Source organism: Allomesorhizobium camelthorni (genome assembly GCF_011045125.1).
Classification (GTDB): Bacteria; Pseudomonadota; Alphaproteobacteria; order Rhizobiales; family Rhizobiaceae; genus Allomesorhizobium; species Allomesorhizobium camelthorni.
On the sequence record NZ_JAAKZF010000016.1, the window covers coordinates 1 to 56,953 of the forward strand.

At 62.9% G+C, this 56,953-nt stretch carries 54 protein-coding genes and 1 tRNA gene (1 of these 55 cut by a window edge); 32 read left to right on the forward strand and 23 right to left on the reverse strand.

All coding sequences use genetic code 11. The features are described from left to right. Positions 1-952 (forward strand): DUF4268 domain-containing protein (locus tag G6N73_RS13835; protein WP_206078845.1); only part of this gene is annotated, 952 nt, incomplete at its 5' end. A gap of 456 nt (positions 953-1,408) precedes the next feature. After that, entirely contained in the window at positions 1,409-1,828 is a 420-nt protein-coding gene (locus G6N73_RS13840) for a DUF3291 domain-containing protein (protein ID WP_343044624.1), read from the forward strand. Between the two features lie 23 nt (positions 1,829-1,851). Here G6N73_RS13840 and tldD read toward each other — a convergent pair whose 3' ends face one another. Together tldD and G6N73_RS13850 are read right to left on the reverse strand one after the other, a co-directional pair. Next, positions 1,852-3,264, reverse strand: coding sequence for a metalloprotease TldD (gene tldD / locus G6N73_RS13845; RefSeq protein ID WP_165028468.1), 1,413 nt, complete (start codon positions 3,262-3,264; stop codon positions 1,852-1,854). 79 nt (positions 3,265-3,343) lie between these two features. After that, a complete protein-coding gene (locus G6N73_RS13850; RefSeq protein WP_165028470.1) occupies positions 3,344-3,862 on the reverse strand; it encodes an invasion associated locus B family protein in 519 nt (172 codons plus the stop codon). 360 nt (positions 3,863-4,222) lie between these two features. Between G6N73_RS13850 and coxB the strand changes: the two genes are divergently transcribed. The 13 genes from coxB (at position 4,223) to rnhA (ending at position 14,546) form a co-directional block, all read left to right on the forward strand. After that, entirely contained in the window at positions 4,223-5,095 is an 873-nt protein-coding gene (coxB, locus tag G6N73_RS13855; RefSeq protein WP_425484083.1) for a cytochrome c oxidase subunit II, read from the forward strand. A 37-nt stretch (positions 5,096-5,132) separates the two neighbouring features. Then, positions 5,133-6,782: a cytochrome c oxidase subunit I gene (ctaD, locus tag G6N73_RS13860; protein ID WP_165028472.1), complete on the forward strand. Its 1,650-nt coding sequence runs from the start codon at positions 5,133-5,135 to the stop codon at positions 6,780-6,782. Between the two features lie 72 nt (positions 6,783-6,854). Beyond that, positions 6,855-7,799 (forward strand): heme o synthase, encoded by a 945-nt coding sequence (locus tag G6N73_RS13865; RefSeq protein WP_165028475.1) that lies wholly within the window; start codon positions 6,855-6,857, stop codon positions 7,797-7,799. A 3-nt stretch (positions 7,800-7,802) separates the two neighbouring features. Continuing rightward, entirely contained in the window at positions 7,803-7,961 is a 159-nt protein-coding gene (locus G6N73_RS13870) for a hypothetical protein (protein ID WP_165028477.1), read from the forward strand. A gap of 8 nt (positions 7,962-7,969) precedes the next feature. Continuing rightward, positions 7,970-8,602 (forward strand): cytochrome c oxidase assembly protein, encoded by a 633-nt coding sequence (locus G6N73_RS13875; protein WP_165028479.1) that lies wholly within the window; start codon positions 7,970-7,972, stop codon positions 8,600-8,602. 1 nt (position 8,603) lies between these two features. Further along, entirely contained in the window at positions 8,604-9,488 is an 885-nt protein-coding gene (locus tag G6N73_RS13880; RefSeq protein WP_165028481.1) for a cytochrome c oxidase subunit 3, read from the forward strand. Positions 9,489-9,607: 119 nt separating this feature from the next. Next, complete coding sequence (locus G6N73_RS13885) at positions 9,608-9,994, forward strand: DUF983 domain-containing protein (RefSeq protein WP_165028483.1); 387 nt, start codon at positions 9,608-9,610, stop codon at positions 9,992-9,994. Next, positions 9,991-10,731 carry an SURF1 family protein gene (locus tag G6N73_RS13890; protein WP_165028485.1) on the forward strand — a complete coding sequence of 247 codons (741 nt, stop codon included), beginning with the start codon at positions 9,991-9,993 and terminating at the stop codon, positions 10,729-10,731. The genes G6N73_RS13885 and G6N73_RS13890 overlap by 4 nt, the downstream gene beginning before the upstream one ends. A gap of 115 nt (positions 10,732-10,846) precedes the next feature. Next, the gene (locus G6N73_RS13895) at positions 10,847-11,560 is read left to right on the forward strand and encodes a DUF433 domain-containing protein (RefSeq protein WP_165028487.1); all 714 of its coding nucleotides are present in this window, start codon (positions 10,847-10,849) and stop codon (positions 11,558-11,560) included. Then, on the forward strand, positions 11,557-11,952 hold the full coding sequence (locus tag G6N73_RS13900) for a DUF5615 family PIN-like protein (RefSeq protein WP_165028488.1): 396 nt from the start codon (positions 11,557-11,559) through the stop codon (positions 11,950-11,952). Before G6N73_RS13895 ends, G6N73_RS13900 begins: the two co-directional genes overlap by 4 nt. Positions 11,953-12,055: 103 nt before the next feature. Further along, on the forward strand, positions 12,056-13,066 hold the full coding sequence (gene ispH, locus G6N73_RS13905) for a 4-hydroxy-3-methylbut-2-enyl diphosphate reductase (protein WP_165028490.1): 1,011 nt from the start codon (positions 12,056-12,058) through the stop codon (positions 13,064-13,066). Next, entirely contained in the window at positions 13,066-14,028 is a 963-nt protein-coding gene (locus G6N73_RS13910; protein WP_165028492.1) for a homoserine kinase, read from the forward strand. Before ispH ends, G6N73_RS13910 begins: the two co-directional genes overlap by 1 nt. Beyond that, complete coding sequence (gene rnhA / locus G6N73_RS13915) at positions 14,025-14,546, forward strand: ribonuclease HI (protein ID WP_165028494.1); 522 nt, start codon at positions 14,025-14,027, stop codon at positions 14,544-14,546. Before G6N73_RS13910 ends, rnhA begins: the two co-directional genes overlap by 4 nt. 185 nt (positions 14,547-14,731) lie before the next feature. On the opposite strand, the gene G6N73_RS13920 is transcribed toward rnhA, so the two are convergent. Beyond that, positions 14,732-15,217, reverse strand: coding sequence for a peroxiredoxin (locus G6N73_RS13920; RefSeq protein ID WP_165028496.1), 486 nt, complete (start codon positions 15,215-15,217; stop codon positions 14,732-14,734). Positions 15,218-15,290: 73 nt separating this feature from the next. Then, on the reverse strand, positions 15,291-16,094 hold the full coding sequence (locus tag G6N73_RS13925; RefSeq protein ID WP_165028498.1) for a protein-disulfide reductase DsbD domain-containing protein: 804 nt from the start codon (positions 16,092-16,094) through the stop codon (positions 15,291-15,293). A gap of 147 nt (positions 16,095-16,241) precedes the next feature. On the opposite strand from G6N73_RS13925, the gene G6N73_RS13930 reads away from it, so the two are divergent. Further along, positions 16,242-16,850: a YqgE/AlgH family protein gene (locus G6N73_RS13930; RefSeq protein WP_008839361.1), complete on the forward strand. Its 609-nt coding sequence runs from the start codon at positions 16,242-16,244 to the stop codon at positions 16,848-16,850. On the opposite strand, the gene G6N73_RS13935 is transcribed toward G6N73_RS13930, so the two are convergent. From G6N73_RS13935 to thrC, 4 genes are read right to left on the reverse strand one after another with little or no spacing between them, the layout of a single operon-like run. Further along, the gene (locus tag G6N73_RS13935) at positions 16,841-19,729 is read right to left on the reverse strand and encodes an EAL domain-containing protein (RefSeq protein WP_165028500.1); all 2,889 of its coding nucleotides are present in this window, start codon (positions 19,727-19,729) and stop codon (positions 16,841-16,843) included. The genes G6N73_RS13930 and G6N73_RS13935 overlap by 10 nt on opposite strands. Positions 19,730-19,732: 3 nt before the next feature. After that, positions 19,733-20,329 (reverse strand): GNAT family N-acetyltransferase, encoded by a 597-nt coding sequence (locus tag G6N73_RS13940; RefSeq protein WP_165028502.1) that lies wholly within the window; start codon positions 20,327-20,329, stop codon positions 19,733-19,735. Between the two features lie 15 nt (positions 20,330-20,344). Then, a complete protein-coding gene (locus G6N73_RS13945) occupies positions 20,345-21,637 on the reverse strand; it encodes a M16 family metallopeptidase (protein ID WP_165028504.1) in 1,293 nt (430 codons plus the stop codon). 11 nt (positions 21,638-21,648) lie between these two features. Then, the gene (thrC, locus tag G6N73_RS13950; RefSeq protein WP_165028506.1) at positions 21,649-23,046 is read right to left on the reverse strand and encodes a threonine synthase; all 1,398 of its coding nucleotides are present in this window, start codon (positions 23,044-23,046) and stop codon (positions 21,649-21,651) included. 128 nt (positions 23,047-23,174) lie between these two features. On the opposite strand from thrC, the gene G6N73_RS13955 reads away from it, so the two are divergent. Then, the gene (locus G6N73_RS13955) at positions 23,175-23,753 is read left to right on the forward strand and encodes a hypothetical protein (RefSeq protein WP_165028507.1); all 579 of its coding nucleotides are present in this window, start codon (positions 23,175-23,177) and stop codon (positions 23,751-23,753) included. A gap of 43 nt (positions 23,754-23,796) precedes the next feature. Here G6N73_RS13955 and G6N73_RS13960 read toward each other — a convergent pair whose 3' ends face one another. After that, the gene (locus tag G6N73_RS13960) at positions 23,797-24,483 is read right to left on the reverse strand and encodes an HAD family hydrolase (RefSeq protein WP_165028509.1); all 687 of its coding nucleotides are present in this window, start codon (positions 24,481-24,483) and stop codon (positions 23,797-23,799) included. Positions 24,484-24,644: 161 nt separating this feature from the next. Between G6N73_RS13960 and G6N73_RS13965 the strand changes: the two genes are divergently transcribed. Continuing rightward, positions 24,645-25,775 carry a site-specific DNA-methyltransferase gene (locus G6N73_RS13965; protein WP_165028511.1) on the forward strand — a complete coding sequence of 377 codons (1,131 nt, stop codon included), beginning with the start codon at positions 24,645-24,647 and terminating at the stop codon, positions 25,773-25,775. 43 nt (positions 25,776-25,818) lie between these two features. On the opposite strand, the gene G6N73_RS13970 is transcribed toward G6N73_RS13965, so the two are convergent. From G6N73_RS13970 to G6N73_RS13985, 4 genes are read right to left on the reverse strand one after another with little or no spacing between them, the layout of a single operon-like run. Next, positions 25,819-26,430: an HAD family hydrolase gene (locus G6N73_RS13970; protein ID WP_165028512.1), complete on the reverse strand. Its 612-nt coding sequence runs from the start codon at positions 26,428-26,430 to the stop codon at positions 25,819-25,821. Then, positions 26,427-27,530, reverse strand: coding sequence for an A/G-specific adenine glycosylase (gene mutY, locus G6N73_RS13975; protein WP_165028514.1), 1,104 nt, complete (start codon positions 27,528-27,530; stop codon positions 26,427-26,429). Before mutY ends, G6N73_RS13970 begins: the two co-directional genes overlap by 4 nt. A gap of 7 nt (positions 27,531-27,537) precedes the next feature. After that, complete coding sequence (locus G6N73_RS13980) at positions 27,538-27,897, reverse strand: HVO_A0114 family putative DNA-binding protein (RefSeq protein WP_165028516.1); 360 nt, start codon at positions 27,895-27,897, stop codon at positions 27,538-27,540. After that, a complete protein-coding gene (locus G6N73_RS13985) occupies positions 27,884-28,129 on the reverse strand; it encodes a toxin-antitoxin system TumE family protein (RefSeq protein ID WP_246252041.1) in 246 nt (81 codons plus the stop codon). The genes G6N73_RS13980 and G6N73_RS13985 overlap by 14 nt, the downstream gene beginning before the upstream one ends. 180 nt (positions 28,130-28,309) lie before the next feature. Between G6N73_RS13985 and G6N73_RS13990 the strand changes: the two genes are divergently transcribed. The 3 genes from G6N73_RS13990 to smc all read left to right on the forward strand — a co-directional run bounded on the left by G6N73_RS13990 (position 28,310) and on the right by smc (position 33,200). Further along, positions 28,310-28,807 (forward strand): DUF721 domain-containing protein, encoded by a 498-nt coding sequence (locus tag G6N73_RS13990; RefSeq protein ID WP_165028520.1) that lies wholly within the window; start codon positions 28,310-28,312, stop codon positions 28,805-28,807. Positions 28,808-28,946: 139 nt separating this feature from the next. After that, positions 28,947-29,681: a DsbA family protein gene (locus G6N73_RS13995; protein WP_165028522.1), complete on the forward strand. Its 735-nt coding sequence runs from the start codon at positions 28,947-28,949 to the stop codon at positions 29,679-29,681. Positions 29,682-29,741: 60 nt separating this feature from the next. Next, a complete protein-coding gene (gene smc / locus G6N73_RS14000) occupies positions 29,742-33,200 on the forward strand; it encodes a chromosome segregation protein SMC (protein ID WP_165028523.1) in 3,459 nt (1,152 codons plus the stop codon). A 45-nt stretch (positions 33,201-33,245) separates the two neighbouring features. Here smc and G6N73_RS14005 read toward each other — a convergent pair. Both G6N73_RS14005 and G6N73_RS14010 read right to left on the reverse strand, forming a co-directional pair. Continuing rightward, positions 33,246-33,320: transfer RNA gene (locus G6N73_RS14005), tRNA-Gln, on the reverse strand. A 161-nt stretch (positions 33,321-33,481) separates the two neighbouring features. Further along, entirely contained in the window at positions 33,482-33,826 is a 345-nt protein-coding gene (locus G6N73_RS14010) for a VOC family protein (protein ID WP_165028525.1), read from the reverse strand. 186 nt (positions 33,827-34,012) lie between these two features. Here G6N73_RS14010 and ppdK point away from each other — a divergent pair, with 186 nt between their 5' ends. Then, entirely contained in the window at positions 34,013-36,676 is a 2,664-nt protein-coding gene (gene ppdK / locus G6N73_RS14015; RefSeq protein WP_165028527.1) for a pyruvate, phosphate dikinase, read from the forward strand. A gap of 152 nt (positions 36,677-36,828) precedes the next feature. On the opposite strand, the gene G6N73_RS14020 is transcribed toward ppdK, so the two are convergent. The 4 genes from G6N73_RS14020 to G6N73_RS14035 all read right to left on the reverse strand — a co-directional run bounded on the left by G6N73_RS14020 (position 36,829) and on the right by G6N73_RS14035 (position 40,250). Beyond that, positions 36,829-37,839, reverse strand: coding sequence for a nucleotidyltransferase family protein (locus G6N73_RS14020; RefSeq protein WP_165028529.1), 1,011 nt, complete (start codon positions 37,837-37,839; stop codon positions 36,829-36,831). A gap of 94 nt (positions 37,840-37,933) precedes the next feature. After that, positions 37,934-38,347 carry a DUF427 domain-containing protein gene (locus G6N73_RS14025; protein WP_165028531.1) on the reverse strand — a complete coding sequence of 138 codons (414 nt, stop codon included), beginning with the start codon at positions 38,345-38,347 and terminating at the stop codon, positions 37,934-37,936. Between the two features lie 53 nt (positions 38,348-38,400). Continuing rightward, on the reverse strand, positions 38,401-39,795 hold the full coding sequence (locus G6N73_RS14030) for an aminotransferase (protein WP_165028532.1): 1,395 nt from the start codon (positions 39,793-39,795) through the stop codon (positions 38,401-38,403). A gap of 98 nt (positions 39,796-39,893) precedes the next feature. Further along, positions 39,894-40,250, reverse strand: a complete 357-nt coding sequence (locus G6N73_RS14035) for a hypothetical protein (protein ID WP_165028534.1) — start codon at positions 40,248-40,250, stop codon at positions 39,894-39,896. A gap of 144 nt (positions 40,251-40,394) precedes the next feature. Here G6N73_RS14035 and G6N73_RS14040 point away from each other — a divergent pair, with 144 nt between their 5' ends. Together G6N73_RS14040 and G6N73_RS14045 are read left to right on the forward strand one after the other, a co-directional pair. Next, positions 40,395-42,026, forward strand: coding sequence for a fatty-acid--CoA ligase (locus G6N73_RS14040; RefSeq protein WP_165028536.1), 1,632 nt, complete (start codon positions 40,395-40,397; stop codon positions 42,024-42,026). Positions 42,027-42,097: 71 nt separating this feature from the next. After that, positions 42,098-42,889 carry a DUF1499 domain-containing protein gene (locus G6N73_RS14045; protein ID WP_165028538.1) on the forward strand — a complete coding sequence of 264 codons (792 nt, stop codon included), beginning with the start codon at positions 42,098-42,100 and terminating at the stop codon, positions 42,887-42,889. 14 nt (positions 42,890-42,903) lie between these two features. Here the strand turns inward: G6N73_RS14045 and G6N73_RS14050 are convergent, their stop codons facing one another. After that, entirely contained in the window at positions 42,904-43,809 is a 906-nt protein-coding gene (locus tag G6N73_RS14050) for an MBL fold metallo-hydrolase (RefSeq protein ID WP_165028540.1), read from the reverse strand. Between the two features lie 111 nt (positions 43,810-43,920). Between G6N73_RS14050 and G6N73_RS14055 the strand changes: the two genes are divergently transcribed. From G6N73_RS14055 to cysQ, 4 genes are all read left to right on the forward strand, one after another. Continuing rightward, on the forward strand, positions 43,921-44,514 hold the full coding sequence (locus G6N73_RS14055) for a biotin transporter BioY (RefSeq protein ID WP_165028542.1): 594 nt from the start codon (positions 43,921-43,923) through the stop codon (positions 44,512-44,514). Positions 44,515-44,724: 210 nt separating this feature from the next. After that, a complete protein-coding gene (gene cysD / locus G6N73_RS14060) occupies positions 44,725-45,630 on the forward strand; it encodes a sulfate adenylyltransferase subunit CysD (protein ID WP_165028544.1) in 906 nt (301 codons plus the stop codon). Between the two features lie 2 nt (positions 45,631-45,632). Further along, positions 45,633-47,564, forward strand: a complete 1,932-nt coding sequence (gene cysN, locus G6N73_RS14065; RefSeq protein WP_165028545.1) for a sulfate adenylyltransferase subunit CysN — start codon at positions 45,633-45,635, stop codon at positions 47,562-47,564. A 10-nt stretch (positions 47,565-47,574) separates the two neighbouring features. Next, positions 47,575-48,354: a 3'(2'),5'-bisphosphate nucleotidase CysQ gene (gene cysQ / locus G6N73_RS14070; RefSeq protein ID WP_165028653.1), complete on the forward strand. Its 780-nt coding sequence runs from the start codon at positions 47,575-47,577 to the stop codon at positions 48,352-48,354. Between the two features lie 12 nt (positions 48,355-48,366). Here the strand turns inward: cysQ and G6N73_RS14075 are convergent, their stop codons facing one another. From G6N73_RS14075 to G6N73_RS14085, 3 genes are all read right to left on the reverse strand, one after another. Then, positions 48,367-49,506 carry a DegT/DnrJ/EryC1/StrS family aminotransferase gene (locus G6N73_RS14075; protein ID WP_165028548.1) on the reverse strand — a complete coding sequence of 380 codons (1,140 nt, stop codon included), beginning with the start codon at positions 49,504-49,506 and terminating at the stop codon, positions 48,367-48,369. Between the two features lie 224 nt (positions 49,507-49,730). Next, on the reverse strand, positions 49,731-50,654 hold the full coding sequence (locus G6N73_RS14080; protein ID WP_165028550.1) for a carbohydrate kinase family protein: 924 nt from the start codon (positions 50,652-50,654) through the stop codon (positions 49,731-49,733). 118 nt (positions 50,655-50,772) lie between these two features. Beyond that, positions 50,773-51,990: an ROK family protein gene (locus tag G6N73_RS14085; RefSeq protein WP_165028552.1), complete on the reverse strand. Its 1,218-nt coding sequence runs from the start codon at positions 51,988-51,990 to the stop codon at positions 50,773-50,775. Positions 51,991-52,197: 207 nt separating this feature from the next. On the opposite strand from G6N73_RS14085, the gene G6N73_RS14090 reads away from it, so the two are divergent. The 4 genes from G6N73_RS14090 to G6N73_RS14105 all read left to right on the forward strand — a co-directional run. After that, complete coding sequence (locus tag G6N73_RS14090; RefSeq protein WP_343044623.1) at positions 52,198-53,232, forward strand: sugar ABC transporter substrate-binding protein; 1,035 nt, start codon at positions 52,198-52,200, stop codon at positions 53,230-53,232. 291 nt (positions 53,233-53,523) lie between these two features. Next, entirely contained in the window at positions 53,524-54,588 is a 1,065-nt protein-coding gene (locus tag G6N73_RS14095) for an ABC transporter permease (RefSeq protein ID WP_165028556.1), read from the forward strand. Further along, complete coding sequence (locus G6N73_RS14100) at positions 54,564-55,376, forward strand: ATP-binding cassette domain-containing protein (RefSeq protein ID WP_206078847.1); 813 nt, start codon at positions 54,564-54,566, stop codon at positions 55,374-55,376. The genes G6N73_RS14095 and G6N73_RS14100 overlap by 25 nt, the downstream gene beginning before the upstream one ends. A 126-nt stretch (positions 55,377-55,502) precedes the next feature. Continuing rightward, on the forward strand, positions 55,503-56,953 hold the 5' portion of the coding sequence (locus G6N73_RS14105; RefSeq protein WP_165028560.1) for a glycogen/starch/alpha-glucan phosphorylase. 1,018 nt of this gene lie beyond the right edge of the window; the window shows 1,451 of its 2,469 coding nt (coding positions 1-1,451); the start codon lies at positions 55,503-55,505; its stop codon lies beyond the right edge, outside the window.

The window sequence follows — 56,953 nt, forward strand, 5'->3', positions numbered from 1 at the left end:
ATCATCTCATTTCACACCGTGGCTGGCCCGCGAAGAAAACCTTCTCACACTTGGCGAAACGCTTGGGCTTGAGCTCGAACTAGAGGCGCAAGAGAGAGCCGTAGGGCCGTTTCGCGCCGACATACTATGTAAGGACATCAGCACCAACGCTTGGGTGCTGATTGAGAACCAGCTTGAGCGCACCGACCATTCTCATCTTGGGCAATTGTTGACTTATGCCTCTGGCCTAGAGGCCGTGACTATCGTTTGGATTGCCGCCCGATTCACCGAAGAGCACCGCTCTACACTCGATTGGCTGAACCGCATCACCGACGAAACCTTCCGATTCTTTGGGGTGGAGGTAGAGCTTTGGAGGATCGGCGAATCGCCGGCCGCTCCCCGCTTCAACATCGTGTCCAAGCCCAACAACTGGAACAAACTCGTCACGCAGGCCGCACGAGCGATCGACGAGGTCGAGCTTACCGGCACCAAGGCGCTTCAACTGGCATATTGGAGTGCATTGGGCAGCGTCCTGATGGCGAAGGGTGGTCCACTGGCGAGAGAGCGTAAGCCGCAACCGCAATCTTGGATGTCCTATTCGATCGGACGCAGCGGTTTTGGGGTCAATGCTGCGATGGTGCGACCGAAACGACAGGTGCGTGCCGAGCTTTATATCTCCAATGCCGACGCCAAAGCATTTTTCCATCTGCTCCATGAACAGAAATCGGAGATCGAGTCGGAACTCGGCTATGCTCTTGATTGGGACGAACTGCCCGAGGGGAGGGACACGCGGATATCGACGCCGCTCAACGAGATCGATCCGGAGGATCGAGCGGATTGGCCTCGCCAACACGATTGGCTAGCCGCGCGACTGAACGAGTTTTACCGTGTATTCGTGAACCGGGTTAAGGGACTCGATGCGAGCGCTTGGCACCCCGAAGACGCGCCTGAAGCTCAAGGGCCTGTCGTTTAGGCCGCTCGATAGCGAGTATTGTAGGGCCAATTCCTCGCATTCGCATCCATAAAGCCGTCAGTCCGCGTCCCACCCATTGCAGACCATCTTGAACGGACCGACCGAGCGCGATAGCGGCGGCTTTGCTAGTCGGCGCGAAGCATCGGGTGCGCTGAATCAACGCGCGGATGTCATGTGGAGGATGCCCCTCACACCCGCGTCCCGCCGACCGTCATCTGGTTCATCCGAAAATGCGGTTGGCCGACGCCGAAGGATACGGCATGGACGCCGTTGCCGACCTCCAGAAATGATGGAATAACCGCCAAACATGTCATCGACCGGAGGTAGAATGAAAGGCAAACGGCTCGCATTGTACACGTTCGGAGTTTTCCGAGCGCCTGCCAACGATGCCGTGAATCAGGGCTTCCATGATCGCAACACCGCAATTTTATTGTTGCCGAATCGAGCGAAGGGTTCATCGCTCGATCAGGCTATGATGATGAACCTGGTCCCGATAGCTGGGGCGAGCAGGTCTTCCCGCGTTTTTACGTTGAACGTGGGGATGGTTGGTCGCCGTCGACATTGTCCTTGTGGAAGGACTTGGCGTCACCGATGGCATTCTCTTACGCTGGAATACATGCGGAAGCGTTGAGGCACGGGAGAGAGTGGTTTCTCAAACCTGCTTGGCCGCCATATGCCCTTTGGTGGGTGGAGTGGGACCATACGCCTACTTGGACGGAGGCGGTGAAGAGGCACGAATTTCTGTACGACCACAATGCCAGCCCCTTTGCCTTCGATTTCAAGACGGCTTTCGATGAAGAAGACCGGCCGACCACGATCGACCGCGATGCCGTCAAACGAAACATCCGCTTGAACGAGGAGCGGCAGCGCGGGTGAATCAGCTCATCATTTGAAGGCTTCTAAACCCGCGTCCCGCCGACCGTCATCTGGTTCATCCGCAGATGCGGCTGGCCGACGCCGACGGGCACGCCTTGGCCGGCCTTGCCGCACATGCCTATGCCGGTATCAAGCTTCATGTCGTTGCCGATCATGGTGACGCGGTGCATGGCGTCGGGGCCGTTGCCGATCAGCATCGCGCCCTTGATCGGCTGGGTCACCTTGCCGTCCTCGATCATGTAGGCCTCGGTGCAGCCGAACACGAACTTGCCCGAGGTGATGTCGACCTGGCCGCCGCCGAAGGAGACGGCATAGATGCCGTTCTTCACCGAGGCGATGATCTCGGCCGGCTCCATGTCGCCTGCGGTCATGTAGGTGTTGGTCATGCGCGGCATGGGCTGGTGCGCGTAGGATTCGCGCCGCCCGTTGCCGGTGGCGCCCATGCCCATCAGCCGGGCGTTCTGGCGGTCTTGCATGTAGCCGACAAGTTTTCCGTCATCGATGAGCACGGTGCGGTTGGTCGGCGTGCCTTCGTCGTCGACCGACAGCGATCCGCGCCGTTCCGCGATCGTGCCGTCGTCGACGATGGTGACGCCTTTGGCCGCTACCTGTTGGCCCATGAGGCCTGCGAAGGCCGAGGTCTTCTTGCGGTTGAAGTCGCCCTCCAGCCCGTGGCCGACAGCTTCGTGCAGCATGACGCCCGGCCAGCCGCTCGAAAGCACGATGTCGAAAGTGCCGGCGGGAGCGGGGATCGCCTCCAGATTGACCAGCGCCTGCCTGAGCGCCTCGCCGGCGGCGTGCTTCCAGCTGTCCTCGACGAGGAATTCGCCGAAACCCTTGCGTCCGCCCATGCCGTATGTGCCGGTTTCCTGGCGGTCGCCTTCGCCGACCATGACCGAGACGTTCACCCGCACCAGCGGCCGGATGTCGCGAACCAGTTGGCCGTCGGCGCGCAGGATCTCGACATGCTGCCAGGAAGAAGCCAGCGAGGCGGTGACCTGCCGGACGCGGGAATCGCTGGCGCGCAGCCACGCGTCGATCTCCTGGAGCAGCTTCGCCTTCGCCTCGAAGCCGGGCGAGGCGATCGGGTTTTCGTCGCTGTAGAGGTGGCGGTTGGTGCGCGGCGGGGCGGCGGCAAGAACACCCGAATAGCCGCTCTTCACCGTGGACACAGCGTCGGAGGCCCGGAGCAGCGCTGCTTCCGAAAGTTCGCTCGAATGCGCGTAGCCGCTGGCCTCGCCGGCCACCGCGCGCAGTCCAAAACCCTGGTCGGTGCTGAAATTCGCGGTCTTGAGCCGGCCATTGTCGAACATCAGCGCCTCGCTCTCGCTGTATTCGAGAAAGAGCTCGCCGTCGTCGGCGCCTTCGATCGTGTCGGTCACGATGCGGCGCAGTCTGTCTTCCGAAACGTCGAATTGGCCGAGGAGGCTGTTCATGGCGCACCCACTATTATGACGGGAAATCAGCCCACGATGTAGGCGCGGCGGGCCGGTTCGGCAATGCGCGGCCGGACTCTCACTTCGGCAGGGCGGCGAAACCTTCGTCGAAACCGTTGAGGTCGACGGGAATGCCGATGCCTTCCTCCGGCGTCTGGAATACGATGAACGTCGCCGAGGTGCCGCCCTTCAGCGTGTCCAGCAGCGGCTTTTCGAGAATGACTTCGGCGTAGCAGCCGTCCTGGAAGCAGCGCACGAAATAGGCGCGGCCGATATCCTTGCCGTCGACATTGAGCCCTAGGCCGTTTGGCAAGAGCACGCCGAGCGGGGCCAGAACGCGCAGTATCTCGGCCTTGTTGTCTGCGGTGCGCAGCACCACGACCGACAGGCCCATCTCCGGGCGGTCCTCGGCAATCACGTTCTGCATCATCACGCATTGCTCGGCCGTTGCGCCGGCGGGCGTGTCGCAGATGATCGACCAGGCGCCATGCGTGGAGCGGACGGCGCCGCTCTGCTGCGCGCCGGCCGGCAGGGCTGCGGACGACAAAGAGGCGACAAGGACGACTTTCGCCAGGGTTCCCGAAAGCCGAGATTTCATGGTGGCTCCATTGCGAATCACGGCGCTATTCGCCGCAACGGTGTCAACTATAGGACAAGAAAGAGGCTGAACCAGCCGGAGGAGTTGAGTTTCTTCGCTTCTCGCGGCCGAATCCGCCCGAATTGCGGCCTTGCCGGTTGCGCTGCTAGCGGCTTCGAGACCCAAGCGAACATGGCGCGGCCGGTTGCGCCAAACGCGGCTATGCGCGCGCAAAAATGCCGCATGACTTCTTCTGCTCCTTTCTTGCGGTTGGATACAGAGTATGGTTTGAACCTGCGACGCCGAGCGACGGGGATTCCCGTCGCGCGGACGGCAATTCTTGGCGCGCCGAGCGCATGGAATCGGGAGACGATGAAGGCGATGAAGAAATTTTTGGCAAGCGCCGGCGCCGCGGCGGTTTCCTTTGTCAGCTCGGCGGCATTTGCGGCGCAGCCCGAACCCTGGCAGACGCGCTTCCAGCCCGCCGTGACGGATATAATGCGTCAGACCACATGGTTCGAGCAGTACACGCTGTGGTTCATCGTGCCGATCACGCTGCTCGTCCTGGTGCTGCTCGCCTATTGCATCTGGAAATTCCGCGAAAGCGCCAATCCGGTCCCATCGCGCACCAGCCACAACACGCTGATCGAGGTGATCTGGACGATCGGTCCCGTCATCGTCCTGCTCTTCATCGCCGTGCCGTCGTTCCAGCTCCTGACCGCCCAGTACACGCCGCCGGAAGAGCCGGCGCTGACGCTGAAGGCGACGGGCAACCAGTGGAACTGGGACTACGAATACCAGATCGAGGAGCCGCTTTCGTTCAACTCGGCGATGCTGCCCGATACCCCGGAGGACCGTAAGGCCGCCGGCAAGGAAGATCGCGCGGCCTATCCGCGGCTCCTGGCGGTCGACAATGAAGTGGTGGTGCCGGTCAACACGACGGTTCGCGTGCTGGTGACGGCGAGCGACGTGATGCACGCCTTCGCCATGCCGGCCTTCGGCATCAAGACAGACGCCGTGCCCGGCCGCATCAACGAGGTCTGGTTCAAGGCCGAGAAGGAAGGCCTCTACTACGGCCAGTGCTCGGAACTCTGCGGCAAGGATCACGCCTTCATGCCGATCGCCATCCGGGTGGTGACGGACGAGCAGTACAACACCTGGCTGACGGCCGCCAAGGCGGACCTCGCCGGCGCCAACCGGGCGCTGATGGCGGCGATCGACGGCGCCAACAAGGTTGCGTCCGCCGGCAATTGAGGCCGCGGACGATCAGGATTTGGGAATGGAGCGGAACATGGCAGGCGCGGCAGCTCACGAACACCACGACCACAAGCCACGCGGCTGGGTTCGCTGGGTTTATTCCACCAACCACAAGGACATCGGCACGCTCTACCTGATCTTCGCGATCATTGCCGGCATCATCGGCGGCGCGCTGTCGGTGGTCATGCGCTGGGAACTGGCCGAGCCGGGCATCCAGGTTTTCCATGGCCTGGCCGAAATGGTCTACGGCTTCGAGGGTGACGCGGCCCTCGACGGCGGCAAGCACATGTACAATGTGTTCACCACCGGCCATGCGCTGATCATGATCTTCTTCATGGTCATGCCGGCGCTGATCGGCGGCTTCGCCAACTGGATGGTGCCGATCATGATCGGCGCGCCGGACATGGCGTTCCCGCGCATGAACAACATCTCGTTCTGGCTGCTGCCGCCGGCCTTCACCCTTCTGCTGCTGTCGATGTTCGTGCCAGGCCCGACCGGCGGCTTCGGCGTCGGCGGCGGCTGGACGATCTATCCGCCATTGTCGACATCCGGCCAGCCGGGGCCGGCCATGGACCTGGCGATCCTGGCGCTGCACATCGCCGGCGCATCCTCGATCCTCGGCGCGATCAACTTCATCACCACGATCTTCAACATGCGCGCGCCGGGCATGACGCTGCACAAGATGCCGCTGTTTGCCTGGTCGGTGCTGATCACCGCCTTCCTGCTGTTGTTGTCGTTGCCGGTGCTGGCGGGCGCCATCACCATGTTGCTCACCGACCGCAATTTCGGCACGGCATTCTTCGCGCCCGAAGGCGGCGGCGACCCGATCCTGTTCCAGCATCTGTTCTGGTTCTTCGGCCACCCGGAAGTCTACATCCTGATCCTGCCGGGCTTCGGCATCGTCAGCCACATCGTCTCGACCTTCTCGCGCAAGCCGATCTTCGGTTATCTCGGCATGGCCTACGCCATGGTGGCGATCGGCGCGGTCGGCTTCGTGGTCTGGGCGCACCACATGTACACGACCGGCCTGTCGCTCGACACGCAGCGCTACTTCGTGTTCGCGACCATGGTCATCGCGGTGCCGACGGGCGTGAAGATCTTCTCCTGGATCGCCACCATGTGGGGCGGGTCGATCTCCATGCGCACCCCCATGCTGTGGGCGATCGGCTTCATCTTCCTGTTCACGGTCGGCGGCGTCACGGGCGTGCAGCTCGCCAATGCCGGCCTCGACCGCTCCATGCACGACACCTACTACGTGGTCGCGCACTTCCACTACGTGCTGTCGCTGGGCGCGGTGTTCGCGATCTTCGCGGGCTGGTACTACTGGTTCCCGAAGATGACCGGCTACATGTATTCGCCGTTCATCGCGCGCTCGCACTTCTGGATCACCTTCATCGGCGTGAACCTGGTGTTCTTCCCGCAGCATTTCCTCGGCCTCGCCGGCATGCCGCGCCGCTACATCGACTACCCGGACGCGTTTGCCGGCTGGAACCTGGTGTCGTCCTACGGCTCCTATCTCTCCTTCATCGGCGTGTTCGTGTTCCTCTATGGCGTCTTCGAGGCCTTCTCCAAGAAGCGCGTCGCCGGCGCAAATCCGTGGGGCGAGGGCGCAACGACGCTGGAATGGCAGCTTTCTTCTCCGCCGCCGTTCCACCAGTGGGAACAGCTGCCGCGGATCAAGTAGGCGGCTTATACCGGAACCGCCGGCTCCTCGCCGGCGGTTTGCGGCAAACCGAATGAATGGACTTGAGTGCCAATGGCGCTGGTTGAAAACAACAGGCTGGACGACGCCGGCTTCCGGATTTCGGAAGCGACGGCCGCCGACTATGTCGCGCTGTTGAAGCCGCGTGTCATGTCGCTTGTCGTCTTCACCGCCTTTGTCGGCCTGGTCGCGGCGCCGGTTACGCTCAATCCGCTGCTGGCTGTCATTGCGATCCTCGCCATCGCCATCGGCGCCGGCGCCTCGGGCGCGCTCAACATGTGGTACGACGCCGACATCGACGCCGTGATGACGCGCACCGCCAACCGGCCGGTGCCTTCGGGGCGCGTGCGGCCGGGCGAGGCGCTGGCCTTCGGGCTCGTCCTTTCCGTGCTTTCGGTGCTCACCCTCGGCGTGCTGGTCAACTGGCTGTCGGCGTCGCTTCTGGCCTTCACCATCTTCTTCTACGTGGTCGTCTATACGATGTGGCTGAAGCGCTCGACGCCGCAGAACATCGTCATCGGCGGGGCCGCCGGCGCGTTTCCGCCTATGATCGGCTGGGCCGCCGCCACCGGATCGGTCGGCCTCGAAAGCGTCATCCTGTTCCTCATCACCTTCCTGTGGACGCCGCCGCATTTCTGGGCGCTGGCGCTGTTCAAATGCGAGGATTACGCCCGGGCCGGCATCCCGATGATGCCGAACGTCGTGGGCGCGGCCTCGACGCGCCGCCAGATCTTCGCCTATACGCTGCTCGTAGCCCCCGTCGGCGTCCTGCCCTGGTTCTTCGGCTTCACCTCGGCCGGGTATGGCCTTGTCGCGGCCGCGCTCGGCGCCGGTTTTATCTGGTATGCGTGGAACGTGCTCGCCATGCGCGACGGCGACCGCGCCATGAAGCCCGCCAAGGCTATGTTCGCTTATTCGCTGCTCTATCTCTTCGGCATCTTCGCAGCCTACCTGGCCGACAGCGTGCTCGCGCGCGCCTTGGCCTTGCCGGGAGCCTGAGCCATGAAGGACGACGAATTGGTCACGATGACCGAAAAGCAGAAGCGCGCCCGGCGCAGCCGTTCGATCGCGATCGGCCTCGCGCTCGCCGTGCTGGTGGTGCTTTTCTATTTCGCCACCATCGCCAAGTTCGGCCCGGCCATTCTCGACCGGCCGCTGTGAGGATGGGCATGAGCGGCAAGCAGGAAACGGTCGATCGGGGAGCGCAGCGGTCCAACAAGGTCGTCGCCGGCGTTTGCCTCGCTTTCTTCGGCGGCATGATCGGCATGTCCTACGCCGCCGTGCCGCTTTACGCGATGTTCTGCCAGATGACCGGCTATGGCGGCACGACGCAGCGCGTCGAGCAGTACGCCTACCGGATTCTAGACCGCGAGATCACCGTGCGCTTCGACGCCAACACGTCCGGCGGCCTGCCATGGGACTTCAAGCCCGCGGCGCGCGACGTGACGATGAAGATCGGCGAGACGGCGCAGGTCCACTATACCGCCCGAAACTTGTTCGACCGGACGACCTTCGGCCGCGCCAGCTTCAACGTCACGCCCGAAATGGCCGGCGCCTACTTCAACAAGGTCGAGTGCTTCTGCTTCACCGACACGACGCTGAAGCCCGGCGAGACGCTGGACATGCCTGTGGTGTTCTACGTCGATCCCGACATTGTCGACGTGCCGGAACTCAGGAACGTCAAGACGATTACGCTTTCCTACACATTCTTCCCCATCGAAGGGGAAAAGCCGGTGGCCGCTGCGCCGCGGGTTCAGACCGAAACGACAAACGACAATACCGACGGAAAAGCCGGGGGCTGACATGGCAGACGCGCACGCTAAACCGCAACACGACTATCACATCATCGATCCGAGCCCGTGGCCGTTCCTCGGCTCGATCGGCGCGCTGATAATGGCCATCGGCGGCGTCGCCTGGATGCAGTATCTGAAGGGCGGCGATTTCCCGATCTTCGGCGTCAACATCGCCAATCCGTGGCTGTTCTTCATCGGCCTCGTCATCGTGCTCTACACGATGTTCGGCTGGTGGTCGGACACCATCAAGGAATCGAATGAGGGCCACCACACGCGGGTCGTCTCGCTGCACCTGCGCTACGGCATGATCATGTTCATCGCCTCGGAGGTGATGTTCTTCGTCGCCTGGTTCTGGGCCTTCTTCGACGCCAGCCTGTTTCCCAACGAGGCCGCGCAGGTCGCCCGCACCGAATACACCGGGGGCGTGTGGCCGCCGCAGGGCATCGAGGTGCTCGATCCCTTCCACCTGCCGCTCTACAACACCGTGATCCTGCTGCTTTCGGGAACGACGGTTACCTGGGCCCACCACGCGCTCCTGCACGATGACCGCAAGGGCCTGGTCAACGGTCTGGTCCTCACGGTGGCGCTCGGCATCCTGTTCTCGATGGTGCAGGCCTACGAGTACATGCATGCGCCGTTCTCCTTCTCGGATTCGATCTACGGCGCGACCTTCTTCATGGCGACCGGCTTCCACGGCTTCCACGTGCTGATCGGCACTATCTTCTTGGCTGTCTGCCTGCTCCGCGCGATGCGCGGCGACTTCACGCCGCAGCAGCATTTCGGATTCGAGGCGGCAGCCTGGTACTGGCATTTCGTCGACGTGGTCTGGCTGTTCCTGTTCGCCTCGATCTATGTCTGGGGCTCGATGGGAGGCACCATCGTCCACGGCCATTGAGTGCGTCGACAAGCTTGGTGGGGGCGGCCGCGGCGACGCGGCCGCCTTCTCTTTTTCGGCGCAGTGCGGGATGATCCGGCCATGCGTCAGCTCCGTCCAACCCCGATCGGGATAAGCCAATGAATGACGATAAGGCGATCTGGCCTCCCGTCGAGCCGATAGCGGCCGGTATCAAGGGCCGCTGCCCGCGCTGCGGTGAAGGCCGGCTGTTCTCCGGCTTCCTGACGGTTGCGCCGCGCTGCGGCAATTGCGGCCTCGACAATTCCTTCGCCGACGCCGGCGACGGGCCGGCCGTCTTCGTCATCCTGGTCATAGGCTTCATCGTCGTCGGGCTGGCGCTGTGGATGGAAGTGTCGGTCAACCCGCCGCTCTGGCTGCACTTCATGCTCTGGATTCCGCTGACGATCGTGCTCAGTCTCGCCGGACTTCGCATCGCCAAGGGTATTCTGATCACGCTGCAATACCGCAACAAGGCAGCCGAGGGCCGGCTGGAGGGCAGGGAGTGACGCAGCGGGTCGATTCACGCGGATCGGTAGCTCTGCTGCTGGCGGTTGCTGCCTTCGGCTTCGCCACGCTTGTGTCGCTCGGCATCTGGCAGGTGCAGCGGCTTCAGTGGAAAGAGGCGCTGATCGCCAATATCGACCAGCGCATCGCTTCCGAGCCGAAACCCCTCGATGAAATCGAACGGCTTGTCCGCGAGGGCGGCGATGTCGATTATTGGCCGGTGGAAATTAGGGGGCAGTTCGCCCATTCCGGGGAAAGTTTCTTCCTGGCCACCCATGGCGGCCGGTCCGGCTGGTATGTTTATACACCGCTGCAAATGGCCGATCGCCGCTTCGTCTTCGTCAATCGCGGCTTCGTTCCTTATGACGGCAAGGACGCTTCCACGCGAGCGGAGGGCCAGGTTCAAGGCGAGACGGCCGTGCAAGGCCTGGCGCGCAGCGCGCCGTCGCAAAAGCCGTCGTCGCTCGTGCCTGACAACGACCCCGCCGCCGGCGTATTCCACTGGAAGGATCTGGCGGCGATGGCGAAAAGCCCGAATCTCCCGGCCGACGCTGAGGTGCTCCCCTTCTTTGTCGATGCGAACGCCGCGCCCAATCCGGGAGGCCTGCCGGTCGGCGGCGTCACCATCGTCCGCCTGCCCAACAGCCACCTGCAATATGCGGTCACCTGGTTCGGCCTGGCGCTCGCGCTCGCCGGCGTCGTCGGAGCTTGGCTTTGGGGACGGCGAAAGGCGGGGTGACGGCAAGGCAGACATTTGCGCCGCGGCCAGCGGCATATTATCCATCACGCAAATGCCGATCTGGTGTGCTATGGAGACAACTTGCGCTTACAACTGGAAAATGGATAGTGCGGCTATGGCGACAACAGACATCCTGCGCAATGCAGACCTGTTTGGAGTTGGCTCCTACACGATACAGGAGGCCGCTCGCCTCCTCCGCACGCCTGCTATCAACATCTCTCGGTGGATGAAAGGCTACAGCTACCGTCGTGGAGGGCAAGTATATACAAGCCATCCGCTTTGGAAAACACAGTGGCACACTAACCGCGAAGATCAGTTCGAACTCGGATTTCGAGACCTTATAGAATTGCGTTTTGTAAAGGTATTCACAGAAGCAGGTGTTGGTCTGCTCGCAATTCGCAATTGCCTGGATTTCGCTCGTGAGCTGGTAAAAGACGATCATCCATTCTCTACGCGACGATTTCGCACTGATGGAAAAACCATCTTCTTTGAGAGTGTCAAGCAAGTCGCCGATAAGAAGGAAATGCTCGACCTTAAGCGGCGGCAGTATGTCTTTGGTCAAATAATTGAACGAACGTTCAAGGACCTCGACATCGAGACAGATGCCGTTGCTCGCTGGCGCCCTTTCAATGGTAAGAATTCGATCGTGGTTGATCCGAACCGTTCGTTTGGACAACCTATCGCTGCTGAGTCGGGAGTTCCTACGATCGTTCTCGCGCAAGCCGTTGAGGCCGAAGGAAGTCAGGAGCGGGTCGCAAAACTGTTCGAAGTCTCGTTGGCGGCTGTGAGGGACGCAGTGCGCTTCGAGAGCACGCTCGGGACCGTGTGAAGGTCCTGATCGACGAGAATCTTCCTCCTGCGCTGGCAAAGGCGCTGCACGTACTTTTCAGCGGAGATCATGAAGTGGTCCACCTGCGTGCCCGTTTCGGGCCGGGCGTCAGTGACCGCGAGTGGATCGAGGAGCTTAGCGCTGAAGGACGATGGATCGTTATCTCCGGCGATCGACGGATCACCCGCAATCGCGTCGAATACGCCGCATTTCGTAAGTCTCGGCTCGTTGGTTTCTTTTTGTCTAAGGGTCTATACAAAGCTCCGCTCGTCAAACAGATGGAGCGCATCTTGGCGCTGTGGAGCGCAATGGAAACCCAATCCGGACTTGTAGCCGGCGGCGCTATGTTCATGCTCCCAATGAAGAGCACTAAGCTTGAACAGCTTAAATAAGCGATCCGGTTTGGGGTTAAGGAATCGTAGGTGACGATGCGCCGCCCTTGACAGGGAAGGGGTGCAGACCTCATTTCGGCACCATCGCACGCACCGGAACGACATGCTGAAGACATCCGTCAAATCGCCGCTGACCATCAGGCTCTGCCAGCCGCGCGGATTTTGCGCCGGCGTCGACCGCGCCATACAGATCGTGGTCCTGGCGCTGAAGAAATATGGCGCGCCGGTCTATGTCCGGCATGAGATCGTGCACAATCGCTATGTCGTCGAGGGCCTGCAGAATCTGGGCGCGGTGTTCATCGAGGAACTGGACGAGATCCCGCCCGACCACAGGCATTGCCCGGTGGTGTTTTCTGCACATGGCGTGCCGAAATCGGTGCCGGCGGACGCGCAGGCGCGGCAGCTCTTTTATCTGGACGCCACCTGCCCGCTGGTCTCGAAAGTGCACAAGCAGGCCATGCGCCACCAGCGTCTCGGCCGCCACGTGCTCCTGATCGGCCATGCCGGCCACCCGGAAGTGATCGGCACGATGGGGCAGTTGCCAGAGGGTTCGGTGACGCTGATCGAGACCGACGCCGACGTGCAGAGTTTTGTTCCGCAGGACCCCACGGCCTTGGGCTTCGTCACACAGACCACGCTGTCGGTCGAGGACACTGCAGGCATTGTCAGGGCGCTGCAGGAGCGCTTTCCGCAGATGATGGCTCCGTCTGCAGAATCGATCTGCTACGCCACCACCAACCGCCAGGAGGCGGTGAAGGAAACCGCGCCCGGCGCCGATCTCTTCCTGATCGTCGGCGCGCCGAACTCCTCCAACTCCATGCGGCTTGTCGAGGTGGCAGAACGCGCCGGTGCGAAAATGTCGCTTCTCGTGCAGCGCGCCTCCGAAATTCCGTGGGAGGAGATCGGCGAAATATCGACGCTGGGCCTGTCGGCGGGAGCATCCGCGCCGGAGATCATCGTCGACGAGATCATCGACGCCTTCCGCGCCCGCTTCGACGTTTCGGTCGAACTGGCGGTGACGGCGACCGAAACGGAGAATTTTCCGGTCATGAGCGCCTTGCGTGACGTCGAACTGACCGCGGCCGACATGGCTTTCGTCAACGGGACCGCGTGATGGCGGTCTATACCGACGTTTCCGAAAGCGAGCTCGAAGCGTTCCTGGCAGAATATTCCGTGGGCCAGCTCCTGTCCTACAAGGGCATCGCCGAAGGTTCGGAAAACTCCAACTTCCTGCTCCACACGACCAGCGGCGCCTATATCCTGACGCTCTATGAAAAGCGCGTCGACAAATCGGACCTGCCGTTCTTCCTCGGGCTGATGGAGCATCTGGCGCGGAAGGGCATATCCTGCCCGCTGCCGGTGCACCGGCGCGACGGCAGCGTCACCGGCACGCTCGCCGGCCGCACCGCGGCGCTGATCACCTTCCTCGAAGGCATGTGGATGCGCCGCCCGATCGCCGCCCATTGCCGCGAGGTCGGCAAGGCGCTGGCGGCGCTGCATCTTGCCGGCGCGGACTTTCCGCTGACGCGCCCCAATGCGTTGCAGATCGACGGCTGGCGCAAATTGTGGGACGGCTCGCACGCCCGCGCCGACGAGGTCGAGCCGGGCCTCGCCGCGGAAGTCGATGCGGATTTCGCCGAACTTAGCGAGAAATGGCCGAAAGACCTGCCGGCCGGCATCATCCATGCCGACCTCTTTCCCGACAATGTGTTCTTCCTCGGCGAGAAACTGTCCGGGCTGATCGACTTCTATTTCGCCTGCAACGATTTTTATGCCTATGACGTGGCGACCTGCCTCAACGCCTGGTGCTTCGAGAAGGATTTTTCCTTCAACCTGACCAAGGGAACCGCGCTGCTTTCCGGTTATCAATCGGTGCGGCCGCTGACCCCGGCCGAAAAGGATGCGCTGCCGATCCTGGCGCGCGGTTCGGCGCTGCGCTTCATGCTGACCCGGCTCTACGACTGGCTCACCATCCCCGACGGCGCGCTGGTGCAAAAGCGCGACCCAATGGAATATATCCGCCGGCTGCGTTTTCACCGGCAGATCAAATCGCCTTCGGAATACGGACTGAGATGACAAAAAGCGTGGAAGTTTTCACCGATGGAGCCTGCTCCGGCAATCCCGGTCCGGGCGGCTGGGGCGCGATCCTGCGCTTCAATGGCGTCACCAAGGAACTGTCGGGCGGCGAGGCCAACGCGACCAACAACCGCATGGAGCTGATGGCCGCGATCTCGGCGCTGGGCGCGCTGAAGGAACCCTGCGCGGTCGACCTCTACACCGACAGCAACTACGTCAAGGACGGCATCTCGGGCTGGATCGACGGCTGGAAGCGCAATGGCTGGAGGACGGCAGCCAAGCAGCCGGTGAAGAACGCCGAGCTGTGGCAGGCGCTCGACGAGGCGCGCAAACGCCACAAAGTCACCTGGCACTGGGTGCGCGGCCATGCCGGCCACCCCGAAAACGAACGCGCCGACGAACTCGCCCGCATGGGCATGGCGCCGTTCAAGCCGAAGAAGAAAAATCCGCTCGCCGAGCCGGCTTCCGCGACGTCCCCGATCGCTCCTCGAAGAGTCGCCAAGCCGACCCGGCGATAGAGCGGGAAAGGCCGGTTTTCCGGTCCTTTTTAGCCGGAAACAGGCGTGGCTCGGCGCACGAAAGGATTTGTGAACAAATTCCGACCCTCAGCGGGGCAGAGCAGGAGCCAAACCGTTCCATTTATTGAACAATTTGGCTGTTGATTCCGGCTGTGGGTCGGATTCTATCCACATCCCTGGGTAACCTAAAGCTGCTCCAGAATTCTTGCCGCGCCGCTGTCCACGGCCTGTCCCGGCTTACCCTCAAGGTTGAGAGCCGTGACCTTGCCGTCTTCGACGATCATGGAGAAACGCTTCGAGCGGACGCCCAAGCCGCCTGCGCTCATATCGGCATCGAGGCCGGCCGCGCGCACGAAATCGCCATTGCCGTCAGCCAGAAAAAGCAGCTTGCTTTCGCCGCCGCTGAAGCGCGCCCATGCGCCCATCACGTAGTGATCGTTGACCGAGACGACCGCGATCGAGTCGACGCCGCGCGCCTGGATTGCGCCGTGGTTTTCAAGATAGCCGGGCAGGTGATCGTTGCTGCAGGTGGGTGTAAACGCGCCGGGAACGCCGAAAAGCACCACCTTCCTGCCGGCGAAGATCTCGTCGGTGGTGATGTTTTTCGCGCCGTCGGCGGTCATTGTCTTGAAGGTCGCCTGCGGCAGCTTTTCACCGATCGAGATGGTCATCGCTTTTCCCTGGTCATGAATGTGGAGGCCGGAGCAGTACCCGACTATCGCGCCGACGGCAACGTGCCGGCGATCACATGAAGGGTATGCGCCCGCCTACCGCGCCGGCGTCGGTGACAAGCGTGTAGTGCAGTCCGTCGCCTGCGGGCACGCTGTCGGGGCGGGCGAGTATCTCCAGCGAAAACAAGGTCTTTCCTTCCTTTTCCACCCGCTCCGGCGTGCCGAACGCATAGCCGTCGGCGCCAGCAAGGAAAAATTCCGCGGACGCCGGATCGCCTGGGAATTTGGCCTCGACAATGAGTTTCGAGCCTTCCTCGCGGGCGGAACTCACGCCGAATTCCGGCTTGGCTGGCGCGGGCAGGGCGGCCAATGCCGCCGCGACGGCCGCCGTATCCTCCGGATTGTCCGGATCGCTTGCCGGATCGAGCGTCAGCCTGGTCTGCGCCGGAATGCAGATGCTTTCGCAGACGCCGAGAAACACATCGGCCTCGATGAGTGCGGCTTCCGCAGGCGATTTCAGCGTGAAAATAATCGGCAGGGCGACGGGCTCGTCGTAGCCGGCCCATTTGAAGCCGCCGTCATCATGGCGCTCGGGCACGGGGAAGGCGAACTCGGCTGACGTGATGTTCTCGCTGGCCGAAATGTCGATCTGCGGCGGCACGCCGGCATCGCCTGGATCGCGCCAGTAGGTTTTCCAGCCGGGCAGGAGATCGACCTCCAGCATGCCCTTCAGTCGCCCGGCCTCATCGGGCTTTCCGGCCGTGACCAGGCGGATGCGCCCGCCCTGCGTCTCGAACCAGTCGGACGACGAGGCCAGTGCCGAGAGCGGATTTGCTCCCAACAGAAACGCAAGGAAGGCGAGGGCGATGTTTCGCATGCGGCCGATTTGAGCGCTTGAGCAGGCTTTGGCAACCGGCAACCTTGTAGCCGGGAGTCATTTTTTTGTGACAGAGCGGCCCAATCCGGCGGCATTTGGGCCCGGACCTATCTTTCAACCGGGCCGGAAACGCGATAGGTTTGCGGCATGGACCTACTGCGGCAGAAAAAAACCGCGGCAAAGCGCGGGTTTCTCGACGACCAGTTCCTGATTGCCATGCCGGGCATGAAGGACGACAGGTTCACACGCTCAGTGATCTATGTCTGCGCACACAGCGATGAAGGCGCCATGGGCCTGATCATCAATCAGGCGCAGCAGATGCTGTTTCCCGACCTGCTGGTGCAACTCGGAATTTTGGACGAGCAGGAGGCGATCCGCCTTCCGCCTCCGGCGCGCGATTTCGTCATCCGCAATGGCGGCCCTGTCGATCGCAGCCGCGGCTTCGTGCTGCATACGGGCGACTATAAGGTCGATTCCTCGCTTCCGGTCTCGGGCGACATATGCCTGACTGCGACGGTCGACATATTGCGCGCCATTTCGCTTGGACGTGGCCCGCGCCGCGCGCTGATGGCGCTCGGCTATTCCGGCTGGGGCGCGGGGCAGCTCGAGCGGGAGATCGCCGACAATGGCTGGCTGACCTGCCCGGCCATTCCCGAATTCCTGTTCGACAGCGACATGGACCGGAAATACGACCGCATCCTCGCGTCGATCGGCGTCGACCTCGCCCATCTCAGCGTGACCGCCGGTCACGCCTGAGCGAGAGGATACTGCTCCTTCAGCATTCTGAGCACGGCATCGGCCGGGATTGGCGCGCCGAACATGTAGCTCTGCACGTATTCGCAGCCCATCTGGCGCAGCTCCAGCGCGTCGTTCTCGTCGGCGACGCCTTCGGCCACAACCGACATGCCGAGCTCATGCCCCATGCTGATCATCGATCTGAGCAGGACGGCCCGCTTGGGCGAGGCGTCGTCGATAAAGCTTCTGTCGATCTTGATGGTGTCGAAAGGGAAGCGTGTCAAATAGGCCAGCGATGAATAGCCGGTGCCGAAATCGTCGAGCGACAGCCCGATGCCGAGCTTCTTCAGCTTCGACAGGACGTGCGCGCTCTGCTCCGGATTGTCCATGATCAGGGATTCGGTCAGTTCGAGCCGGAAGCAGCGGGCCTTCAGATTCGCCCGCGCGATCACCGAGCGCACGTCGCTGACCAGGTCACGGCGGATGAGCTGCCGGCTGGAGAGATTGACCGACACGGAGAGCGGCGCGTCACCGATCTGCTTCTGCCATCCGGCCAGGTCGTCGGCGGCTCGCTGCATGGCAAACAGGCCAAGCTGCACGATCAGTCCGCAGCTTTCCGCGACGGGAATGAAGTCGGAAGGCGGGATCGAACCGCGGCGCGGATGCTCCCAGCGCAAAAGCGCCTCGAAGCCAGCCACCGACCGGTCCTCCAGGCGCACGATCGGCTGGTAGGCAAGGGTGAATTCGCGGCGCTCGACAGCCCGGTGCAGGTCGGACTCGAGCTGCAGGCGATCAGTGCCGACAGAGCGGAAGGCAGGGCGGAACGGCTCGATCCGGTCGCCGCCGAAGCGCTTGGCCTGATGCATCGCAAGCTCGGCGTCCTTGACCATGTCCTCGGCCGAGGCTTGCGCCGACGTCCAGGTGATGAGGCCGATAGACGCGGTGAGCACGATTTCGCGCTTGGCGAAGTTGATCGGGGTGCGGATCGCCTGCTTGATGCTGTCGGCGACGGCTGCGATGCGGGCAGGATCCTGCTCCGACAGGAGCATCAGTGCGAACTGGTCTCCGGCGAAGCGCGACAGCGAATCCATGGGCTTCAGGAGCCGATGCAACCGGCGCGCGATGGTCAGCAGGATGGTGTCGCCGGCCGAAATGCCCAAGCCTTCATTGACCTGTTTGAAACGGTCGATGTCGATCACGAATACGGTCGGGCGGACTTTCTCTTCCGTCTTGGCGATCGAGATGACCGCCTCAAGCCGGTTCATGAAAAGCTCGCGATTGGGCAGGCCGGTCAGATTGTCATGCACCGCATCGTGCAGCAAGCGCTCTTCGGATTTCTTCTGCTCGGTCACGTCGACCAGCGTGCCGACGCAGCGGATGACCTCTCCGTCCGACCCGACGACCGGCCGGGCGCGCAAGGCGAACCAGTGGTAGTGGCCGTCGGCGCCGCGCAGCCGGAAATTCTGCGCCACCCGTCCGCGCCGGTGCTCCAGCACGACGTCGAGCGTGGTGCGGAAACTGTCGCGGTCGTCGGCATGCAGGACCGGCAGCCAGTTGCGGGCGGGGCCGCCGAGGCTGTTCGGGGTCAGGCCGAGCTGGATGCTGACATCGGGCCGCGTCACCACGCGGTCGCGCAGCACGTCCCAGTCCCAGACGATGTCGCCGGAGCCTGAGACGGCGAGCGCCTGCCGCTCCAGGTCGCTGAACAGACCCTGGTGCAGCGCCCCGCCGGCAAAGGCGTGCTGGATGACGGTGAAGCCGATGAGCAGGATGATCAGGATAAGCCCGCCGCCCAGCGCCGGCTGGACGATATCGTTGTCGAGCATGCCGGTAACGGTCATCCAGGAGGCGGTGAGCCAGGTCAGCACCATGACCCAGCTCGGCACCAGCATGATGGCGCGGTCGTAGCCCTGAATGCCGAGAAAGACGATGAGGCCGAGCCCGGTGAGCGCGATGGCTGCGAAGGACAGCCGCGCAATGCCCGCCGCCACGGCGGGGTCGATGACGGCCACGCCAGCCATCAGGAACAGACCAAAGATCCAGACGAATGCGCCGTAGCTGAAATGGCCATGCCAGCGGTTGAGATTGAGATAGGCGAACAGGAACACCACGAAAGTCGCCGCGAGGCCGATTTCGGCCCCGGCGCGCCAGATCTGCTCGTTGCCTGGCGAGACTTCGATGACCTTGTTGAGGAAGCCGAAATCGACGCTGATATAGGCCAGCACCGCCCATGACAGCGCCGCCGTCGCCGGAAACATGGAGGTGCCCTTAACCACGAAAAGGATGGTCAGGAACAGCGCCAGGAGCCCGGCAATGCCGATAACGATGCCGCGGAACAACGTATAGGAATTGACCGTGTCCTTGTAGGATTCGGGCTCCCACAGATAGACCTGCGGCAGCTTGGGCGAGGCGAGCTCGGCGATGAACGTCACCACCGCGCCGGGATCGAGCGTGATCTGGAACACGTCGGCGTCGGGGCTCGCCTGCCGGTCGAGCGCGAAGCCCTCGCTGGGAGTTATAGCGGCAATACGGCTCGAGCCGAGATCGGGCCAGAACACGCCCGAATCGACCAGCCGGAAATGCGGCGCGACGATCAGTCGGTCGAGCTGCTGGTCGGTGGTATTGGCGAGCGCGAACACCGCCCAGTCACCGGTAGAGCGTTCGTCATTGGCCTCGACCTCGATGCGCCGCACGATGCCGTCTGGGCCGGGCGCTGTCGAAACCTGAAAATTCTCGCCCTGATTCCGGTAGATCTCGACCGCGCCGGACAGATCGAGCGCGATGTCGTCGCGCGCGATCTTGATAGGCTCGATCGCCGAGGCGGGAGAGAGGGCGAACAGCACCGCCAATGCCGCAACGGCAAAGACCAGCAACGCGCCGCTCCTGAAGAAATTCGCCAACAATCAGCCCTTTGTTCGTTCGCCGAGCTGATCGTCCGCGATCAGGGCGTAGAGGTAGTGGTCCTGCCAGATGCCGTTGATCCTGAGATAGGATCGCAAAAGTCCTTCACGCTGGAATCCGGCTTTTTCAAGCACGCGTATCGAGCGCTTGTTGTCGGGGATACAGGCCGCCTCGATCCGGTGCAACCTCATCGTATCGAAGGCGAAGCGAGAAACCAGCCTGAGCGCTTCGAGCATGTAGCCCTGGCCGGCGAACTGCTCGCCGATCCAGTAGCCGATCTGGCCGGATTGCGCGACGCCATGGCGGATATTGGCGAGCGTGATGCCGCCGACGAGCTTGCCGCCGCCGGTCTCGAAGATGAAGAAGGCGGCGGCCGATCCTTGCGCGAAATCCGCCCGGTAACGCCCGAGCCGCTGCCGCCACGCCCCGCGCTCGAGTTCGTCGGCCGGCCAGCGCGGTTCCCAAGGCTCAAGGAAGCGCCGGCTTGCGGCGCGCAAGGCGGCCCACTCGCGGTAATCGGCCGCGACCGGCATTCGGAGCATGACGCGCTCGCCTTTCAGCGCCGGATATTCGCGGCGGAAAAAGGGAAGCGAAAACATTGCTTGCGCGGAAAGTCAGACCGCGAGTTTGCGGATACCGGGATCGCTTCCGGTAAGCGCCTCGCGGATCGCCTCATAGGGCGCCAGCGTACCGACCGGCCCGACCGCGGTGACGGTCGGCTTGGTCGAAAACAGCCGCGACGACAGATCCCTCAGCCGCTCGACCGTAAGCGCCGAAAGCCGTTCCATGAGCTCGTCCTTGCCGATCGGCCGGCCGAACAGCAGCATCTGGCGGGCGATTTGCGAGGCGCGGCTGGCGGGACTCTCGGCTGACATGATCAGGCCGGCGCGGTATTGCGCGCGGGCCCTGTCGAGTTCCTCCTGCAGGATCTCGTCGCCGGATTTCTGCAGTTCCGAAATGATCACGGGAACCAGCTCGGCTATGTCGCTCTGGCCGGTGGCGGCATGAACGCCGAAAATGCCGGTGTCGGAAAATCCCCAGTGGAAAGCATAGACCGAATAGCAGAGGCCGCGTTTCTCACGCACCTCCTGGAACAGCCGCGAAGACATGCCGCCGCCGAGGATCATCGACAGCACCTGCGAGGCGTAGAAGTCGCGCACATGATAGGCGCGGCCTTCGAAGCCGAGCACGATCTGCGCGTCCATGAGGTCGCGCTGCTCGCGAAAATCTCCGCCGACATATTGCGCATATTGCGGCAGCACGCTGTCGGACTTCGACCGGAAGGTTCCGAGCCGCTTCTCGACTTCCCGGACAAACACGTCGTGCTTGATGTCGCCGGCCGCCACGACGACCATGTCGTCGGCGCCGTACTGCCGCTCCATGAAGGCGTGAAGCTGGGCGGAGGTGAAGGATTTGACGGTTTCCGGAGTGCCGAGGATGGAACGGCCGATGGTCTGGTGGCGGTAGGCCGTCTCGGTGAAGCGGTCGAAGACCACGTCGTCCGGCGTATCGTGGGCGGCGCCGATTTCCTGCAGGATCACATGCTGCTCGCGCTCGAGTTCGTCCGGATCGAATTCGGAATCCTGGAGGATGTCGGAGAGGAGATCGATGGCGAGCGGCGCGTCGTCGGCGAGCACGCGAGCGTAGAAGGATGTCGTCTCAACGCTGGTGGCGGCGTTGATTTCGCCGCCAACGTCCTCGATTTGCGAAGCGATCTCGAAGGCGCTTCTCGTGCTGGTCCCCTTGAACGCCATGTGTTCGAGGAGGTGAGCCATTCCATGTTCGTCATCGCGTTCGTTGCGGGCCCCGGATTTGACCCACACGCCCAATGCGACGGATTCGATGCTTGGAAGGGTTTCGGTGGCGACTGTCAGGCCGTTCGACAGACGGCTTACCTCAACACCCATATAGATACTCCCTAACGCGCCGCCCGCGTGAGGCGGCCAATATGATCTTCCACCGATTTAAGGTCGGATGGCAACACCGTGTACATTTCTTCACGCTCCATCAGCCCCGAGAGCCATTCAGGCAGCGCGGGCGTGACACCACAGGCTTCCTTTACGGCGGACGGAAACTTTGCCGGATGCGCGGTCCCCAAGACAATCATAGGCACATCGCCCGCCGCATGCAAATTGGCGACATGCATGCCGGTAGCGGTATGTGGATCGAGCAGGTAGCCGCTGCCGGCGAGCGTGGCCCGGATCGTCGCGGCGGCCTCGCCCATCGAAGCGCGGCCTGCGTCGAACTCGGCGCGTATCGAGGCCAGCGCTGCTTCGCCGATGGTGAAGGCGCCCGACTGTTTCAGGCTGCCCATGTAGCGCCGGACCGAGACCGGATCGCGGCCGGACGCCTCGAAAAGCAGCCGCTCGAAATTGGACGAGACCTGGATGTCCATCGACGGCGAGGTGGTCGCGACGACGCCGCCCATCCGGTATTCGCCGGTTTCGAGCGTGCGGACAAGGATGTCGTTGTCGTTGGTGGCGATCACCAGGCGCTCGATGGGCAGGCCCATGCGCTTGGCCGCATAGCCGGCGAAAATGTCGCCGAAATTGCCGGTGGGCACCGTGAAGGAAACGGGCCGATCCGGCGCGCCGAGCGACAGCGCGGAGGAGAAATAATAGACGATCTGGGCCATGATGCGGGCCCAGTTGATCGAGTTGACGGCCGACAGCGAGACGCGATCACGGAAGCCGTGGTCGTTGAACATGTCTTTGACCAGGTTTTGGCAATCGTCGAAATTGCCTTCGATGGCGAGCGCATGGACGTTCGAGGCGGTGGAAGTCGTCATCTGCCGCTGCTGTACGGGCGAGACGCGCCCATGCGGGAACAGCACGAACATGTCGGTGCGATCACGGCCTGCAAAGGCATCGATCGCCGCGCCGCCGGTATCGCCGGAGGTGGCAGCGCCGATCGTGGCGCGCTGGCCGCGTTCGGCCAGCACATGGTCCATCAGCCGCGCCAGCAACTGCATCGCCACATCCTTGAACGCCAGTGTCGGCCCGTGGAAAAGCTCGAGGACGAAGGCGTTCGAGTCGGTCTGGACCAGCGGGCAGATCGCCTCATGGCGGAACGTGGCGTAGGCCTCGCGAACGATTTTCGCGAACACCGCGTCTGGGATTTCGCCGCCCAGGAACGGAGTGAGCAGTCTGATCGCCAGGTCGGGATAGGCAAGGCCGCGCATGGCTCGGATCTCGGCCTGGCTGAACTCCGGCCACCGGTCGGGAATATAAAGTCCGCCATCGCGCGCCAGTCCGGCAAGCACCGTGTCCGAAAAGCCGAGTGCGGGCGCTTCCCCGCGGGTGCTGACATAGCGCATCGTCATCCGTCCATTGTGGTGACCGCCAGACGCCGGGCGGCAAGCCTGTGAAAATCCGCGCCCGTCAGTCGCATTTTTGCCGCGCGGTTGCTATAGACGGCCTGCGTTTTGAAGGGGATGTGCGGCATATGGAGTTTCGATTGAACAATAGTCGTTTTATCAAGGGGTTCGCATTTTCCGGCTTTATCCTTGCCGTCGCGGGTTGCCAATCGGGCGACAACGGCAACGTCCTGAACGTCGGGGGAAACAACAAGGCCGCGGCCGAGCCAAAAGTGCTCGAAAGCGAACTGCGCGCCTATTGCCCGCTGGTGACGCTGCGCGAAGGCACCGCCTATTTCAATACCTACGCCAAGGGCGGCCAGGACGATCCGACCAAGGTGCTCTATCAGGCTTCCATCACCGACGTGACCCGCACCTGCAGCAACGCCGGCGGAACGATGACTATCAATGTGGCGGTCGCCGGCAAGGTTGTCCCGGGCCCGGCCGGAGCGCCGGGCAATGTCACCATGCCGATCCGCGTCGCGGTCATCCGCGGCGACGAAGTGCTTTACTCGCAACTGCACAAGCACCAGGTCGCGGTCGGCCACGCCTCCGCCGCCACGCAGTTCGTCTTCAACGACCAGAGCGTCAGCTTCCCGGCCCCGCAGGGAACGGATGTGCAGGTTTTCGCCGGCTATGACGAAGGCCCGCCGAAGAAGCAGCAGTAAGCGGCCGTTCGATAATTCCACTCTGGCGGGCATCTGACGCAGGTTACGCGTCCGACCATTCCGACAGCGCCAGGAGCACGCTGCGGAAATCCGCCCAGCGGCGGATGACGGTCTCGGCGCCGGCTTCTGTCAGCACGTCGGCGTGACCCGGGTAACTGTGCGCCGCGCCGGTAAAGCCGATGACGCGCATGCCGGCGGCCTTGGCGCCGGCAATGCCGTGGACCGAATCCTCGATGACGAAAGTGTTCGCCGGGTCGGCGTTCATCGAGGCCGCGGCATGCAGGAAGACGTCCGGCGCCGGCTTCGGCTTCATCACCTCCTTGCCGCACGAGGAGAAGACGCTACCGTTGAAGAGCGGCAGAAGCATCGTTTTCGTCAGCATGATATCGAGCCGCTCGGGCTTCGAATTGGAACAGATGCAGCGCTTGCCCGAAACCGCGGCGACCGCCTCGCGCGCGCCTTCGATGATGCGGACCTCGGCCTGAAGGCGACGGTCGACCAGTTCCTCCGCGCGGCCGATCAGCGATGCCTGGAAGGGGATCTGCGACTGCTCCTCGATGCGCAGCATGATGTCCTTGAAGGTCAACCCGGCATAGACTTCCGACAGTTCTTCGCCGGAAATCTCGTAGCCGGCTTCGGTCAAAAGCTCGGCTTCGACACGCGCGGCGATGACTTCCGAATCGACGAGAACGCCGTCGCAATCGAAAATGACGAGATCAGGCTGGGTCATGGCAATCCGGAAAAATTGGGGAAACAACGCCGAAGGCGGTCGCGGCGCGGCATACACCATCATCGCCGCGACGGCAAATTCCGGACCCGCTTCATTAAATATTTACGCGAAACGGTAACCATAACGGGGTGTAAACAGTAACTCGTATTCCGGGTATCTCAATGTCAGCCGTGCGTTCTCTCGCCGAACTTCGCCCCCAGCCGCAAAAGGCCAACTGGCTCGACACGATCATGAAGGGCGACTGCGTCGCGGCGATGGACCGGCTTCCGGAAAAATCCGTCGACGTGGTGTTTGCCGACCCGCCCTACAATCTGCAGCTCAACGGCGATCTCCACCGCCCGGACCAGTCGAAGGTCGACGCCGTCGACAATGACTGGGATCAGTTCGACAGCTTCGCCGCCTATGACGCCTTTACCCGCGCCTGGCTGCTTGCGGCGCGCCGCGTCCTGAAGCCGAACGGCACGATCTGGGTGATTGGCTCCTATCACAACATCTTCCGCGTCGGCTCGACGCTGCAGGATCTCGGCTTCTGGATCCTGAACGACATCGTCTGGCGCAAGACCAACCCGATGCCCAATTTTCGCGGCCGCCGCTTCCAGAACGCGCATGAGACGCTGATCTGGGCGTCTCGCGACCAGAACGCCAAGAGCTACACGTTTAACTACGATGCGATGAAGGCGGCCAATGACGACGTGCAGATGCGCTCCGACTGGCTGTTTCCGATCTGCACCGGGGCCGAAAGGCTGAAGAACGACAATGGCGACAAGCTGCATCCGACGCAGAAGCCGGAAGCGCTGCTGGCCCGCGTGATGCTGGCCTCGACCAAGCCGGGCGACGTGGTGCTTGATCCCTTCTTCGGCTCCGGCACCACCGGCGCGGTCGCCAAGCGCCTCGGTCGCCATTTCGTCGGCATCGAGCGCGAACAGGATTATATCGACGCCGCCAATGAACGCATTGCCGCTGTGACGCCGATGGACGACGCCGATTTGACGGTGCTCTCCGGCAAGCGGGCCGAGCCGCGCGTGGCCTTCGTCAGCCTGATCGACGCCGGCATCATGAAACCGGGCACCGTGCTTTACGACGCAAGAAAACGCTTCGCCGCGAAAGTCCGGCCGGACGGCACGCTGGCCGCCGGCTCAACGGCAGGCTCAATACACCGGGTCGGAGCCGAACTGCAGGGGCTCGACGCCTGCAATGGCTGGACCTTCTGGCATTACGAGCGCAATGGCGGCCTGACCCAGATCGACGAACTGCGCCGCATTGCCCGCCTCGGCATGGAGCGCGCGGGTTAGGTTCTCGTGAGCTAATCAGGTTTACCGATGGGCCGGGCTCCAGTCACCGGCTGATCCCGAAACGCTCGAGGTCCTCCTCGAGCGTTTTGGCATTCTGGAACAGCACGGCCTGCCAGCCGGCAGCCTTCGCGCCATCGACGTTCTTCTGGCTGTCGTCGATGAAGATCGTGGCTGAAGGGTCGAGGCCGAAGGCGGCGGCATGGTGGTCGTAGATGCCGCGTTCAGGCTTGATCATGCCAATCTCGCCGGAAACCGTAGTGCCGCGCGGACGGTCGAGAAACGGGAAGCGCTGGCGTGCTTCACGGAACGTGTCGGCGGCGAAATTGGTCAACATCGTAACATCGTGGCCGTCATCGATAAGCCTCTCCATGACATGAACGCTGTCTTCATAGGCGTACGGGACCATTTCGTGCCAATGAAGGCGGAAATTGCGGATGTTATCGGCGTGGTCCGGATGGGCGTCGATCAGAAGCTGCTCGGCTTCCTCCCAGGTCCGTCCGCGGTCCTGTTCGATGTTCCAGTCGTGCGTGCAGATATTGTCGAAGAACCAGCGGCGCTCTTCCGGGTCTGGAATGAGCCTGCTGAACGGCAGATCGGGATCGTAGTGCAGCAGTACCTTGCCTATGTCGAAGACGATATGTCGGATTTCGCTCATACATGCCTCGCTGGATTGTCGCGTCGCGCCCTGGTCGCGCCGGGTATCGCAGCCTCGATTACCTTTTTCATGACGGTCGGCAAGGCCTCGCCGGAAATTCCCGCTGCCGGCGACCAGCGATGGCCGGCAGGCGCCGCTTTGTCGCCGGCGCTGGCGCGGTAGACATGGAGCTCGAGTGCGAAATGCGTGAAGACATGCGCGATACTGCCGGCGTGCTGCCAGTCGGCGGCGAATGGGGCGGATTTTGCGCTGGTATCGCCGTCGATGCGCGCCGTCCAGCCGGTTGTCGGGACTTCGCTCATGCCGCCGAGCAGCCCCTTGTCCGGGCGCGTGCGCAGAAGGATCGCGCCATCGTTCCGGATGGCGACGAAGGCAGCGCCGCGCCGCCTTGGCTTTTCGGTCTTTTCGGCACGGGCCGGCAGCAATTCGGGATCGCCGGAGAGGATAACGCGGCAATCTTCCCGGATCGGGCAGAGCATGCAGCGCGGCCGCCGGGGTGTGCAGATCGTCGCACCGAGATCCATCATTGCCTGCGCGAAGTCTCCGGGACGCGCGGCCGGAACCAGCTTTTCGACGCTGGCGCGTATCTCCGGCTTCGCCTCGGGCAATGGCGTGCGGATTTCGAACAGCCGCGTTATGACGCGCTCGACATTGCCGTCGACGACCGCCGCCGGGCGGTTGAATGCGATCGCCGAGATTGCCGCCGCCGTATAGGCGCCGATGCCGGGTAGCTTGCGCAATTCGTCTTCGGTGCCGGGGAAGCCGCTGGGAAAGGTCGCTACGATATCGGCACAGGCTTTCAAATTGCGGGCGCGAGAATAATAGCCGAGCCCAGCCCAAGCCTTCATGATGTCTTCGTTTTCAGCGGCCGCAAGCGCTTTGACGTCCGGCCATTTTTCCAGAAATGCGCGGAAATACGGCTTGACCGCCTCGACGGTCGTCTGCTGCAGCATGATCTCGGAAAGCCAGACCCGGTAGGGATCGGGCCGCCCGCCCGACGCAAGATCGCGCGGCGCCAGGCGCCAGGGCAGTTCGCGATGGTTGGCGTCATACCAGTCGAGCAAGCGGCTGGCGATGTTGGGCACAGGCAATATGGTCATCGACAGTCTACGCAGCTATGTCCACAGCCATTTCCGCCGTGATGCGCGACCACGGCACGCTTATCTTTCCGTCGGCTCGCTCGATCAGGCCGGCATCGATGAGCGCCGTCACGTCGGCATGAACGCCGCGATAGTCGCGTGCGAGCAGTTGCGACAACGCACGGATCGACGAAGGGCCATTCGCCCGCAATGTCCGAAGAAGTGTCCAGCGGTTGGGGGTCAACACCTTCAACAGCAGTTCCATGCTTTCGAAGGAAATGGAGGCGGACTCGGCCGCGCGATCGCCAGCGTCGAGACGCTTGGCCATTTCCAAAGCACTGTTGAAGAAATCGTCCACGCTTTCGATGTGAATCCTAACCTCGCTCATGCTTGATCTCCTTTTTCACATCGTTCCAAAAATCGGCAACCAACTGTTCCATCGTCACGAAAGCATACGACTCTTCCCGGTCGCGGTAGTGGCGGTGATCGCCTTTTCCTGTCTCATTGTCGTAGCCGATGATCCGCTCGCCCTTGCGCCCGTAGAAGAGCGAGTATTTCAGGCCATGCGGACGCTCGTCGGTCTGGTGGGGCAATTTCCAGATCCTGATCTGGACGATCATGCCATTGGCCAGGTCAAGTCTTCGATTTTGAAGGAGTATGGCCTGCCGCCTCATATGTAAGTCATGACATATGTCGTAGCAACCATCAATTCCTCATACCGTATGGTCGTTTTCGTGCTGGGCTTGGTGCTCTATTCGGATAGAACTATCCACGGATCAATCGCGACAGAGGAGACGCATATGGCAGGGAAAAGGCCGAACGGCTATCCTGTTCCGGTCAGCGATCTCGCCTCGGAAATCCTCGATCCGGTGCTGCGCAAGCGAGCCGGCATTTCGGTCGGCCTCGTCCAGTCCTGGGAAGAGATCGCCGGGCCGCGCCTGGCGCAAAACACGCGGCCGGAAAAAATCCAGTGGCCGCGGCGCATGCATGAAGACGATCCGTTCGAGCCGGCCGTCCTCGTCATCGCCTGCGAAGGTGCGGCGGCCCTGCATCTCCAGCACGAGACCGGCGAAATCATCAGCCGCGTCAACGCGTTTCTCGGATTCAACGCGATAGGCCGCATCCGCATAGTGCAGAAGCCGCTCTCGTCGAAAGCAGGCGCTCCCAAACCTCGCCCTCGGCCTCTGACCGCGGGCGAAAAGGCCAGATTGTCGGGCACAGTCGAAAAAATCGAGGATGCCGGGCTTCGCGCTTCGCTCGAAAGGCTCGGCGCCACGATCGTCGGGACCAGGAAATAACCTCCCGCAACTCGCGGTTTCGTGATCGCAGTTCCGGTTTTCCCGATTGGATTGGGGACTGCGATGCCTTATTTCGCGCGAAGTCTCGCTTTCTGGTGCATTCGCATCGCAACATCCCAACAGCAGCCAGGTGATTCGCATGATCCGTTCCATTCCGCGCAGGACCGTCCTCTCTTCGCTGGTCGCGCTTTCGGCTGCTTTTGCGCTGGCCGCGTGCAGCGACAGCGGCGAGGACAAGGCGGCGGAAGCGGCAAAGCCCGCCGAGCCGGCAGCGCCTGCTGAAACCGCTGCTCCCGCCAAGCCGGCGGTCGCCGCGCCCCCTTCGCAGGGCACGGTCGACATGGCCAAGCTGCTCGAAGCCGGCGCGCTGCCGGAAAAGAGCCTCGGCAAGGAGGATGCGCCGGTCACAATCGTCGAATACGCCTCGATGACCTGCAGCCACTGCGCACGGTTCCACGAGACGACGTTTCCGGCGCTGAAGGAAAAATACATCGACACCGGGAAGGCGCGGTTGATCTTGCGCGAATTCCCGTTCGACCCGCGCGCCGAAGCAGGCTTCATGCTGGCGCGCTGCTCCAACGACAACTACTTCGCCATGGTCGACGTGCTGTTCAAGCAGCAGGAAGCCTGGGCAGGCGTCGAAAACGCCAAGGAAGCGCTGCTGCAGATCTCCAAGCTCGCCGGTTTTTCACAGGAGTCGTTCGAGGCCTGCTTGACGGACCAGAAGCTTCTGGAGGATGTGAGAGCGGTGAGGGCCCGTGGCGAAGCTGATTTCAAGGTCGACTCCACGCCGACCTTCTTCATCAACGGCAACACCTATAAGGGGGCAATGTCGATTGAGGAAATGTCGGCGATTATCGACGGCATGCTCTGATCTTTGTGCAGCTCTGGGGTGCAATGACCCCGGCCTGGCTGTGCGTGTCTGGCTGCGCCGATGAGATTTTCCCGGCTCCGCCTGCTCGGCTTCAAATCCTTCGTCGAACCCGGCGAGTTCGTCATCGAACGCGGCCTGACCGGCGTGGTCGGACCGAATGGCTGCGGCAAGTCCAATCTCGTCGAGGCGCTGCGCTGGGTGATGGGCGAAAGCTCGTACAAGAACATGCGCGCGTCGGGCATGGACGATGTGATCTTCTCGGGTTCCGGCACGCGTCCGGCCCGCAACACCGCCGAAGTGACGCTGTTCCTCGACAATAGCGACCGCACCGCGCCCGCCGCCTTCAACGATGCCGACGAATTGCAGGTCTCGCGCCGTATCGAGCGTGAGGCCGGATCCGTCTATCGCATCAACGGCAAGGAGGCGCGCGCCAAGGACGTGCAGCTTCTGTTTGCCGACCAGTCCACCGGCGCTCGCTCTCCCTCTATGGTCGGGCAGGGCCGCATCGGCGAACTGATCCAGGCCAAACCGCAGGCGCGCCGCGCGCTTCTGGAAGAGGCGGCCGGCATCTCCGGCCTGCACACCAGGCGTCATGAGGCGGAACTTCGGCTGCGCGCGGCCGAGCAGAACCTCGAGCGGCTGGACGATGTCGTCGGCGAGCTCGAAAGCCAGATCGATAGCCTGAAGCGGCAGGCGCGGCAGGCCTCGCGCTTCAAGAATTTGTCGGCGGACATCCGCAAGGCCGAGGCGATCCTTTTCCACCTGCGCTGGACGCAGGCCAAGGCGCAGGAAGGCGAGGCGCGCTCCGCACTTGCGGCTGCGACATCGCTGGTTGGCGAGCGCGCGGCGGCCCAGATGAATGCCGCCAAGGAACAGGCGGTCGGCGCGCACCATCTTCCCGAACTGCGCGAGGCGGAAGCCGCAGCCGCGGCTGTGTTCCAGCGCCTGTCGATCGCCAAGGCGCAGATCGAGGAGGAGGCAGGCCGGGTCCGCACGCGCCAGGCCGAACTCGACCGCCGCCTGCAGCAGCTAGACGCCGACATCGCTCGCGAAGAGCAGATGGTGCGCGACAATGCCGATATTCTGGCGCGGTTGTCGACGGAAGAAGCGGGGCTGAACGCCGAAAATGAAGGCGCGGCAGAGCGCGAGATCGCGACACGGGCGGCTTTCGAGGAAGCGGCGGCGACGCTGGCGCTGAGCGAAGGCGCGCTGTCCAAGCTGACCGCCGAACGGGCGGAGGCGGCTGCCGCGCGCAACCAGATCGAGCGCGCTTTGCGCGAGACGGCGGAACGCCGCGACCGTTTTTCCCGCCAGCTTGCCGAGATCGACCGGGAGACGGGCGACATAGAAGGCAAGATCGCCGGGCTGGCTGACCCTGCCGAGAAGAAAATCCTGGCCGACGAGGCGCAGGCGGCGCTCGATCGCGCCGAGGGCATCGCGACTGCCGCCGAGAAATCGGTCACTGGGGCGCGGCTTGCCGAAAACGCCGCGCGCCCGCCGCTGCAGGAAGCCAGGGCCGAATTGGCGCGAATCGAGACGGAAGCGCGCACGCTGGCGAAAATCCTGAACGCCGCGAGCGGCGATCTGTTTCCGGCGGTGCTGGAGCAGATCAGCGTCGAACGCGGCTTCGAGACGGCGCTGGGCGCCGCGCTGGGCGAGGATCTCGACGCGGCGCTGGACCGCGGCGCGCCTGTGCATTGGGGCGAGAGCGAGCCGGCCGCCGGCGACCCGGCATTGCCGGAAGGCGTGCGGAGCCTCGCAACGGTGGTGCGGGCGCCGCGTCAGCTAGCGCGGCGGCTGGCGCAGATCGGCATCATGGACAAAGCTGACGGTGCGAGGCTGCAAGGATTGCTGGCGCCCGGCCAGCGGCTGGTCAGCCGCGAGGGCGCACTTTGGCGCTGGGACGGCCTGACCGCGAGCGCGGATGCGCCGACGGCCGCTGCCCAGCGCCTCGCCCAGAAGAACCGCCTTGCCGAACTCGATGCCGAAGCGGTCGCTGCCACTTTGAAAGTCCGCGGTGCCGAGGAAACGCTGGCGCGGGCCGAAAGCGCCGTGCGCCAGAAGACCGAGGCCGAGCGGATGTCGCGGCAGGCCTGGCGCGACGCCCAGCATGCCGTGGGCGCAGCCCGCGATGCGCTGGCGCGGGCCGAGAAGGCGGCGGGCGAACTCTCGAGCCGTCGGGCCGCACTCGCCGAGGCGCGCACGCGTATCGCGGAAAGCCATGCCGAGGCCGAGAATGCGTTCGGCGAGGCGCAGGCTCAGCTCAACGCGGCGCCTGATCTTTCAGAGTTGCAGGCGCGGCTCGACCAGGCGTCGGGTCATGTCGGCCGCGATCGTTCCGCGCTTGCCGACGCCCGCGCGGTCCATGAAGGGCTGAAGCGCGAGGCCGAACAGCGCCCGCGCCGGCTTGAGGCGATTGCCGCCGAGCGCAATAGCTGGACGCTGCGCGCAGAAAACGCCGCAAGCCATATCGCCGCACTCGCCGAGCGTCGCGCCGAGGCCGGCGAAGAGCGGGACAAGCTTGCCGATGCGCCCGACGAGATCGACCAGCGCCGCCGCGCTTTGCTGTCGCAGCTTTCGCAGGCCGAGACGCTGCGCCAGACGGCGAGTGACCGCCTGCAGGAGGCCGAGACGCGCCAGGCCGTGCTCGACAAGGCCGCGACCGCCGCGATCCAGTCGCTCTCCGAGGCGCGCGAGGCGCGCGGCCGGGCCGAAGAGCGGCTGACCGCCGCCGACGATCGCCGCCGCGAGATCGAGGCGCGCATCCAGGAGGCGCTCAACACGCCGCCGCATCTGGTGATACGCCACACCGGCCTCGAAGCCGACAGCCCGCTGCCTGATATGGCCGATGTCGAGCGGCAGCTCGACCGGCTGAAGATCGAGCGCGAACGGCTGGGCGCGGTCAATCTGCGCGCCGAGGAGGAGCAGAAGGAGCTTTCGGACCGGCTTGAGACAATCGTGTCCGAGCGCGAGGACATCATCGAGGCGATCCGCAAGCTCAGGCAGGCGATCCAGAGCCTGAACCGCGAGGGCCGCGACCGGCTGCTTGCCGCTTTCGACGTGGTCAACGCCCAGTTCCAGAGGCTGTTCTCGCATCTCTTCGGCGGCGGCACGGCTGAATTGCAGCTGATCGAGTCCGACGATCCGCTGGAGGCGGGGCTCGAAATCCTGGCCCGCCCTCCCGGCAAGAAGCCGCAGACGATGACGCTGCTTTCCGGCGGCGAGCAGGCGCTCACCGCGATGGCGCTGATATTCGCGGTGTTTTTGACCAACCCGGCGCCGATCTGCGTACTCGACGAGGTCGACGCGCCGCTCGACGACCACAATGTCGAGCGCTTCTGCAATCTGATGGACGAGATGGCGCGCACCACCGAGACGCGCTTCGTGATCATCACCCACAATCCTATCACCATGGCGCGGATGAACCGGCTGTTCGGCGTGACCATGGCCGAGCAGGGCGTCAGCCAGCTTGTGTCGGTCGATCTGCAGACGGCCGAGCAGCTGCGCGAGGCGAGCTGACGCTATCGGCGTCGGCGGCCAAGAATATCATCGAAAAGCATATGCTGGCTGGGGCGGGAGGGTTCGAACCTCCGAATGGCGGTACCAAAAACCGCTGCCTTACCACTTGGCTACGCCCCAACGACCGGGAGGCCCGAGTCGAGCATGTGCGGCCTTATATGCAAGCCCGTTGAAAAGCACAATCGCGGCAAATTTGCCTTTGTGCATTCAGTTGTAGTTATGCAAAGCAGCCGCCGCCATTGCTGCCGGCCGAGGACCAATCAGCCGCGATAGTCGCGGTTTCATTCGCCCCATACGGCAAGTTCGTTGCCGGCCGGGTCGGTGAAATGAAACCTGCGGCCGCCCGGGAAGGAAAAGATCGGCTTGACGATCTTGCCGCCGGCGTTTTCGACCGCCTCCAGCGTCTCTTCCAAATTTTCCGAATACAGAACCGGAAGCGGCTTGCCCGAGGCCTCTGTGCTTTCCGCCTGGAAGCCGCCGTCGAGGCCTTCGTCGAAAGCGGCGTAGGTCGGCCCGTAATCGATGAAGGACCAGGAAAAGGCGGCGCTGTAAAACGCCTTGACGCTGTCGAGCGTGCCGCCGGTGGCGGACATTTCGAGATAATCGAGCTTGCCGGTCTGTTTCATGGCTGTTCCTCGCGTTCGTGATATGTTCTAGGGCGGACCGGCTTTTAAATCAAGTTCTCCGCCTCGCCAATTCCTTAATCGATTGTAAGGTCGGCTTGCCACGTTCGCGCCTTGCCTTTCGCACCGCAGCATTTTAACGCTCTCGCCAGTGCCTTCAAATAGTCACCGGAATGACGAGGAGAGTGCATGACCAAGTGGGTCTATACGTTTGGGGACGGGGCGGCCGAAGGGCGCGCCGGAGACAGGAACCTGCTAGGCGGCAAGGGCGCGAACCTTGCCGAAATGTGCAGCCTGGGCCTGCCTGTGCCGCCTGGCTTCACCATTACCACTGAGGCCTGCAACTGGTTTTATGCCAACGGCCGGACCTATCCGCCCTCGCTTGAAGCCGATGTTCTGGCGGCGCTCGATCATATCGGCGCCTTGACGGGCCGTCGTTTCGGCGATCCCGAAAAGCTGCTTCTCGTCTCCGTCCGCTCGGGCGCGCGCGCATCGATGCCGGGCATGATGGATACGGTGCTCAACCTCGGCCTGAACGACGAGACTGTGGAAGCGCTGGCAACCGATTCAGGCGATGCCCGCTTTGCCTATGACAGCTATCGCCGGTTCATTCAGATGTACTCCAATGTCGTGCTCGACCTCGACCATGAGGTGTTCGAGGAAATCCTCGAGGAGGAAAAGGCGCGGCTCGGCTACGAACTCGATACCGAGCTTTCCGCCATCGAGTGGCAGGGCGTGATCGCTCACTACAAGGCGACGATCGAGGAGGAACTCGGCGAACCTTTCCCGCAGGACCCGCGCGAGCAGCTCTGGGGGGCAATCGGCGCGGTGTTTTCGAGTTGGATGAACCACCGCGCGATCACCTATCGTAGGCTGCACGATATCCCCGAAAGCTGGGGCACCGCGGTCAATGTACAGGCCATGGTGTTCGGCAATATGGGCGAGACCTCGGCCACCGGCGTCGCCTTCACACGCAATCCCTCCACCGGCGAGAAGATGCTCTACGGCGAGTTCCTGGTGAATGCGCAGGGCGAGGACGTGGTGGCCGGCATCCGCACGCCGCAGAGCATCACCGAAAAGGCCCGAATCGACAGCGGATCGGACAAGCCGTCGCTGCAGAAGGTGATGCCGGAAGCCTTTGCCTCGTTCGTCGAGATTTCGGAGCGGTTGGAAAAACACTACCGCGACATGCAGGACCTGGAATTCACTATCGAGCGCGGCAAGCTGTGGATGCTGCAGACGCGGTCAGGCAAGCGCACGGCCAAGGCTGCGCTGCGCATGGCGGTCGATATGGCGGCCGAAGGGCTGATCGGCAAGGAAGAGGCCGTCGCGCGCATCGATCCAGCCTCGCTCGACCAGCTTCTGCATCCGACGATCGATCCGAAGGCGGAGAGAAATGTCATCGCCATCGGCCTGCCGGCTTCGCCGGGGGCCGCTACAGGCGAGATCGTGTTCTCCTCGCACGATGCGGAAGAGGCCAAGGCGCTCGGCAAGAAGGTCATCCTCGTGCGCATCGAGACCAGCCCGGAAGACATTCACGGCATGCACGCCGCCGAAGGCATTTTGACCACGCGCGGCGGCATGACCAGCCACGCGGCGGTGGTGGCGCGCGGCATGGGCAAGCCCTGCGTATCGGGCGCCGGCTCGCTGCGCGTCGATTACAGGGCCGGAACGCTGATGGTGATGGGTGAGACGTTCCGCAAGGGCGACATCGTCACCATCGACGGCGGCAACGGCCAGGTACTGAAGGGGCCGGTCGCCATGCTGCAGCCGGAACTCTCCGGCGACTTCGCGGCGATCATGGAGTGGGCCGACGCGACGCGGCGCATGAAGGTGCGTACCAACGCCGAGACGCCGGCCGACGCCCGCATGGCGCGGTCCTTCGGCGCGGAAGGGATCGGACTCTGCCGCACCGAGCATATGTTCTTCGAAGGCGACCGCATCATCGCCATGCGCGAGATGATCCTGGCCGACACTGAGAAGGATCGCCGCGCGGCGCTCGCTAAACTGCTGCCGATGCAGCGTTCGGATTTCCTCGAGCTGTTCGAGATCATGGCCGGACTGCCGGTGACGATCCGGCTGCTCGATCCGCCGTTGCACGAATTCCTGCCCAAGACCGAAGAGGAGATCGCCGAAGTCGCCTCGGTGATGAATGTTTCGGCCGAGAAGCTGCGCCAGCGCACAGAGACGCTGCACGAATTCAATCCGATGCTCGGCCATCGCGGCTGCCGGCTGGCGGTTTCCTATCCCGAGATCGCCGAAATGCAGGCCCGTGCGATTTTCGAGGCTGCCGTTGAGGCCGGCAGGAAAACCGGCAATCCCGTGGTTCCCGAAATCATGGTGCCGCTGGTCGGGCTTAAGACGGAGCTGGATTTCGTCAAGGCGAGCATCGATGCCGTGGCGAAGAGCGTCATGGACGAAACTGGCGTGACGGTGGAATACCTGACGGGGACCATGATCGAATTGCCGCGCGCCGCGATTCGCGCCCATGTCATCGCGGAGGCCGCGGAATTCTTCTCCTTCGGCACCAACGACCTCACGCAGACGACCTTCGGCATTTCACGCGACGATGCGGCTTCGTTTCTGGACATCTATCGCCAGAAGGGCATCGTCGAGCAGGACCCGTTTGTCTCGCTCGACATTGACGGTGTCGGCGAACTGGTGCGCATGGCGGCCGAAAAAGGCAGGGCGACCCGGCCCGACATCAAGCTCGGTATTTGTGGCGAGCATGGCGGCGACCCCGCCTCGATCCACTTCTGCGAAGAGGTCGGGCTCGATTACGTCTCCTGCTCGCCCTACCGCGTGCCGATTGCCAGGCTGGCCGCGGCGCAGGCGGCAGTGAAGAAGGGGTAGGCGGAATTATACCCATTTCGCAATTTGGGTATAGCTAGCGTGAGATTGAGGGAGTTATACCAAATTTGCGGATTTGGTATAACCTGCTGGCCACTGGATTTCCCATCAGTCACCAAGGTTATCCGAAAGCTGCGATTTTCGGATAACGCGCCTCAAGTGACCTGATCGAGCAACCTTCCGATTTCGGGCCGCTGTTTTATCGAACGCTGGATCGCATCCCGCCATTTCGGGCCGTTTTCAACCGCTGTCTTGTGCGCGATTGCAAGTTCGTGCGGGCGGTCCTCGACCAACACCCGTATGAGAGCCTCGCTTTGAGCAAGATCCTTTGGGACTTTTCCTAAGCCCGGCCCGGTCCGCCTTTGCGCGACAATCAGCTTGTGCACCGCATAGCGCTCAGGCTTCGGTATCTGAACGAGCACACCGCTTCGGTAGAGCGCTACTGCGGGGATTGGGTCGGCGATCAGAAAATTCAGGAAGGGCAGGGTCTGGGCATAAACCTTGAGCGGTTCGAGCCTGACGATCTCGTTTTTGCTCTGCATTCGGGGCGCGAGGAAATCGACCATCGTGCCGCCCCCTCTCATCACCCACCGTGTAGGCCGGCCTTTGGGGTCTAATCCGGGAGCAGGCGCCAGAGACAATGCTTTGAAGGTTTCGGCCAGTGACGGATCGACTTGGTCATGGATAGCGAGTTTGAGGTTCTCGAATGCCGCGATGTCGACATCCTGTGTAACGGCAAGCGCGCCTGAAAAGGCAAAGCCCAGTTCAGCACTATAGAGCCGGAATGCATGTGTTCCGACCAGCGTCCCGCCCAGGCGAAACACGCCGACCCGGGCCATTGCGTTGAGGACGCTGCCGGTCTGGCGATCAACTGTTGGAAGGCCTGCCGCGCGAAGTTGCGCGACGAGAAGCGAGCAATGCTGTTCGAAAGCTTTGTCATCTTCGATGGTCTCGCGCATTTGCGCGATGCGTCGACGGAGATCGTCGCTGTCGGGTCCGATATAGCGGTCTACGACTTTGTCGCCGAGACGTTGCCGAGAGTACCAGTATTTACTGCCAGAAATCTCTTTGAAGAATGGCGCGCCTGCTTGTTCGCTGACAGCGTGGGCTCGATGTGTCTCAAGAAGATCCTGATAGGTGGTGTGAACCGAAAGAGGCAGACGCATTGATTTACCCTACGCGAACTTTTCGCGTAGGGTAACAAACTTACCCCACAGAAACAACTCGTGTGGGGTAAAAGCCCCCGGCGTTCCCGCCGTCCTACAAATCCGCTCCAACCGCGCCGGAACTCGGATTGGCTTCGATCCGCACCTTGTCTGGATAGAAGGCGCCGTGGTTTTTTATCTGGGCCATCTCGTCATAGGGCGATTCATAGGCCCACATGATGTCCTTGACCGATTCACCAACGGCGCTGACATCCCAGTAGGACGCATCGCCCTTGTAAGGGCAATGGGTCGTGGTGCTGGAAGGCTTGAGAAACTCGAAATAGATGTCCTTGAACGGGATGTAGAAAACCGGCGGATAGTCCGCCTCACGCAACACCAGCGCTTCGTCGGAGGAGGCGATCACGGCGTCTGAAAACGTTACCGTGACCGCGCCGTCGAAAGGCTCGACCGTAATGCGGTAAGATGGGTTCCGCCGAAATCCGAGAGAAGGATTCGCTGCCTGGTCCATATCGAAGCTCCTTTCATCACTGGCCACAACGTCAGGCCACCCAGACTGTTCCCTTACGCGGCGCGCAGAGCCCCGGTGGAGACCCAAGCCTCCGCCTGGTCCAGCCCTGTCTCGAAGCGATCGAACAATTCGTTCAACTCGGCTTCGCTGATGATCATCGGTGGGCAGATGGCGATGGTGTCGCCGAGCGCCCGCAGGATCGCGCCGTTTTCCTCGATCAGCTTGGACGCCTTTGGTCCGACGCCGTTTCTCGGATCGAAGGAGCGCTTCGAGGCCTTGTCGGCCACCAGTTCGGCGGCGCCGACCAAGCCGCAATAGCGCGCTTCGCCGACCAGCGGGTGCTCGCCTATCTTCTTCATCCGCCGCTCGAAAACCGGCATCAGCCTGCGCACGTGGCCGATAATATCGCGCCGCTGATAGATTTCGATCGCCTTGACACCGAGTGCGCAGGAAAGCGGGTGGCCGCCATAAGTGAAGCCGTGCGCGAAGGTGCCGAGCGTCGCCGAATGGTCGACATAGGCCTGGTAGACGTCCTCCGGCACCATCACAGCGCCGAGCGGCGCATAGGCGGAGGTCAACTGCTTGGCCGCCGAAATCGTCTTGGGGCGCATGTTCAAGGTTTGCGAGCCCCACCAGTTTCCGGTGCGGCCGAAACCTGTGATGACCTCGTCGGCAATCAGCATGATGTCATGCTCGGCGAGCACGGCCTGGATCGCTTCGTAGTATCCCTTCGGCGGAATGACGACGCCGCCGGCGCCCATGACCGGCTCGGCGATCATCGCCGCGATCGTGTCGGGGCCCTCGCGCTCGATCAAGTCGCGCAGCGACTTGGCCATTCGGGCCGTGAATTCGGCCTCGCTCTCGCCTTCGATGCCGAACCGGTAATGGTGCGGGCAATCGGTGTGAAGCACCCGGTCGACGGGCAGATCCCAGCCATTGTGGTTCGACGGGAGCCCGGTCAGCGACGCCGCCATCACGGTCACGCCGTGATAGGCCTTGATGCGCGAGATGATCTTCTTCTTGTTCGGCCGGCCCATGGCATTGTTCATGTACCAGGCGAGCTTGACCTGCGTGTCGTTGGCCTCCGATCCCGACGAGGTGAAGAACACTTTCGAGATGGGAACCGGCGCGATCTCCTTAAGCTTCTCGGCGAGCTCGATTGCCGGTTCGCTGCTCTTGGCGCCGAAGATATGGTAGTAGGGCAGGGTGCGCATCTGCTCGATGGCCGCCTCGATCATCTCCTCGTCGCCGAACCCCAGGCCCGCGCACCAAAGGCCGGACATGCCTTCGATATAGCCGCGGCCCTGCGTGTCGTAGACGTAGACGCCCTTGCCCCGGCCCATCACGACGGTGCCGGTGGATTTGAGCTGATGGATGGGCGTGTAGGGGTGGAGGAGGGATTCGATGTCCCTGGTCTGGAGATTGGTCAGCGGCGGATTGTCAAGCATGGACGGCTCCGGGAAAGAGGCGAAACTGCATGCTCCCTCTTATCCCGTGCGCACCTGCGCGAGAACCCCTTGTCGACTGGTCCAGCAGAGCCGTTCAATCAGGCGGCGGTGGCGAAGGCTTGCGCAAGCCCGGCATAGGAGGCCGCGATACGGGCGACCGGACTTTCGCTCTTGGCCGCGGTTTCGACGCGCAGGCGGCCGCCGCCGACTGGCAGCGTGAGAACCAGAAACTGCTGGCTTCCGCCCTCGCCGATGGAGGCGGCGGCGACGTGCTGGCCGTCGTCGTCGTTGCCGAGGCGCATCTTGAACAGCATGGTGCCGTTGACGGCGTCCAGTGCCTGGCGCACGAGATATTCGAAAGTCTCGTCCGAAATGGCATCGCCGGCCGGCGCGATTTTCAGCGCGGTTTCAGTGCCTGCCTTTTCGAGATTTTCCGCTACAGCTTGCGCGTCCATGTGAGGCCTCGCTTCAATAACGCCTACAGAGCCCCCTCAACGATGGTTAACGGCCTAAGTGGCCGGATTATGGCGCGGCGTCGCACTGGACAATCGCGCAGTTCCTTCCACAATGCCGGAAAAACAATGTACAGGGAGGAACGCATGCTCGGATTGATGCAGGAATGGCCGCTGCTCTGCCACAAGATCGTTGACCATGCCGGGATACAGCACCCGAACCGCGAGATCGTTTCGCGCTCGGTCGAAGGGCCGATCGTACGCACCAGCTACGCGGAAGTGCGCAAGCGGGCGCTGCGCGTCGCCCAGCGCCTCGAGCGCGACGGCTTCGGGCTCGGCGACCGCATCGCCACACTTGCCTGGAACACGGCGCGCCACATCGAGGCCTGGTACGGCATCATGGGCATCGGGGCGATCTATCACACGCTGAACCCGCGGCTTTTCCCCGAGCAGATCGCCTGGATCATGAACCATGCCGAGGACAAGGCGCTGTTCGTGGACCTCACCTTCGTGCCCTTGGTCGAGAAGATCGCTGCTTCCCTGCCGTCTCTTAAGAAGGTGATCGTGCTGACTGACGCAGCCCATATGCCGGCGACCACGTTGCCGAACGCCGTCGCCTACGAGGACTGGCTGGCAGAGGCCGACGGCGACTTCGCCTGGCGCAGCTTCGACGAGAATACCGCCGCCGGCATGTGCTACACCTCGGGCACCACCGGCGAACCGAAGGGCGTGCTCTACAGCCATCGCTCCAATGTCCTGCACGCCATGATCGCCTGCATGCCCGACGCCATGGGCATATCGAGCCGCGATGTGATCCTGCCCGTCGTGCCCATGTTCCACGCCAATGCATGGGGCCTTGGCCAGAGCGCGCCGATGATCGGCGCCAAGCTGGTGATGCCAGGCGGCCGCATGGACGGCGCGTCGATCTACGAACTGCTCGACACCGAGAAGGTGACTTTCACCGCCGCCGTGCCGACCGTCTGGCTGATGCTGCTCCAGCATCTGGAGGAGACAGGCAAGAAACTGCCGCATCTGAAGAAGGTGGTCATCGGCGGTTCGGCCTGTCCGCGAGCCATGACCAAGAAGTTCCAGGAGGATTACGACGTCCAGGTCTGCCACGCCTGGGGCATGACCGAGATGTCGCCGCTCGGAACTCTAGGCACCATCAAGCCGGAATACACCGAATTGCGGGGCGAAGAGCGCCTGACCATCCAGGAAAAGCAAGGCCATCCGCCGTTTGGCGTCGAGATGAAGGTGACAGACGACGAGAACCGCGAGCACCCTTGGGACGGCAAGACATTCGGCCGGCTGAAGGTGCGCGGCCCGGCCGTGGCGCGCGCCTATTATGGCGGGGCAGGCCAGGAGCAGTTCGATGAAGAGGGCTGGTTCGACACAGGCGATGTCGCCCATATCGACGCTAACGGTTACATGCAGATCACCGATCGCGCCAAGGACGTCATCAAATCGGGCGGCGAGTGGATCTCGACCATCGATCTCGAAAACCTGGCGGTGGGGCATCCGGATGTCGCCGAAGCGGCGGTGATCGGCGTAAAGCATTCCAAGTGGGGCGAGCGCCCTCTGCTGGTGGTCGTCCGCAAACCCGGCAGGGAGCCGGGCAGATCCGACATACTGGGCTTCATGCAAGGAAAGGTCGCGAAGTGGTGGATGCCGGACGACGTGGCCTTCGTCCAGGAGATACCGCACACCGCGACCGGGAAGGTCCAGAAGACGACCCTGCGCGACCAGTTCCGGGATTACCGCCTGCCGACGGAACCTTGATGCGAAAGCATTTGCGCTGCCCGGGAAAAACGCCCTAGTAGCGGCTTCTGTTCGGCAGGCGACGGAGATCGATGGCGGCATATCTGGAACAGCGAACGACGCAGGCCGCGGGATGGTCACGCACCCTGGCTGTGTTCTCGGCCGTGCTGTTCATTACAGCCGGCCTGGCGCATCGCTACGGGCTCATCCCCACGCCTCCCTTCCTGTCCGTGCTGTCGATCGTCGCCGCGCTGGCGGTGGGATCGCTTGCGCTGGCCGCCTACGCGTTTACGCGATTCTGGTATCATGGCGATCTCGGCGGCCGCGACCTGTTGGTCGGTGGACTTGTTTCGCTCGCAGTGCTCGCGCCGTTTCTGGTGACTGGCTACAGGGCATTCGTTTATCCGCAACTCAATGATATTTCGACCGACCTCATCGCGCCGCCCATGCTGGTGGCCGCCGTGATCTCGCGCGGCCTCGACACCAACGAACTTACCCGCTTTTCCGCCGAGCATCGCAAGCTGCAGACCGAAAACTATCCCGAAGTGATCGGCAGGCGCTACGAAATGCCCATCGATCGTGCGGCCGAGATCGTCGAAACACTGCTTGTGCGCCAGGGCTGGACAGTCGCGACCTCGCGTCCGGCCTTCGTTGGTCAAAGCGAGATGACCATCGAAGCGCTCGCCCACACCCCCTTGCTCGGCTTTCCCGTAGATGTCGCGGTGCGGCTGACCGACGAGGGGACCTCGACCTATGTCGACATGCGTTCGGTCTCTCGCTACGGCCGGCATGATCTAGGCGACAATGCCGCCCGGATAATCGCTTTCCTTGGAGAGCTCGACGCCGAAATGGCCGTGCAGGCAGGCGCTGCCTCCGCAGAGTAGAATTCAGCAGGCGTTCAGGCGGGAGCGAAGACGCCGTCGATTGATGGGGCACCGTCGGTCGCCGCCACGCCGCGCGTCACCAGATCCTCAAGATGCGCCAGAACCGACAGGCCTGCCGCGCCGTGCAGCCGTGGATCGGTGTCGCGGTAAATTGCCTTCACGAGATCGGATATGGTGCGGTCGCCTTGGCCGAGGCGTTCGATGATCGCCCGCTCGCGCATCTTGCGGTGCGTCTTCAGTCCGCGCATGAAGGCGCGGGGCTTCCTGACCGGCCCGCCATGTCCGGGCAGAAGAACCCGATCGTCCCGCTCCAGCAGCCGGTCCAGCGAGGCCATGTAGTCGGCCATCGCGCCGTCTGGCGGCGCAACGATCGAGGTTGCCCACGCCATCACGTGGTCGGCCGAAAACAGAATGCCGGTTCCTTCCAGCGCGAAGACGGCATGATTGGCGGTGTGGCCGGGCGTCAGGATGGTCCGGATCGCCCAGCCGTCGCCGGCCGTCACCGAATTGTCCTGCAATGACAGGTCTGGCGCGAAGTCGGTATCGGCGCTGGCGTCCAGCGGGTTGATCTCGCCGATGCGCAGGGGCCGCGCCGGGCGGTGCGGCCCCTCGGCGGCGATGATCGCTCCAGTCTCGCGTGCAAGCCGGGAAGCAAGCGGCGAGTGATCGCGATGGGTGTGGCTGACGAAGATGTGGCTGACTGGCCGCCGTCCGATCGCCTGCAGCAGGGCCGAATAATGCGCTTCGTCTTCCGGACCGGGATCGATGATTGCGAGTGTATCGCGGCCAACAATATAGCTGTTTGTGCCGTGAAAGGTGAACGGGCCGGGATTGTTGACCGTCAAACGCAAGACCCCGGGGGCAAGCTCGATCGCCTCGCCGTATGCCGGATCGAATTGCGTGTCGAAGTCCAGAGCCATGTTCGAGCCTGCGGTGTGAAACCCGTAAAATTGTTTGCCGCTTAGCATGGAAGCCAATATACGGAAACCCAACCGGCGTTCGCTCGGCCTCAACCGAAAATGGGGAAAACCATGGCAACTGCACTTTCCGCCCGCCCGCTCGTTTCGCTTGCATTGCCCGAAAGCGGCGCCTGGCGACTGGTAGGCCAATGCGCCTTGGCGATTGCCGGAACTCTCCTGCTGACGCTTTCAGCCAAGACAAAGGTCGTGCTCGGCCCCGTCGACATGTCGCTCCAGACGCTGGCCGTGTTCTTGATTGCGGCCGCGTTCGGCATGCGGCTGGCCGTCGCGACGCTGCTTCTTTATATGGCGCAGGGCGCGATGGGCTTGCCGGTGTTCCAGGGCACGCCGGAAAAGGGCATCGGCATCGCCTATATGCTCGGCTCGACCGGCGGCTATCTTGCCGGCTTCGTCGTCATGGCCGCTATCGTCGGCTGGGCGGCCGACCGCGGCTGGGACCGCAATCCGTTCAAGCTGTTCGGCGCGATGATGACCGCCGAAGTCGTCATGATGGCCATGGGCTTTGCCTGGTTGGCAATGCTGATCGGCGTCGAAAAATCCTGGCAGTTCGGTGTCGTGCCGTTCATCATTCCCGACTTGATCAAGGTGGCGCTGGCTTCCGCGCTGGTGCCTGCGATCTGGTCGCTGCTGCCCAGGCAACGCTGAGCGAAAACGACTTAGTTCAGCCATACTCCTTTGACACCCCGGAGGAATGGCATTCCACCAGCATCGCACATCGCGCAAGTTCCGGCCGGGGATTGCCGCGAATTTGGTAGCGTTCTCCTTGAGAAGCCGGCCGCTTGTGGGAAAATCGCGCCAAATCCAGTATTTTGCCGCCGCGCCGCATCTGGCGGGCGACGCTCACAAGGCGCTCTCATGCTTGCCAAGCTTTCTCATCTCGACCGGTTGGAGGCCGAGGCCATTCATATTTTTCGCGAGGTGGCCGCGACCTTTGCCAAACCGGTGATGCTCTATTCGGTGGGCAAGGATTCGTCGGTGCTGCTGCATCTGGCGATGAAGGCGTTCTATCCGGCCAAGCCGCCATTTCCTTTTCTTCACGTCGACACGACCTGGAAGTTTCGCGAGATGATCGAGTTTCGCGACTCCATGGCCGAGAAACTGGGCTTCGACCTTCTCGTCCATGTCAACGAAGACGGCGTGCGCGACGGCATCAATCCCTTCGACCACGGCTCGAATACCCACACCCATGTCATGAAGACGGTGGGCCTGCGCCAGGCGCTCGACAAATACGGTTTTGACGCGGCCTTTGGCGGCGCCCGCCGCGACGAGGAAAAGTCGCGCGCCAAGGAGCGCATCTTCTCGTTCCGAAACGCGCAGCATGTCTGGGATCCCAAGAACCAGCGCCCGGAGATGTGGAAGATCTACAACACCCGGATTTCGCCGGGTGAATCGATCCGCGTCTTCCCGCTGTCCAACTGGACCGAGCTCGACATCTGGCAATACATATTGCGCGAGGACATCCCGATCGTGCCGCTTTATTTCGCCAAGAAGCGGCCGGTGGTCGAGCGCGACGGCATGCTGATCATGCGCGACGACGACCGCATGAAGCTCCGGCCCGACGAGGTCATCGAGAACCGTCTGGTCCGTTTCAGGACGCTCGGCTGCTACCCGCTGACGGGGGCGATCGATTCCGACGCCGACGCTCTCGAAAGCATCGTCAATGAGATGCTGATCGCCCGAACCTCGGAACGCCAGGGCCGGCTGATCGACCGGGACGAGGCCGGCTCGATGGAAAAGAAGAAGCGCGAAGGGTATTTCTGAGAATGCGCCGCATACTGGCAGAAAACCTCGTTGCGGCGGATACCGTTCGCGAGTTCATCGCCGACCAGGAACAGAAGTCGCTGCTGCGCTTCCTGACGTGCGGTTCGGTCGACGACGGCAAGTCGACGCTGATCGGACGCTTGCTGTCCGACACCAAGCAGATTTTCGAGGATCAGCTCGCCACGCTTGAGCGCGATTCGAAGAAGCACGGCACGACCGGCGACGACATCGATTTCGCTTTGCTGGTGGACGGGCTGGAAGCCGAGCGCGAGCAGGGCATCACGATCGACGTCGCCTACCGGTTCTTCGCCACGCCCAAGCGAAAATTCATCGTGGCCGACACGCCCGGACACGAACAATATACCCGCAATATGGCCACGGGCGCCTCGACCGCCGATCTGGCGATTGTGCTGGTCGACGCCAGGCAGGGCGTGCTGCGCCAGACGCGCCGCCATTCGATCATCGCTTCGCTTCTCGGCATCCGCCACGTGGTGCTTGCGGTCAACAAGATCGATCTGGTCGGCTTCGACAGCGACGTGTTTGCCAGGATCGTCGCCGACTACACGGAGTTCGCCAAGGATCTCGGCTTTTTGTCCATCGTGCCGATCCCGATGTCGGCTCGCTTCGGCGACAACGTCTCCCGCCGCTCTGCGCAGACCGGTTGGTATGCCGGCCCGACCCTCATCGACCACCTCGAAACGGTGGCGGTCGACGAAGCGAGCGAACAGCCGCTCCGGTTTCCCGTGCAGTATGTGAACCGGCCGAATCTCGATTTCCGCGGCTTCGCGGGAACGGTCGCTTCGGGTTCGGTCGCGGAGGGCGACGTAGTCGTTGTCGCGAAGTCCGGCAAGCAATCGCGCGTCAAGCGCATCGTCGCGCAGGGCGGCGATCTCGAACGGGCAGTGGAGGGGCAGGCGGTCACCATCGTCCTGGAAGACGAGGTCGAAGTCTCGCGCGGCAACCTGCTGGTCGCGCCCGAAGCACGGCCGCAGATCGCCGATCAGTTCGCGGCCAACCTGGTCTGGTTCGACGAGCAGGCGCTTCTGCCGGGCCGCTCCTACATATTGCGCACCGAAACCGACCAGGCGAACGCGACCGTTTCGGATTTAAAATACCGCGTCAATGTCAACGACTTCGCGCAGGAGGCTGCGAAATCGCTGGCGATGAACGAGGTCGGCGTCGTCAACATCTCGGCGCAGTCGCCGATCGCCTTCGACAGCTTCGCTGAAAACCGCACCACCGGCGCGTTCATCCTCATCGACCGCATCACCAATGCGACGGTCGGGGCCGGCATGATTCTGCATGGGCTGCGCCGCGCCGACAACATCCACTGGCAGTCGCTGGAGGTGACGAAGAGCGCCCGCGCCGCGGCCAAGAACCAGAAGCCGGGGGTCCTCTGGTTCACCGGGCTTTCGGGTTCGGGCAAGTCGACCATTGCTAATCTGCTCGAAAAGAAGCTGCATGCGAGCGGCCGCCACACCTACATTCTCGACGGCGACAATGTCCGCCACGGGCTGAACCGCGATCTCGGCTTCACGGACGAGGACCGTGTCGAAAACATCCGCCGCGTCGCCGAAGTGGCGCGGCTGATGGTGGACGCCGGCCTGATGGTGATCGTCTCCTTCATCTCGCCGTTTCGCGCCGAGCGCCGCATGGCGCGGGAGATGATGGGCGAGGGCGAGTTCATGGAGGTGTTCGTCGACACGCCTTTCGAGGAATGCGCCGCGCGCGATCCGAAAGGGCTTTATGCGAAGGCGCTCGGCGGCGAGATCAAGAACTTCACCGGGCTAGATTCTCCTTACGAGCGACCGGAAAATCCGGAAATTCACCTTCAGACGCTCGGCAAGTCTCCGGAAGAGATGGTAGAGATACTCGAAAGCTGGCTGAGCGAGCGCGATATTGCAGATCAACAATACGACGGCGGCGGCATCTGACGACGAGGCGATGCTGGCGCACTTCGAGCGCCTGGCGCTTGCGGCCGGGCGTTTGGTCATGGACGTGTTCCATGCCGGCATATCGGTCGAACACAAGCTTGACGCCTCGCCGGTGACGGTGGCGGACCGGGCGAGCGAAGAGCTCATCCTTGCGGGCCTGCGCGCAGAATACCCGGACATCCCTTGCGTGGCGGAAGAGGAGGCCGCCGAGGGACTTGCGCCGCGTGATCCCGGGCAGACGTTCTTCCTGATCGACCCGCTCGACGGGACGAAGGAATTCGTCAACCGCAACAGCGACTTCACGGTCAATATCGCGCTCGTCCGACAAGGCGCTCCGGAAATCGGCGTCGTCTATGCGCCGTGCAGCGGACGATTCTTTTCCGGCCGGCCGGGCAGGGCGGAATCGATCGAGGTCTCGCCGGAGTACGACATTGTCGGGCGCCGCAGGATTTTCGTGCGCGAGGGCAGGACGCCGCTGACCATCGTTGCCAGCCGCTCGCATCGCACGCCCGAGACCGACGAGTTCATAAGAGGCATCGAGGCGGCGGAGATCGTTTCGGTCGGATCGTCGCTGAAATTCTGCCTGATCGCCGGCGGCGAAGCGGATGTCTATCCGCGTTTCGGCCGCACGATGGAGTGGGACACGGCGGCCGGCGACGCGATTTTGCGCGCGGCAGGCGGCATGACCTGCACCACCGATGGCAGGCCGCTGGCCTACGGGAAGCGCAGCCAGCCGGGTGAGGCCGACTACGCCAATCCGTCCTTCATCGCCAGCGGCAGCATTTCATAGGCCGTTGGCTGGTTATTCGGCCGCCTGCGCGGTCTTGGTTTCGATGAAGCTGCGGATCGCGCCGACGATCCGGTCCTGGTCCTTGACCGTGAGGTAGGGATGCATGGGCAGGCAGAGAATCCGCTTGGGCAGCGATTCTGAGACGGGCAGCCCGCCCGGCGCGACAGGGTATTTCCGGTACGCCACCTGCTGGTGCAGCGGCTTCACATAATAAATGACCGAAGGAATGCCCTGTTCCTGGAGGTGAGCCTTGAGTTCGTCGCGGTACGGCGTCTCGATGGCGTATTGCGCCCAGGCCGAGCGGCTGCCTTCCGGCACATGGGCGGTCTTGACCAAATTGTGCAGAGCGCCGCGATAGCGCTCGGCCACGGCTTGGCGCGCGACCATTTCGTCCTCGAGGATGGCGAGCTTTTCAATCAGGATGGCAGCCTGCAACGTATCCAGCCGTGAATTCAGGCCGACATGGATGTTGTCGTACTGGGTCTCGCCCTTGCCATGGAAGGCGAAGGAGCGGAGCTTTGCCGCCATCTCGTCGTCATTGGTGAACATGGCGCCGCCATCGCCGTAGCATCCGAGCGGCTTGGCCGGATAGAAGCTCGTCGCGCCGACGCTCCCGAAGGAGCCGCACATACGGCCTCCAGTCGAGCCGCCGATCGCCTGCGCGGCGTCCTCGATCACCAGCAGGTTTTCGCGCTCGGCGATCTCCGAGATTGCCGCGTAGTCGGCGCCGAGCCCGAACAAATCGACCGGAATGATTGCCCGCGGCGTCAACCGGCCCTCTTTCTTGACCATGGCGATCGCCGCTTCGAGGCTGGCGATATCGATATTGTAGGTGTCCGCGTCGACATCGACGAAGACCGGCTCGGCCTTGGCGAGCGCAACGACCTCGGCCGTCGCGGCGAATGTGAAGCTCGGCACGAACACGGCATCGCCCGGCCCGATGCCCGAGGCGTAGAGCGGCAGAAGCAGTGCGTCCGTGCCGTTGGCGCAGGCAACCACGTGCTTGACGCCGACATAGGCGGCGAGCTGGTTCTCGAACTCGGTGACCTCCGGCCCGAGAATGTAGCGGCCGTCATCGACCACCCGGTCGATCGCCGCCTTCAGCCGGTCCCGAATTCTTTCGCGCTGCGCGCCGAGGTCGATAAACTGCATGCCTGCTCCGAAACGTGCCCTGTCAGATCTCGCGCCGCTGATAGCATGAGTTGATTTGGCCAAGAAAGCGCAAGGCGGGACTGCATTGCCGCGGCGCGGCGTCGCGCGTTACCGGCTGATGTGAGCATGGGCCGCGGAATCCGGCGCATAAGGGCACATTCTGCTTGCCGAGGCTGACGTTTACGGAACCTCCGGAAACATAAAGTGATGCAGGTTCGACGTCTTCAGGCGATTTCATGCCGCCAGGGCGGATTTGCGCCGGCGCGCGATACCGTGATGGCCGCAGCCTTGGCTCCGAGCGTGAGCGCGTCGCGAATGGCCTGTTCGGAAAGCTCTTCCAGGGCGGTTTTCGACAACAGGCCGCCATCGTGCAACGACGCGAGTATGCCTGCGTTGAAGGTGTCGCCTGCACCCACAGTGTCGACGACCGTGACACGTTCGGGCATTACGGAAACGGTGTGGCGCTTGGTGTAGCCGACAGCGCCCTTGCTGCCATGGGTCACGACGATAAGCTTGGGCCCGCTTTCGAGCCATTTGCGCACCTGGACTTCCTCGGAGCCCTCGTTTCCAAACCAGGCGAGATCCTCGTCGGAAAGCTTGATGATGTCTGCCAGCGCCATCATCCGGCGTATGCGGTCATTGTGCTTTTCCTTGTCGGGAATGAAGCCTGGCCGGATATTGGGGTCGAGCATCGTCACGCGCCGGTCAGCTTCCCGCTTCATCAGCGCCTCGTACGTCGAGCCGCATGGCTCCGGGATCAGGCTGATCGCGCCGAACAGCATCGCCTCGACATCATCGCCAAGAAGCGGAAGGTCGGCTTCGGTGAGCATGCGGCCGGCTGTGTTCTCATCGTAGAAGGTGTAGGTCGCGTGACCGTCGGCCAGCCGCACGAACGCCAGTGTGGTTGGCCGCGCCGAAACGTCGGCATAGCGGGAGCCCGCATTGCTGGAGGCCAGCACCTCGCGGATCTGCTGGCCGAACAGGTCCGACGACAGGCCGGAGAAGAACTCGACCGGTACGCCGAGCCGCCCGAGCGCGATCGCCGTGTTGAAGATCGCTCCGCCGGCGTAAGGCGCGAATGCCGCTTCCCCCGCTGTGCTTTCGCGAGGCAGCATGTCGATGAGCGCTTCGCCACAACACAGGATCATTATTTCCAACTCCGACGTCTACGCGCCCGATACGGGCGGCTGGCGATAGCAATAACGCCTGGCGCGGCGAACCGGCAACCGGCCAGCACGGGCGATCCGGGCGGCATCTTCGCTATCCTCAGGAAAGCCGCGTGTCGCCGATGAGGAAGCGCTCCGACAGCGGCAGGCTTGCGCCGCCGAGCGCGCGCGCATGTATGCCGACCGTGCCCTCTCGAACCAGCGGGACCGTCAGCCCTTCCACATCGACCTTCTGCAGCGATGTCTTGACCGCTTCGACCAACCGCTTGCGGATCGGCTCCGGCATCCAGCCATCGATAATCGCAGCTTCGAAATCGATCACGGCGGAGGCCGCGACGATGGCATAGGCAAGCGCGTCCGCCGCGGTCGACATCCACGAATCCAGGTCGGGACCGATGTCGCCCCAATCTTCCGGAGAGGTCCACAGATGCGATGCGTCGACGCCCTTGCCGTTGAGCGTGCGTTCAAGAATGGCGATGGACGCCACATCGATCAGCTGGATGGGACAGCCGTCCGGGCCGGGCACCGGCATCGAACCCAATGCGCCGGCATTGCCGCTGGGGCCGGTATAAAGCCGGCCGTTCAGAACCAGCCCGCCGCCGGCAAACGCGCCGATGTAAAAATAAACGAAGTCGCGCAGCTGTCCGCTTTGCCCGAACACCAGTTCGGCGCCGCATGCCGATGTCGCATCGTTTTGCAGATAAACAGGGAAATCGCACTGCTGACGAATCCGCTCGCGAATGTCGAGATGACGCCACTGGTCCATTATCTCGCGCGGCGCTCCGGCTGTTTCCGCCCAGTTCCAGAGCTCAAAGGGCATGGCGATGCCTAGACCGGCGATGCGCTTGTGCTGCTCCTCGTCGAGGCTGGCGCGCAGCTCCGCGATGCCGGATTTGACGAACTCGATCGTCTCCTCGGGCGCGGGAAAGTGATAGGAATGCTGGAGCATCGCGCGGACATTGCCGAGGAAATCGATCAGCACGAGTTCGGCGCTGCGCCGGCCGATCTTCAGCCCAAGGAAATAGGCCCCTTCGGGGTTGAGTGACATCGGGATCGACGGCTGGCCGATCTTTCCACGCACCGGCTCTTCGCGCAGGAGCAGCCCGTCGTCCTCGAGTTCGCGCATGATCACCGAGACGGTCTGCGCAGAAAGCTTGGTCATGCGCGCAATGTCGGACTTGGCGAGGCTGCCATGGCGGCGAACGAGCGAGAGCACGAGCCGCTCGTTATGGTCCCTCATTCCGCTCTGGTTCGTGCCATGATGAAACCGGCTCTCCCCCAGTTCGCGCGAACCGTGCCTGAGATCGCCGGATTGCACCTATTCCTCCCGATTGCTCGTTCTTGTCTTTTTCGCAAGAATGACCAGCAATCTCCGGCCTGTCAATAATAAATAAGAGTGATTTAATTATTGACAAACCAATTTGGCTGCTGTTTTCTGATACGAGATTGCCGGGGCGACAGCGCCTCGACATCTGGAAAGATGCCGGCTTTCGGCATCGGTCGTGTTTTCACTGGGAGGATAACCGTGACCAAAACCGCACTTCTGAAATCCACCGTTTTCGGTGCCGCCGCCGCCGCTCTTCTGGCTTTCGCGCCCTCGGCTTCCGCTGCCGATGTCAGCGCCTGCCTCATCACCAAGACCGACACCAATCCGTTCTTCGTCAAGATGAAGGAAGGCGCCACCGCTAAGGCGGCGGAACTGGGCATCACGTTGAAGGCATACGCCGGCAAGGTCGACGGCGATTCGGAAAGCCAAGTCGCTGCGATCGAAAGCTGCATCGCCGACGGCGCCAAGGGCATCCTGATCACGGCGTCCGACACCAAGGGCATCGTCTCGACGGTCAAGAAGGCGCGCGACGCCGGCATTCTGGTCATCGCGCTCGACACCCCGCTTGATCCGCTCGACGCCGCCGACGCGACCTTTGCGACCGACAACTTCGAGGCGGGCCGGCTGATCGGCGCGTGGGCTGCCGCGACGCTGGGCGACGGGGCGAAGGATGCGAAGATCGGCTTCCTCGACCTGACGCCGGACCAGCCGACCGTCGACGTGCTGCGCGACCAGGGCTTCATGGCGGGCTTCGGCATCGACACCAAGGACGTGAACAAGATCGGCGACGAGGACGATCCGCGCATCGTCGGCCACGACGTCACCAACGGCAACGAGGAAGGCGGCCGCAAGGCTATGGAAAACCTCTTGCAGAAGGATCCGTCGATCAACGTCATCCACACCATCAACGAACCTGCCGCCGTCGGCGCCTACCAGGCGCTCAAGGCCGTCGGCATGGAAGGCAACGTGCTGATCGTTTCGGTCGACGGCGGCTGCCCCGGCGTGAAATCAGTAGCCGAGGGGGTGATCGGCGCCACGTCCCAGCAATATCCGCTCCAGATGGCCGCGCTCGGCATCGAGGCGATCGCCGCCTTCGCCAAGGACGGCACCAAGCCCAAGCCGACCGAAGGCAAGGAATTCTTCGATACCGGCGTCAATCTGGTGACCGACAAGCCGGCCGAAGGCGTCCAGTCGATCGATACCAAAGAAGGCACGGCGAAGTGCTGGGGCTGAAAAAGCCGATGTGAATTCTACTCCGACGGCCATCTGACGGCGTCTTCTACGCTTCCGGTGCTCACGGACTTATGTCCGCTCCGCGCCGGTTCTCGAAGCCATCCGCCATCTGACTCACCGGAGCGAATTCTCATCCGGCTTTTGACGAGCCTTCGAATCGCCTACCCGGTCGGGGCTTGATCCCCGACCGGTTTAGACTGACGATACATTTCGCCGAATTTCTTACGCCGGCAAAGACCGGCGGCTTTCGGCAGGAAACGCCACGCGTTCGCGCGACGGGAGGTAGGTAGCATGGCCGAGGCTCAAGAATTCGAAAAGGTTCTGTCGGGCAGCGACACGTCGGTCGCGGCGTTCGAGGATCACGGCGCATCGTTCGTGACGCGGATACAGCATTTCCTGCACTCGACGCCGGCGGCGGTCCCGCTGATCGTGCTTTTGCTGGCCATCGTCGTTTTCGGCCTGAGCATCGGCGGACGGTTCTTCTCCTCCTATACGCTTACCTTGATCCTCCAGCAGATAGCTGTGGTCGGCATTCTAGGCGCGGCGCAGACACTGGTGATCCTGACGGCGGGCATCGACCTGTCGATCGGCGTCGTGATGGTGATCTCGGCGGTCGTCATGGGCAATTTCGCCGTGGGCTACGGCTGGCCCACGATTATTGCGGTCCCGGTTGGTCTTGTGGTCGGCGCGCTTTGCGGACTGCTGAATGGGGCTTTGGTCGCCTATGTGAAACTGCCCCCCTTCATTGTGACGCTGGGAACGTGGAACATCATCATGGCGACGAATTTCATCTACTCCGCCAACGAGACGATCCGCGATGCGGACGTTGCTGCCCAGGCGCCGCTCCTGCATCTGTTCGGGACGAGCATCAAGGTCGGAAATGCGGTGCTGACCCTGGGCGTTATCGCCATGGTGGTTCTAGTTCTTATCCTCTGGTACGTCCTCAACCATACCGCCTGGGGGAGGCACGTCTACGCGGTTGGCGACGATCCCGAGGCGGCGAAGCTTTCGGGCATTGAGACGAAAAAGGTTTTGATGGCGGTCTATGCCCTGGCCGGGCTGATCGCTGCGTTCGCCGCATGGGTCGCGATCGGCCGCAACGGTTCGATCTCCCCTTCCTGGGCGGTCACCGACTACAATCTGCAGGCCATCACCGCGACGGTCATCGGCGGCATATCGCTGTTTGGCGGGCGCGGCTCGATCCTCGGCACGCTGTTCGGCGCAATGATCGTCGGCGTCGTCTCGATGGGCCTCAACATGCTCGGCGCCGATCCGCAATGGAAAGTGCTTCTGACCGGCGTGCTCATCATCGGCGCCGTCGCCATCGACCAATGGATCAGAAAGGTTTCGGTGTAGCCATGACCACCACGCAACCGCTGCTCACCGCGCGCGGGCTGACCAAGCGCTATGGCCGCGTCACCGCGCTCGACAATGCCGATTTCGACCTCTATCCGGGCGAGATCCTGGCGGTGATCGGCGACAACGGCGCCGGCAAATCCTCGCTGATCAAGGCGATCTCCGGCGCAGTCCATCCCGACGAGGGCGAGATCCGCCTGAACGGCGAGGTCATCAATTTCCGGTCACCGATGGAAGCGCGCGACGCCGGCATCGAGACGGTCTATCAGAACCTCGCCCTGTCGCCTGCGCTCTCGATCGCCGACAACATGTTTCTCGGGCGCGAGATACGCAAGCCCGGCTTTCTCGGCCGGTGGTTCAGGATGCTGGACCGCCCGGCCATGGAAAAGCGCGCTCGGGAAAAGCTGACAGAACTGGGCCTGATGACCATCCAGAACATCGGCCAAGCCGTCGAAACGCTTTCGGGAGGACAGCGCCAGGGCGTCGCCGTCGCGCGTGCGGCGGCGTTCGGCTCGAAGGTGGTGATCATGGACGAGCCCACGGCGGCGCTCGGCGTCAAGGAATCGCGCCGCGTTTTGGAACTCATCCTGGACGTGAAGCGGCGCGGCCTGCCGATCGTACTCATCTCGCACAACATGCCGCACGTGTTCGAGGTCGCCGACCGCATCCATATCCACAGGCTCGGCCGGCGTCTCTGCGTGGTCGATCCCAAGCTGATCTCGATGTCGGATGCCGTCGCCTTGATGACTGGCGCCAAGAAGCCGCCCGAGGAGGCGCTTGCGGCGTAGCAGTAATCGCCAACGGCGATTTTAATCGATTGTGCTTGCCGCGAGATCGGATAGCATAAAAGTGGGAGGAATCTGGAGCTACGCCGCTTTGACGGGGCTCCAATTCGAAAACGCTCAAGAGGCGATATGACGCTTGTAAAGACAACCGAACTCCCACGGCTGAATTTGACAAACTCCGACCCCAAAGCACTCGCTGCCGAAATCCTGCAAGCCCTGAAATACAGGGTCGGCAAGGATGCGGCGGTCGCAACGCGCGAGGACTGGCTGACCGCTGCGATCAAGGTGGTGCGCGATCGAATCGTCGACCGCTGGCACGAATCCACCAAGGAGGCGTACGAAGCGGGCGCCAAGCGCGTCTATTATCTGTCCTTGGAATTCCTGATCGGCCGGCTGATGCGGGATGCGTTCTCCAATCTCGGCGTGATGGACGCAATGCGCGAGGCGCTCGCAACGCTCGGCGTCGACCTGGACGTGATTGCCGCGCTGGAGCCCGATGCCGCACTCGGCAATGGCGGCCTGGGGCGGCTTGCCGCCTGCTTCATGGAAAGCATGGCGACCGTCGGCGTGCCGGCGCATGGCTATGGCATCCGCTATGCCAACGGCATGTTCCGCCAGGAAATCCACGACGGCTGGCAGGTCGAATTGCCCGAGACCTGGCTCGATCACGGCAATCCATGGGAGTTCGAACGGCGGGAACGCTCCTTCGAGGTTGGCTTCGGCGGAACGGTCGAGTCGGTGACCAGCAAGGACGGACGCCTGGAGCGCCATGTCTGGAAGCCGCATGACCGGTTGCTGGCCGTCGCTTACGACACGCCCGTCGTCGGCTGGCGCGGCGCCCGCGTCAACACGCTGCGGTTGTGGTCGGGAATGCCCATCGATCCGATCCTGCTCGACGCCTTCAACGCCGGCGACCACATCGGCGCGCTGCGTGAGAGCAACAAGGCCGATGCGCTGTCTCGCGTGCTCTATCCCGCCGATTCGAGCGAAGCCGGCCAGGAACTGCGGCTGCGGCAGGAGTATTTCTTCTCCACCGCCTCCCTCCAGGACATCATCCAGCGCCATCTCAGCCAGTATGGCGACCTGCTGTCGTTGCCCGACAAGGCGGCGATCCACCTCAACGATACCCATCCAGCAATTGCCGTCACCGAGCTGATACGGCTCCTGATGGATGTGCATCTGCTCGATTTCGATACTGCATGGGACATCAGCAAGCGGACCTTCGCCTACACCAACCACACGCTGCTGCCCGAGGCGCTGGAAAGCTGGGCGGTGCCGCTGTTCGAGCGGCTGCTGCCGCGGCACATGCAGATCATCTACGCGATCAACGCCGAGATCCTGCTTGAAGCGCGCGCCTCGGATCAGTTCAGCGGCGAGGAGATCAGCCGCATCTCGCTGATCCAGGAGAATGGCGAGCGCCGGGTCCGCATGGGCAATCTGGCCTTTGCCGGTTCCCACTCGATCAACGGCGTGTCGGCGCTGCACACCGAATTGATGAAGGAAACGGTGTTCGCCGACCTCCACCGGCTCTATCCCGAGCGCATCAACAACAAGACCAACGGCATCACGCCACGACGCTG

Bases quoted from the DNA above. Each gene is read 5' to 3' on its own strand.
- tldD (WP_165028468.1), bottom strand. From the start codon at position 3,264: ATGAACAGCCTCCTCGGCCAATTCGACGTTTCGGAAGACAGACTGCGC.
- G6N73_RS13850 (WP_165028470.1), bottom strand. From the start codon at position 3,862: ATGAAATCTCGGCTTTCGGGAACCCTGGCGAAAGTCGTCCTTGTCGCC.
- coxB (WP_425484083.1), top strand. From the start codon at position 4,223: ATGAAGAAATTTTTGGCAAGCGCCGGCGCCGCGGCGGTTTCCTTTGTC.
- ctaD (WP_165028472.1), top strand. From the start codon at position 5,133: ATGGCAGGCGCGGCAGCTCACGAACACCACGACCACAAGCCACGCGGC.
- G6N73_RS13865 (WP_165028475.1), top strand. From the start codon at position 6,855: ATGGCGCTGGTTGAAAACAACAGGCTGGACGACGCCGGCTTCCGGATT.
- G6N73_RS13870 (WP_165028477.1), top strand. From the start codon at position 7,803: ATGAAGGACGACGAATTGGTCACGATGACCGAAAAGCAGAAGCGCGCC.
- G6N73_RS13875 (WP_165028479.1), top strand. From the start codon at position 7,970: ATGAGCGGCAAGCAGGAAACGGTCGATCGGGGAGCGCAGCGGTCCAAC.
- G6N73_RS13880 (WP_165028481.1), top strand. From the start codon at position 8,604: ATGGCAGACGCGCACGCTAAACCGCAACACGACTATCACATCATCGAT.
- G6N73_RS13885 (WP_165028483.1), top strand. From the start codon at position 9,608: ATGAATGACGATAAGGCGATCTGGCCTCCCGTCGAGCCGATAGCGGCC.
- G6N73_RS13895 (WP_165028487.1), top strand. From the start codon at position 10,847: ATGGCGACAACAGACATCCTGCGCAATGCAGACCTGTTTGGAGTTGGC.
- ispH (WP_165028490.1), top strand. From the start codon at position 12,056: ATGCTGAAGACATCCGTCAAATCGCCGCTGACCATCAGGCTCTGCCAG.
- G6N73_RS13910 (WP_165028492.1), top strand. From the start codon at position 13,066: ATGGCGGTCTATACCGACGTTTCCGAAAGCGAGCTCGAAGCGTTCCTG.
- rnhA (WP_165028494.1), top strand. From the start codon at position 14,025: ATGACAAAAAGCGTGGAAGTTTTCACCGATGGAGCCTGCTCCGGCAAT.
- G6N73_RS13920 (WP_165028496.1), bottom strand. From the start codon at position 15,217: ATGACCATCTCGATCGGTGAAAAGCTGCCGCAGGCGACCTTCAAGACA.
- G6N73_RS13925 (WP_165028498.1), bottom strand. From the start codon at position 16,094: ATGCGAAACATCGCCCTCGCCTTCCTTGCGTTTCTGTTGGGAGCAAAT.
- G6N73_RS13930 (WP_008839361.1), top strand. From the start codon at position 16,242: ATGGACCTACTGCGGCAGAAAAAAACCGCGGCAAAGCGCGGGTTTCTC.
- G6N73_RS13940 (WP_165028502.1), bottom strand. From the start codon at position 20,329: ATGTTTTCGCTTCCCTTTTTCCGCCGCGAATATCCGGCGCTGAAAGGC.
- G6N73_RS13945 (WP_165028504.1), bottom strand. From the start codon at position 21,637: ATGGGTGTTGAGGTAAGCCGTCTGTCGAACGGCCTGACAGTCGCCACC.
- thrC (WP_165028506.1), bottom strand. From the start codon at position 23,046: ATGCGCTATGTCAGCACCCGCGGGGAAGCGCCCGCACTCGGCTTTTCG.
- G6N73_RS13955 (WP_165028507.1), top strand. From the start codon at position 23,175: ATGGAGTTTCGATTGAACAATAGTCGTTTTATCAAGGGGTTCGCATTT.
- G6N73_RS13960 (WP_165028509.1), bottom strand. From the start codon at position 24,483: ATGACCCAGCCTGATCTCGTCATTTTCGATTGCGACGGCGTTCTCGTC.
- G6N73_RS13965 (WP_165028511.1), top strand. From the start codon at position 24,645: ATGTCAGCCGTGCGTTCTCTCGCCGAACTTCGCCCCCAGCCGCAAAAG.
- G6N73_RS13970 (WP_165028512.1), bottom strand. From the start codon at position 26,430: ATGAGCGAAATCCGACATATCGTCTTCGACATAGGCAAGGTACTGCTG.
- mutY (WP_165028514.1), bottom strand. From the start codon at position 27,530: ATGACCATATTGCCTGTGCCCAACATCGCCAGCCGCTTGCTCGACTGG.
- G6N73_RS13980 (WP_165028516.1), bottom strand. From the start codon at position 27,897: ATGAGCGAGGTTAGGATTCACATCGAAAGCGTGGACGATTTCTTCAAC.
- G6N73_RS13985 (WP_246252041.1), bottom strand. From the start codon at position 28,129: ATGATCGTCCAGATCAGGATCTGGAAATTGCCCCACCAGACCGACGAG.
- G6N73_RS13990 (WP_165028520.1), top strand. From the start codon at position 28,310: ATGGCAGGGAAAAGGCCGAACGGCTATCCTGTTCCGGTCAGCGATCTC.
- G6N73_RS13995 (WP_165028522.1), top strand. From the start codon at position 28,947: ATGATCCGTTCCATTCCGCGCAGGACCGTCCTCTCTTCGCTGGTCGCG.
- smc (WP_165028523.1), top strand. From the start codon at position 29,742: ATGAGATTTTCCCGGCTCCGCCTGCTCGGCTTCAAATCCTTCGTCGAA.
- G6N73_RS14010 (WP_165028525.1), bottom strand. From the start codon at position 33,826: ATGAAACAGACCGGCAAGCTCGATTATCTCGAAATGTCCGCCACCGGC.
- ppdK (WP_165028527.1), top strand. From the start codon at position 34,013: ATGACCAAGTGGGTCTATACGTTTGGGGACGGGGCGGCCGAAGGGCGC.
- G6N73_RS14020 (WP_165028529.1), bottom strand. From the start codon at position 37,839: ATGCGTCTGCCTCTTTCGGTTCACACCACCTATCAGGATCTTCTTGAG.
- G6N73_RS14025 (WP_165028531.1), bottom strand. From the start codon at position 38,347: ATGGACCAGGCAGCGAATCCTTCTCTCGGATTTCGGCGGAACCCATCT.
- G6N73_RS14030 (WP_165028532.1), bottom strand. From the start codon at position 39,795: ATGCTTGACAATCCGCCGCTGACCAATCTCCAGACCAGGGACATCGAA.
- G6N73_RS14035 (WP_165028534.1), bottom strand. From the start codon at position 40,250: ATGGACGCGCAAGCTGTAGCGGAAAATCTCGAAAAGGCAGGCACTGAA.
- G6N73_RS14040 (WP_165028536.1), top strand. From the start codon at position 40,395: ATGCTCGGATTGATGCAGGAATGGCCGCTGCTCTGCCACAAGATCGTT.
- G6N73_RS14045 (WP_165028538.1), top strand. From the start codon at position 42,098: ATGGCGGCATATCTGGAACAGCGAACGACGCAGGCCGCGGGATGGTCA.
- G6N73_RS14050 (WP_165028540.1), bottom strand. From the start codon at position 43,809: ATGGCTCTGGACTTCGACACGCAATTCGATCCGGCATACGGCGAGGCG.
- G6N73_RS14055 (WP_165028542.1), top strand. From the start codon at position 43,921: ATGGCAACTGCACTTTCCGCCCGCCCGCTCGTTTCGCTTGCATTGCCC.
- cysD (WP_165028544.1), top strand. From the start codon at position 44,725: ATGCTTGCCAAGCTTTCTCATCTCGACCGGTTGGAGGCCGAGGCCATT.
- cysN (WP_165028545.1), top strand. From the start codon at position 45,633: ATGCGCCGCATACTGGCAGAAAACCTCGTTGCGGCGGATACCGTTCGC.
- cysQ (WP_165028653.1), top strand. From the start codon at position 47,575: ATGCTGGCGCACTTCGAGCGCCTGGCGCTTGCGGCCGGGCGTTTGGTC.
- G6N73_RS14075 (WP_165028548.1), bottom strand. From the start codon at position 49,506: ATGCAGTTTATCGACCTCGGCGCGCAGCGCGAAAGAATTCGGGACCGG.
- G6N73_RS14080 (WP_165028550.1), bottom strand. From the start codon at position 50,654: ATGATCCTGTGTTGTGGCGAAGCGCTCATCGACATGCTGCCTCGCGAA.
- G6N73_RS14095 (WP_165028556.1), top strand. From the start codon at position 53,524: ATGGCCGAGGCTCAAGAATTCGAAAAGGTTCTGTCGGGCAGCGACACG.
- G6N73_RS14100 (WP_206078847.1), top strand. From the start codon at position 54,564: ATGGATCAGAAAGGTTTCGGTGTAGCCATGACCACCACGCAACCGCTG.